The organism is Lysobacterales bacterium, assembly GCA_014946745.1.
GTDB lineage: Bacteria > Pseudomonadota > Gammaproteobacteria > Xanthomonadales > Xanthomonadaceae > Aquimonas.
The window spans coordinates 1895682-1953352 of the sequence record JADCRD010000001.1; the positions used below are offsets into that span (position 1 = coordinate 1895682).

The window sequence follows — 57671 nt, forward strand, 5'->3', positions numbered from 1 at the left end:
CACGATGCTTTTGACGCCGTGATTCAGTGCATCAGCCAGGTCCTGCTGACCCCGCAAGGCACCCGTGCTGAGGCCATACGCGATGCCCGCCATTAGGAACAGGATGACGATCGCGGGCACGATCACGTGCGACCAGCGCGGGCCCGGCGACTCGCGCAGACGCGGTGCGCCCTCGGCGGTAATCACCAGCGGCGAGTCCGTCAGAACGGTCGCGCCGCTCGCCGCCGCGCTGCCCTCCGGCTGCACTGCGATGCTCGTTTCGGTCAGCGCGCGAGCATTCGGCAGGCTGGGTTGGCCGTAGCCGTACAGAGGCATGCCGGGCACCAGCACAGCGGTGGCCAGCAGGCCCAGCCCCAGGACCATGCTGGCGAGCGCCATCTTCAGACCACGCGATTCCAGCGGGGTGAGCGCCATCGAGCTGGCGGTGTCGTCCGGGGCGCTGCGCTTGTCGCCGGCGTGCTGTCGCTCAAGGCGCGGCTCAACGATGGCGTCGGTGACGAACCAGCCCGCCGCCATCACCGCGAACACCGAGACGACCTTGAAGAAGTAGTTGTGCAGCATCGACACCGAATAGTCGGGATCGATGACCCGCGCGGCGTCCTGGGCGAAGCCCGTCAGCACGGCGTCGCTTCCGTTCGGGAAGAAGCCCGCACCAAAGCCGCCGGCCACGCCGGCGAAGGCTGCAGCCATGCCGGCGACCGGATGTCGCCCGACCGCGAGGTAGAGCGCAGCGGCCAGCGGCGGAAGAATGATGTAGCCGGCGTCAGAGGCCACCGACGCGGTGGCGCCCAGCATCACCACGGCAGGCGTCAGCAGGCGCTTCGGCGTCAGCATCGCCATAGCGCGCATCAGCGCGGAGAAGAAGCCGAACTTCTCCGCAAGGCCAATGCCCAGCATGGCCACAAAGATCAGGGGCAGCGCCGGCATCAGCGCGAAGTTGCGCAGCGCCGAGGACAGCATCCAGTACACGCCATCGGCCGTGAGCAGCGAGCGCGGCTCAATGGGTGCACCGCTTGCAACGAGATCCAGCTCGGGACGACCGCTGGCATCCAGCACCGGCTGGCTCACGGTGCTTCCATCCGCTTGGACAATCTCCTGCATCTGCAGCACGGGTTTCACCGGCTGCACGCTCCACTGCAGCTGCGAACCCGCAAAGGACAGCAGGACGACCACCAGGGCAAGCAAGGCGAACAGCAGCGCCGGCTCCGGGAGCTTGTTGCCGAGCCATTCGATCCAATCGAGGACTCCGCGGCGCGTGGCGGCGGCAGCGGGCGAAGCGTTGGGGGGCGTTGTGCTCATCGCGTGGAGAGTCCCAGGGAGCTAAGCGGTCAGCTGGGTGCAGACACACGAAGGCCCGCGGCGAACCGCGGGCCTTCGTGCATCCGTCGAGTCAGGTCGGCGTGGCCTGATCCCGCGACTTCCAGAGCGAGTACACCACCCCGCCGAACAGCAGGCCGAAGGTCACGCCAAGGCTGATTTCAGCCGGCACCTTACCGCCGAACAGCCAGTCGCCGAGGAAGATCTTCGAGCCGATGAAGATCAGCACAAAGGCCAGCGCGTACTTCAGGTAGTGGAAGCGATGCACCATCGCCGCCAGCGCGAAGTACAGGGCGCGCAGGCCGAGGATCGCGAAGATGTTCGAGGTGTAGACGATGAAGGGGTCGGGCGTGATCGCGAAGATCGCCGGCACCGAGTCGATCGCGAACACCACGTCGGCGATTTCGACCAGCACCAGACACAGGAACAGCGGCGTGGCGAACCACAGCAGCTTGCCGCCCGGCCCGGCCTGCTTCACGAAGAAGCGCTCGCCGTGCAGCTCCTGGGTGAGGCGCATGCGCTTCTTGAGAAAGCCCAGGATGCGGTTGTTGGCGATATCGGGCTCATCGTCGATCGACATCAGCATCTTGACGCCGGTCGCGATCAGGATCACCGCGAACACGTAGAGGATCCACGAGAAGTTCATCACCAGGGCGGCGCCCAGGCCGATCATGATCGCGCGCAGCACGATGACGCCGAGGATGCCCCAGAACAGCACGCGGTGCTGGTAGATCCGCGGCACCGCGAAGTAGGTGAAGATCATCGAGATGACGAAGACGTTGTCCATCGCCAGCGCCTTCTCGACCAGATAGCCGGTCAGGTAGAGCTTGACCGCTTCCCAGGCTTTGGCCTCGTTCGTCGGCAGATTCGCGATCTGTGGGTCGATCGCTTTCTCGCTGCCGTATTCGTAGTAGATGAACCACACGGCCACGGCCCACAGCAGGCCCAGACCGATGTAAAGCGCCGACATCCACAGGCTTTCCTTGACGTCGATCTCATGCGCTTCCTTGTGCAGGACGCCGAGGTCGAAAACGAGGATGGCCAGGACAGCGCCGAGAAAGGCCAGCCATACCCAAACGGGCATGCCGAGCCAGAGGCCGGTCAACAGTTCCATGAGTCACTCCGAAGGCAATCGCAAGTTCGATGCCCGGCCTCGCGAGAGGCTTGGAGGATCCAGACGGCGGGCCTGAGCATCGGTAAACGACTCCGACATCGCCATGCATTGCACATGACCAGAGGGGCCCGCAGTCGCCGGCGAAGTGTCGTGATGCGAAAGTGAATCGGAAGTGAAGCAAGAGGTTCGACGGCCCGCGATCGTTGCGAGCAGCCGCGTGGACGACAGGCTTCAGAGCGTCGCGAGCGAAGCCAGCAGGTTCCGGACCTCGTCGCGCAGCTGCAGCAGCGCAGCGGGCTCCAGGCGCGTGGCGCAGCCCATCCGCTCTGGCAAGCCCACAGCACGCATGCGCAAGCCGCGCCCTTCGGCGGTGGGCTCGACGTACACGCGACGCTCGTCCTCGCTGCAGCGCTGTCGCTGCACCAGGCCGGCAGCTTCAAGGCGTTTCAACAGCGGCGTCAGCGTGCCGGAGTCGAGATGCAGGGCCTCGCCCAGTTCGCTGACGCTGCGCCGGCCGTACTGCCACAGCACCAGCATCACCAGATACTGCGGATAGGTCAGGCCGAGCGGCTCCAGCAGCGGGCGGTACAGGCGCTGGATGCGATTGCTGGCCGCATACAGCGCGAAGCACAGCTGCTGGTCGAGATGCAGCGGATCGGGCGTGCCCGCCGCACAGGTCTGGGCTGGACGCTTGGACTTGGCGGCGGGCATGGCGCTCGGATCAGTCGGGCAGGAAGGGGTAGTCGGTATAGCCTTGGGCTCCACCGCCGTACAGGGTGGCGCCATCCAGCGCGTTCAGCTCGCGACCCTCGCGCAGGCGCCGCACCAGATCCGGGTTGCTGATGAAGGGGCGGCCAAAGCAGAACAGGTCGGCGGCACCGCTGGCGAGACGTGCGTCGGCCAGCGCCAAGTCATAGCCGTTGTTGACCATCCACGGCCCCTTGAACTTCGCGCGCAGGGCCGCGAAGTCGAACCGCGGGTCGATCTCGCGATCGCCGCCGGTGGCGCCTTCGATCACATGCACATAGGCGAGCGCATGCGCGCCGATGCGCTCGATCGCGCGCTCGAACAGCGCCTGCGGCTGAGGGTCGCTGACGTCGTTGAAGGGCGACACCGGCGAGAAACGCACGCCGACGCGCTCGGCACCGATGGCGGCGACCACGGCGTCCATCACCTCGGCAAGAAAGCGCGTGCGGTTCTCGATGCTGCCGCCGTAGGCGTCCTCGCGCCGGTTGCTGGACTTGCGCAGGAACTGGTCGATCAGATAGCCGTTGGCGGCGTGCACTTCGACGCCGTCGAAGCCGGCGGCGATGGCGTTGCGCGCAGCCTGGGCGTAGTCGGCGACGGTGGCCTCGATGTCTTCCAGGCTCATCGCGCGCGGCGTCGATACATCCAGAAAACCTTCAGTGGTGAAGGTCTTGCTCTTCGCAGCGAGCGCGGACGGCGCGACTGGCGCCGCGCCGTTCGGCAGCAGCGAGCTGTGCGAGATGCGGCCCACGTGCCAGAGCTGGATGAAGATGCGTCCACCCTCCGCGTGCACCGCGTCGCTGACGCGCTTCCAGCCGGCGATCTGTTCGGGCGAATAGATGCCCGGCGTATCCAGATAGCCCTGCCCCATCGGCGAGATCTGGCTGGCCTCGGTGATGATCAGGCCGGCGCTGGCGCGCTGGCGGTAGTACTCGACGGTGAGCTCGGTGGGCGTGCGGCCGGCGCCCGCGCGATTGCGGGTCAGCGGGGCCATGACGAAGCGGTTGGCAAGCTCAATGGCGCCGAGCTTGAAGGGGGCGAACAGGGGGAGGTGGGGGAGCTCATTCGGTTCCATCGGGTCCAGGGGCGGCAAAGCATGAAGCGCCGCGGGTGAGCGAGACGTCCGCTCGCTTGGCCGAGGGCAGACGCTGCCCTCGGCCGGGTGCAGCGGTGTCTCAGGCCGCGCTGCCGCGCACGGTCACCGGGATGTTGCCGCGGGTGGCCTTGGAGTAGGGGCAGACCTCGTGCGCACCGTCGGCCAGTGCCTGCGCGGTCGCGGCATCGACACCGCCGACATGGGCGTGCAGACGCACGGCCAGACCAAAGCTGGTTTCGTCCTTGCCGATATCGACTTCGGCCTCAATTTTTGCGCTGCTGATCGCGATACCGCGGGTGCGCGCGACCAGGCGCAGGGCGCCCTCGAAACAGGCCGCGTAGCCGGCGGCGAAGAGCTGCTCGGGGTTGGTGGCGCCGCCTTTGCCGCCGAGGCCGGTCGGCAGCTGCAGCTGCTGGTCGATGAAGCCGTCGTCCGAGGTGACGCGGCCTTCGCGGCCGCCGACAGCGGTGGCGCGTGCGGTGTACATCGGGGTCATGCGGACTCTCCTGCGTTGGTGGGAGGCCGCACAATAGATTGCACACAATTCAATTTCAAGCTTTCAATTGTGCGCCCCGGGTGAAGGCGAACCGCCACTCACGTCTGCAGCCAGCGGCCGCCGCTGACGCGATCGCGCGCCTCAAGGTCCTGCCAGGTGCCCACCTCGCTGAAGCCCGCCAACTGCAGCAGCTGGCGAGAGCCCTCGCCCTGCGCATGGCCATGCTCGAACAGCAGCCAGCCGCCGGGCTGAAGGTGCGCGCTGGCGGCGGACACGATGGCGCGGATGTCGTCGAAGCCGTCCGCGCCCGAAGCCAGCGCGCTGCGCGGTTCAAAACGCAGGTCGCCGGCGCCGAGGTGCGGATCCGCGTCCTCGATATAGGGCGGATTGCTCAGCACCAGGTCAAAGCGCTGCGCAGCCCACGGCGTCCACCAGCTGCCGAGCTGGAATCGCAGGCGTGCAAGGCCGAGCGACTCGGCGTTCGCTCGCGCCACCGCCAGCGCCGCCGCGCTGGCATCGCTGGCGCAGACCTCAAGCTCGGGCCGCGCATGCGCCAGCGCCAGCGCAATCGCTCCGCTGCCGGTGCCCAGATCCAGCACGCGCAGGCCGGCGCGACGCGGCAGATGCTGCAGGGCGAGTTCCACCAGCAGCTCGGTCTCCGGCCGCGGGATCAGCGTCGCCGGGCTCACCTTGAGGCGCAGGCCGAAGAACTCGCGCTCGCCCAACAGATAGGCCACCGGTTGACCCTCTACGCGCTGCTGCACCAGCGCACGGAAGCGCTGCGCCTCGCCTTCGGCCACCGCCTCGTCGGCGTGCGCGAACAGCCAGGCGCGCGTCACGCCCAGCGCGTACATGAGCAGCAGCTCGGCCTCGCGCGCGGCGTCCTCACCCTGCAGGCGCAGACGCGCCTCCCGAAGCAGAGTACGCACTTCAACTGCGCCTTGAGGCGCACTGGAATCCTCGATGTTCATGCCCGCAGTGTCGCAGAGCTGCGGCATCATCCGCGCATGACCGCGCCCCGCATCGACACCCTGTCGCGCCTGCTCGACCGCAGCTTCAGCCTGTGGTGGCAGACCCTGCCCTGGACGGCCCCGCTGGCGCTCGTTGGCGCCCTGCCCTCGCTGCGCCGCCTGATCACCTTGCCCACCCTGGCCGAACTGCAGGCGAACCCGGAGGCGGTAAGCCTCGCCGTCATCGATCCTCTGCTGCAGCCGCAGACCTGGCTGTGGTTGGGCTTCAGCGCGTTGATCACTCTATGGCTGGCGGGTACGCAGTGCCTGCTGCTCGATCGACGCCTGCACGAACAGCCGCCTGGATTCGCGGAGGCGCTGCTGCGGTCCACGCTCCGGCTGCCTGTGCTGCTGCTGTCGACGACGCTGTACCTGCTGCTGTGCGGCCTGCCGCTGCTGCCGCTGCTGGGCTTCAATGCCTGGCTGGGCCTGCAGGGCTTGGACCTGCTGCCGATGCTGGCGCTGAGCATGGCAGGCAGCGCGCTGGTGGTGCTGCCGATCAGCTGGGTGGCCGTGCGGCTGGTCTTTCTGCCCTATGCCGCGGCGATTGACGGAATGGCCCCACTGCGCGGCCTGCAGCGCAGCCGCGAGATCGCCGCCGGCCAGTGGTGGCGGCTGCTGGTGTTCCTGTCGATCCCGCTGACGATCTACAGCGTCGCCGCAGCCGCCGCGATGGCGCTGCCACTCACGCTGGCGACCGTGCTGGGCGCAGACGCGGCATCCTTGCTCGGCCAGCTCGCAAGCCTGCTGATCGCGGCGCTGGGCGGCCCGATGCTGCATGCCTGCCTGGTCTGCGCCTACCGCGAGACATCCCTGCCGCAGCGCGGCTGATGCGCGCCCTCAGGGGCGCAGCAGCTGCACGCCCTGAATCAGGCTCGACAGCACGAAGCCACTCAGAAAGAACAGGTAGGACAGACGCAGGTAGCGGTACTTGAAGCGCGACAGGTAGAAGCCCAGCCCGTACAGGTCGCGCGCCATGGTCCGGTAGATGTTGCCCTGGCCCTGCATGTGGTTGGCGATCTCGCGCTCGAAGCGCTCGCGCGAAAGCTCGGCGAAGTGGCCGAAGAACAGCAGGTTGAAGCCCGGCGGCAGCGGCGCTTCGGGGTCCTTCAGGCGGATCGGCCGGTACTTGGGCAGCACCGCCAGCACCGCGAGGAACAGCGCGAACAGGGTGAAGCCGGCCAGCACGGCCATGGCCACGCGCAGCTCCGGGTCGTTGAGCCGCGACACGCTCAGCGTCAGCACGATCGAGGACACCGTCAGCAGGATGTTGGCCTTCATGTCGGCCATGGTCGACAGCTGCACGTGGTGCTGCTGCGCGGTGCGCAGGATCACATCGGCCGTATTGCGTTCGGCCACCGACTGGAAGCCATCCAGCGCGCCGCGCTCGCTGCCGCAAGCCGGGTCATCGGTACTCATCTCAGTGCTCATGCGGGGTCGGCGCCGGGCGCGTGGCGAGGGGGACTCGCCACTGTACGCAATGCGCCGCCGGCACGTATCGCGATGGGCTTCAGCCGGCGCGGGTGCCGCCGACGGTCATCGAGTCGATCTTCAGCGTCGGCTGGCCCACACCCACGGGAACGCTTTGCCCGTCCTTGCCGCAGATGCCGACGCCCGCGTCGAGCTTCAGATCATTGCCGACCATGCTGACCCGGTTCATGGTTTCCGGGCCGTTGCCGATCAGCGTGGCGCCCTTGACTGGCGCGGTGATGCGGCCGTCCTCGATCAGATAGGCCTCGCTGGCCGAGAACACGAACTTGCCCGAGGTGATGTCGACCTGGCCGCCGCCGAAGTTCGGCGCGTACAGGCCGCGCTTGACCGAGCGGATGATCTCCTCCGGGTCGCTTTCGCCCGCGCGCATGTAGGTATTGGTCATGCGCGGCATCGGCAGGTGGGCGAAGCTCTCGCGGCGGCCGTTGCCGGTGGGCGCCACGCCCATCAGGCGCGCATTCAGGCTGTCCTGCATGTAGCCGACCAGACGGCCGTTCTCAATCAGGGTGGTGCACTGGGTCGCGCAGCCCTCGTCGTCGACATTGAGCGAGCCGCGGCGGCCGTCGAGCGTGCCGTCATCGACGATGGTGCAAAGGCTCGATGCCACCTGCTCGCCCATGCGGCCGGCGTAGGTGCTGGTGCCCTTGCGATTGAAATCGCCTTCCAGGCCATGACCCACGGCCTCGTGCAGCAGCACGCCCGGCCAGCCGGGGCCGAGCACCACCGGCATGCTGCCGGCCGGCGCATCGACCGCTTCGAGGTTGACCAGCGCCTGCCGCAGGGCTTCGCGCGCGAAGTCCAGCGCGCGGCCGCTCTGCAGCAATTCGGGGTAGCTGACCCGACCGCCGCCGCCGGCATAGCCCTGCTCGCGGCGGCCGTTGTGCTCGACGATCACCTGCACATTGCAGCGCACGAGGGGGCGCACGTCACCGGCGAGGATGCCGTCCGAGCGGGCCACCAGCACGGTGTCGACCACGCCGACCAGGCTCACGATCACCTGGCGCACGCGCGCGTCGGCACTGCGCACGAAGGCATCGACCTCGCGCAGCAGGCGCACCTTGGACTCGCTGTCCAAGCTGTCAATCGGGTCGACCGGCGCGTACAGGCTGCGGCCGTGATGCTGGGTGAGCGGACGCGCCGTGCCCTCGTGCCCCGCGCGGGCGATCGCGCGGGCCGCGCCCGCGGCCTCCAGCAGCGAAGGCAGGCGGATCTCGTCCGAGTAGGCGAAGCCGGTTTTCTCACCGCTGATGGCGCGCAGGCCCACGCCCTGCTCGATGCTGTGCGAGCCTTCTTTGACGATGCCGTCCTCCAGCACCCAGCTTTCGTGGCGGCTGTTCTGGAAATACAGGTCGGCGAAATCGATGCCCGGGCTCATCAGGCGGGCGAACACGTGTTCCAGCTGCTGGGCTTCAAGGCCAGCGGGCGCCAGCAGGCGGGATTCGGCGAGGGCGAGTGCGTTGGTCATCGCGGCAGGATGGCGGCGCGCGCGTGAACGCGCAAGCAGTGCGGCTGCGCCCGTTTCGCACACGCGCGTGAAGTGCGGCCCCGGACTACAGCCCGAGGCCGAGCCAGAGGCCAGCGGCGACGAGGGTGGCGACTTCGACCCGCTCGATGAGTGAGCCCGCCGCATCGCCGGTGAAGCCGTCGAGCCGACGCAGGCAGTCGCGGCGCCAGAGCAGAAAAATGGCCAGGCCGACAGCGAGCACGACGAGCCCCAGCAGACCCGAGAGCAGACAGAGCGCGCCCAGCAGCGCCAGCGACAGCCGCGTGGCGGCAGCCGGCGCGCGGCTCAGCGCTTCGCCAAGCCCGCCGGGTCGCACGTAGGGCGTGCTGAGGAACAGCAGCACCGCGGCGGCCCGACCCAGCGCCGGCAGCAGCCACAGCCAGGTCCAGGCCTGTGCGGGCAGGGCCGCGAGCGCGGCGAACTTCAGCAGCAGTACCAGGCCAATCGCCACCACGCCCATCGGGCCGGCCGCCGGATCCTTGAGGATGCGCAGGGTGCGCTCGCGATCGGCGTGTCCGCCCGCCCACGCATCCGCGCAGTCGGCGAGGCCATCGAGGTGCAGGCCGCCGCTGATCCAGACCCAGAGCGCCAACAGCAGCGCCGCGCGCAGCAGATCCGGAAGGCCGAGCGCCGACGCAGCGACATGCGCCGCCGCCAGAAGGCCGCCAATGAGCGCGCCCACCCAGGGGTAGAACACCAGCGCACGGGCCTGGGCCGCGCGATCCGCGAAGTCGAGCGATGGCGTCGGCAGCCGGGTGAGAAACGCCAGCGCGAACCAGAATCCGCTCATGCCTCGGCCCGTGCGTCCACGTTCAAGTGATCCATTCGAACCCGCATCAGCCGCGCATGCGGCACCTCGATCTCGCTGATCCGCGTCAGCGGCCAGCCGCGCTGCCGACACTGAACGATGCGCATGAAGCCACCGTGCGTCACCGCCAGCACGCGCTGGGTGGGAAACTCCGAGGCCAGACGCTGCAGCACGGCGAGCACCCGAGAGTCGAAGTCGGCCAAGGCTTCGGCCGCGGGGGGCGGGTAGCGTTCGGGATCGGCCCAGAAGCGCCCCAGCGCCTCCGCCTCGCGCGCATGCAGCTCGGCCGGCGTGCGCCCGGTCCACTCGCCGAAGTCGTACTCGATCAGCTCAGGCTCGACGCCGAAAGGCACCCCGAGCCGGGACGCCAGTGACTCGGCGAAGCGCCGACAGCGCTGCAGCGGCGAGCTGAGCACGCGCTGCCAGTAGCGGCCGGCGACAGCGGCCTCCATCTGCACCCAGCCCAGCGGGCTCAGGGCGTCGTCGAGCCGACCCCGAAAGCCGGTCTGGCCGGTATCACCATGGCGCAGCAGCTCAAGCATGCGCCGCCTCGCTGACGCCGGCTTCGGCGAAGGTCGCCATGCCGGCGTGGAGTTCGCAGGCCAGTCGCAGCAGCGGCACGGCGACCGCCGCGCCGCTGGCTTCGCCCAAGCGCAGGCCGAGATCGAGCAGAGGCTTCGCATGCAGCGCCTGCAGCAGACGGGCGTGGCCCTGCTCCTCCGAGCAGTGCGCGAACAGCAGCCAGGGCCGCACTTCCGAATTCAGATGCACGGCGCACAGCGCCGCCGCGGTCGCGATGAAGCCATCCACCAGCACCGGCAGGCCCGCCCGTGCCGCGGCGATATAGGCACCACAAAGCGCGGCGAGCTCGAAGCCGGCGAATGCGCGGAGTATCTCCACCGGCGTGCGCGCCTGCGCATGCCGCAGCAGGGCGCGGCGCAACAGCGCGCGCTTGCGCTCCAGCCCGGCCGAATCGAGTCCGGTGCCGCGGCCGGCGAGGTTCTCCGGCGACTCGCGCAGCAGGGCGCAGGCCAAGGCCGCAGCCGAGCTGCTGTTGCCGATGCCCATCTCGCCGCCGAGGTACAGCTCGGCACCTGCAGCCCTGGCGCGCGCCACGCTGGCCGCACCTTCGGCCAGGGCGCGCAGCAGCTGGGCTTCGCCGAGTGCAGGTGCGACCAGAAAGTTCGCCGTGCTGGGCGCGAGACGCACGCGCCGCACCCCGGGCAGCTCGCCGGGGTCGTTCACCGTGCCGAGATCGACGACCTCCAGCTCAGCGCCCAGCGCCCGTGCCAGCACGCTGATCGCGGCGCCGCCGCGGGCGAAGTTGCGCAGCATCTCGCCGGTTACAACCTGCGGATACGCCGATACGCCCTCGGCGGCGATGCCGTGGTCGCCAGCGAAGACCGCGATCCAGACCCGATCGACGCGCGGCAGCGCGCGCGCCTGCAGGGCCGCGAGTTCGATCGCTGTCGACTCCAGCCGCCCCAGCGCGCCGGCGGGCTTGGTCAGCTCGCGCTGACGCGCCTGCGCTGCATTCGAGGCGGTGCGATCGGGCTGCGCGCAGGCGCCATGCCACCAGCTCATCGCAGCGCCCCCTTCAGCGCCAGCGGCAAGCCCGCGGCGACGAACACGACGCGCCCGCTCTGCGCGGCCAGCGCCTGATGCAGACGACCGCTCTCATCCACGAATCGTCGCGAGATTGCCCCCATCGGCACCACGCCGAGGCCGACCTCGTTGCTGACCAGCAGCACCTCGCCCGGCAAGGCGGGCAGCACGTCCAACAGTTCGGCGCGTTCAGCCTGCCAGCCCAACTCGCCCTCTTCGAACAGCAGGTTCGACACCCACAGGGTCAGACAGTCGACCAGTAGGCAACGCTCGGGTGCCGCTTCTTCGCGCAGCGCCGACGCCAGGCCGCGAGCGCACTCGCGCGTGCGCCAGTGCGCAGGCCGGCGTTCGCGGTGATGGGCGATGCGCGCTGCCATCTCGCCGTCACCGGCCGTTGCCGTGGCGAGATAGGTGACCTGCAGCCCCGATTCCAGCGCCAGCCGCTCGGCGTAGGCGCTCTTGCCCGAACGCGCGCCGCCGAGAATCAAGCTGCAGCGGGGGGCTTCCCTCACGTTGCCAGGCATGTTCACTCCTTGAACAGGGCGCAGGCCGCGCCGGGATTGGATGGAAAATAGAGGTGCACAAAGCTCGCCGTCAGACGCCGCCGCCGGTACACGGGCTCGGCAGTCGGCGCGCCGTTGGGATCAAGCGCGTGGGCGATCGGCGTGAGCCCGATGTCGGCGCGGGCAAAGTGGAAGCTGTGCCCGCGCAGCCGGCCTTCCGGCAGGTCGACCTGCTGCAGCCCAAGCCCGGCCGGTCGATTGCCGAGGCGCGCGGTGCCGGGAATCAGCCCCGCCAGCGTGGCGCCCTGCCCTGCGCCATTTTCCAGACGCGTGAGCAGTGCCAGCAGGCCGCCGCATTCGGCCAGCAGCGGTCGATCGGCTTCGACATGCGCGTTCAGCGCGGCCCACAGGTCCGTGCGTATCGTCAGGGCTTCGAGATGCAGCTCCGGATAACCGCCGGGCAGCCAGACCGCATCGCAGTCGGGCAGCGCATCCCCCGCCAGCGGCGAGAAGTCGATCAGCTCGGCGCCCGCAGCGCGCAGAAGGTCGCGATTGGCGGCGTACGCGAAGCAGAAGGCCGCATCCGCGGCGACCGCGATGCGCCGCCCGCGCAGCTGTGGCGGCAGCGGTTCGACCGCTGCGGGCTCGAAGCGCACGGGGGCCGGCAGCGCAGGCAGCCCCTCGGCACACAGGGCATCGGCCAGCGCATCGATGCGGGCGTCGAGGTCGTCGATTTCGGCGGCCGGCAGCAGGCCCAGATGCCGCTCGGGCAGCCGTCCCGCCGCGCATTCGGGCAGCACGCCGCAGAGCGGGATCTCTGCGGGCAGGCTTTGGCGCAGCAGCCGCGCATGCCAGGCGCTGGCCACGCGCACCGCCGCCACGCCGGCGAAATCGAGAGCCGGGCGATAGCGCGCCAAGCCCAGCGCGATCGCGCCAAAGGTCTGGGCCAGCGCATTGGCATCGATCACGGCGAGCACCGGCAGCCCGAGCGTCTGCGCCAGATCCGCCGCTGAGGGCGTGCCGTCGAACAGGCCCATCATGCCTTCCACCAGGATGAAGTCGGCCTCGCCTGCCGCGGCATACAGCTGCGCGCGCACCTCGCGCTCGCCCCCCATCCACAGATCGAGATTGCCCACCGGCGCGCCGCTGGCGCGAGCGAGCAGCTGCGGATCGAGGAAGTCCGGGCCGGTCTTGAACACGCGCACGCGGCGTCCCTGGCGCCGGTGTGCGCGCGCCAGTGCGGCTGTGAAGCTGGTCTTGCCCTGGCCGGACGCTGGCGCTGCGATCAGCAGCGCCGGACACTGCCGCGGACTCACGCCCGCGCCGCCAGGCCTCGTGCCTCACGCTGCAGCAGCCAGACCACGGCGAGGCCAAGCACGATCCAGGCGCTGCCGGTCAGCACGAAGCCCGGCGCGTAGCGCGCGAACTGCTCGGCGAATCCGAACAGGCTGAGCTCGCCGAACAGGCCGCTCAGCAGGTAGAAGGAGCCATTCGAGATCGCGAACGACAGCAGCGCAGCCAGACCACCCGCAGCGCTGGTCAGAACCAGCCCACGCGCGTCGGCACACGTGCGTCCCGCCAGCCAGCGACCCGCAAACCACAGCAGGCCATAGGCCGGAATCAGGAAGCCGTAGGCCGGGCTCAGGCAGACGTGCAGCATGTCGGTGCGCGCGAACACCGCCACGTCGATGCCGAGTGCCAGCGCGATGAAACCGGTGAAGGCGAGCGGGCTGCGCAGCAGCAGGCCGCCGAGAAAGAACACCGCCATCGAGGCGTCACGCACGTGCAGCCACTGGCTGGCATCGGGCAGGCGGGTGAGCAGCATCCACAGCGCCAGCGCCGTCGCGGTGGGCAGGACGGGCCAGGTCCGGTCGATCAGGTTCGAGTGCATTGCAGGCTCCGCATCGCGTTGGAAGTCGAATCCGCGCGGCAGCGCAGGCAGGCGCTGCCGCGCGGGGTGCAAGCCGCGCCTCAGCGCGGGCTGTAGCGCAGGCCGAGCATCCAGGTGCGGCCGGGCTGGTTATAGAAGGCCGCGGTCTCGTACTGGCGATCGAGCAGGTTGTTGCCCGAAAGCTGCAGGCTCCAATCGGCAGTCAGCGACCAAGCGACGCGCAGATCGAGCGTCGCGTAGCCCGGCAGGCGGGTGAAGTTGCCCAGATCGTCGTAGCGTGCGCTCGCCGCGAACACGCTGGCGCCCAGGCTGAAGCGTCCATAGCGGCGGTCGGCATCGATCTGCGCTGAACGCGGCGGTCGGCGCGGCAGCTCCTTGCCCTGGGCCGAACCCGCGCTGACGTTGCGCGCATCCAGCACCGTGGCGCTCGCCCGCAGCTGGGTTGCGGCAATCTCGCCCTCGGCGCTCAGCTCCAGGCCGTCGATGCGCGCGCGGTTGATGTTGACCGGAACGAATTCGACCGGGTCGAAGGCGATCAGCTGGTCGACGTCGGTGCGGAACAGGGACACCGCCCAGCCGCCCCACGCGGGGCTGCCGCGCAGGCCGAGTTCCAGGCTCTTGGATGTCTCGGGCGCAAGGTTCGGGTTGCCGAAACCGGGGAAATAGAGATCGTTGAAACTCGGCGCGCGAAACGCTGTGCCGGCGCTGGCGGTGAGCCGCAGGCTGTCGCTGAAACTCCAGCCCCAGAGCAGGCTGCCGGTGGTCTCGTTGCCGAACTGGCTGTCGTCATCGCGGCGCCCCGCCAGCTGCAGCGAGGCATCTCCCACGGTCTGCTGCCACTGCGCGAACACCGCTTTCTGGGTGCGCGCCTTGACCACGTAGTTGGTGGTGCTGGTCACTTCGTCGCGGTGCCAGTCGAAGCCGGAGCTCAACAGACCGCCGCCCAGCGTGAGATCCGCCTGTACACCGCCACTGTCGCGTTCGGTATCGAAGCTGCTGCGGTAGCGGCCCTCCAGAAAATTGTCGGCAAGGTCGGCATTGCGCCCGAGCCGGAAGGCCAGCGCCAGGCGCTCGCTGGGGTTCAGATCCAGCCTGGCGCCATAGACCTGCTGACTGCCCTCCATCTCATTGGTGAAGCTGCCGTCGAACTCGGTTTCGAAGTCGGCGCGCAGCGCGCGCAGCTCCAAAGCGGCAGCCGGCGAGAAACGCCAGCCGCCGGCCAGCTGCAGGCTGCGATTGGTGTTGCCGTCGGCGTCGGGCTCAGTGGTGAAGCAGCCGCCGCTGTTCGAGCCGCGACAGGCGTTGAAGCCGTCGGTCTCGTCGATCGCGGCATTGACCCGATACCAGCCGCGCTCGCTTCGCGCATCGAGCCCCGCGCTGCCGCGCGCCGTGCCGTGGGTTCCGCCGGCGACGTAGCCACTGGCCCGCAACTCGCCCTGCGCCTCACGGGTGAAGATCTGGATCACGCCGCCCAGCGCGTCGGAGCCATAGAGGCTGGAGAACGGGCCGCGCACGATCTCGATGCGTTCGATCTGCTCCAGCGGAAGATCCTGGAAGGCCGGCGTGCCGGTGGTCGCGGAGCCCACGCGCACGCCGTCGATCAGCAGCAGCACATGCCGCGCCTCGGTGCCACGGAGGAACACGCCGCTGGCCTTGCCGGCGCCGCCGTTGTTGCTGAGCGCAAGCCCGGGCACGCCGCGCAGCAGATCCAGCAGGCTCGGCGCCTGCAGCCGCTCGATGTCGGCGCGATCGAAGACGGTGATGGATGCCAGCGCGGCATCCTGGGTCTGCGGCGTGCGGCTGCCGGTGACCACGATGCGATCCAGCGCCTTGGCGGCAGGCTGTGCGAACGCGGGAAAGGCGGAAGCGAGTGCGGCCGCCAGCAGGGCGGGACGCAGGGGAAGAGGGTGCATCGATGTCTCCTGTCCGCGCCGACCCGCGCGGACGATGGGTGCTTGGGCACCCGACACGCGGAAACGAAGGAGACCTGCAGGCAGGCGCCCGGCATGAGCGCGGACGCACACCCCAAGGCTGCGCCCTCCGCGCGCCGGGAATGATCCCCATGGCCGGTCTCCGGGCTCGCGAGCCAAGGCGGAACCTGTGCTCAGGTTCCGCGTTCGATCCAGGCACCTTCCCATGCACGAGGCACAGTGGCGTTCGCCCGAACCGGGGGCGCGCGTGATGCGCACACCGGCTCGCCTACCGTTGCGGGGGCAGCTCCAGACTTGCGGCAAGTTCACCGCGCACTGGCTTCCCGTTTAAACCGCGGACGCTGCGTCGAGCGCTGCGCGGTCACCGTGGGGCGGCGCGGATGCTAACAGAAGCTTCACTCCGTCACCAAGCGCGCCGGAGGCAGAGTCCGGGTCTAGCGCCCAACGCAGCAGCGGCGACCCGAAGGCCGCCGCTGCTGTTCGCATCCGGTGCTGCAGCGTCGATTACGGGAACTGACCGACCTGCTGCGAGACATTGCTCGGCCACACGCCCAGTTCGGTCTGCACGTAGCTGCCGACCAGGTTCTGCAGCGTGGTGCTGCTGTACGGCGCGCCGGCCGTCGACCAGAACCAGTAGGCCCGCGGAGTCGGTGCCTGGGTGCCGAAGGAGCACTGGTAGTTGCGGGTCACCGCGGTGAGATAGGCGGAGCTGTCGACGTTGGCCCAGCTGTGACTGTCGCCGCCATAGCCTCGGCCATAGACCTTGGCCAGCGTGTCCAGCTCGAACAGATGGGTCTGGTTCGGCAACAGCGCGATGGGCGCGGCGTTGGCGGTGTCGAAGGCGGCATGCATGTCCTGGTGGTGGCTGCTGGGGCTGCCTTCGCGCTTCACCAGACCGAACAGCGCGGTGATGGTGTCGTTGACCAGATCACCTTCAAGCAAGGTGCCGGCGGCCGAGCCGTCGGTTGCCACCACCAGCCCGACCTGGGCCGCCGTGGTCAGCACCTGGATGATCGCCTGGGAGCTCCAATTGCTGGAGGTGAAGCCCGAGACGGCCACGCCCTTCGAAAACAGCGTGGTCATCGGCGGTGCGCCCGGCGGATCGTACTTGAGCTGCGCCCAATCCGAAGACACCGCGCGCGCCTCCTTCGACCACGGACCGCCATAGTTCACCTGCTGCCCCACCCGGCTGCCGTAGGCGATGCGCACATCGAGATCACCGCGACAGGTGCCGGTGCCGCACTCCATGCCGCCCGGCTCACCGTTCTTCGTGCACAGCATGCGTACGCGCATGTGGCTGAAGTTGGTGCCCTTGATGCGGTCGACCTCCCACACGTTGTGGCGGCTGCGGCGGTAGAAGTTGATGTCCTTGGAGGCGCCGCGCGCGTTCACCGAATAGTGCAGTTCGCGCCGCTTCTTCGGCACCGCGCCCCAGGAGCTGTTGTGGTTCTCGTTGATCTCGGTCTGCCAGGGCGAGGGCTGGTGCGGAAAGGTCAGCACGGTGGTGCAGATGCACACGCCCTTGGGCCGCACCTCCCAAGACCCCACCAGACGACGCGCTTCCATCGCAAGCGCGTCATCGCCGAGCGCGGCGACGTGATCAAGCAAGGCTTCACCGCGTCCCGCAGGACTGACGCCGCCGGCCTCGACGGCGGCCATGACCTGCGGGAACTCGCGTGCGGCCACCTCAGCGAAGCGCAGTCTGGCCGCGGCAAGCCCGGCCTCGGCCTGCAGCGCCTGCCAGTCGGCTTCACGCGCCGACATCAGCCAGGCGACCAGTTCGGCGTCGTCCATGCGATCGGCGGGCAGCTCGCGGCTGATCTCGGCGAAGGCGGTGGGGTACTGCGCCGCGAGGTGTGCCGCCAAGCCATTACGGTAATGCCGGGCCAGAAGCTGGGCGTAGCGCTGGATCACCTCCGGATGCCGCTCAAGCGCCGCAGCTTCCAGCGTATCCAGCGGATCGGACCAGCCCTCGATGGCATCCATCAGATCGGCCGAGATGATGCGCTGGCCCTGGTCACCGGCCTCGGGGTCGGTCTGGGCAAACGCGGGCGGCAGAATGAGCAAGGCGAGCAGACCCGCCGTCACAAAGGCGCGGGCGGGTGCAGATCGGTGGGGGCGAGCGTAAGGCATGGCAGGTCTCCATGAGGGGCATCAGTCCCGGCTGCCTGCCGTGGGCAGGAGCGAGGGCTGCGGAATCGCAGCGCCGTCGACCCTAGGAGCGCACCCGAGGGCCGCCAAGGAAGATCACGGGAAGATGAGGGGAAGCCGAAGCCGACGTACCGCGCTTGGGCCCGCAGCTTCCGCAGCGTCCACGGGTGTCCCGCGCGGATGTGATCGGAACCACACCAGGTGCTATACCGGCGGGCGCCGAGCGTCTGCGCACCAGCCACGAGCGAGCTCACCGCGGGCGGCACGCGGCATGCGCAGGTAGAAGGGCCGATAATGCGACATGCCCAACCTGCCCTATTGGCGCCTGTCCGCCGTCTACTTCGCCTACCACGCCGCCATCGGTGTCTTCACGCCCTACTTCGCGCGTTGGATGGAAGGCCTCGGACACGGCGCGCTGGCCATCAGCAGCCTGTTCGCCCTGTGGTACGGCACACGCATCTTCGGCCCGCCGCTGTTCGCCCACTACGCCCGCGGGTCAACGCACCCCAAGGCCTGGCTGCTCGGCGGGCTTTGGGCCTCGGCGGTCTTCTATCTGGGCTTCTTCGGGGCTCAGCACCTGTGGCTGTTGGCGCTGTCGATGGTCGCCTTCAGCCTCTGCTACAACGCGATCCTGCCGCAGCTCGAAGCCTTCACGCTTGCCGGTCTGGGTCCACGCAAACACGACTACGGACGCGTGCGTCTCTGGGGTTCGCTGGGCTTCATTCTGCTGGCCGTCGGCTACGGCTGGCTGCTGCAGCACGGTGATGCGCCCGACCTGCCCTGGGTGATGGGGGCCGGCATTGTTGCCACCGCCCTGATCACCCACGCCCTGCCCGCTCAGAAACGCCTGGACACCGATCCGCCGCCCAGCCAGGCAGGGCTGTGGGAACTGCTTCGGCGCCCGGGCGTGCGGGCCTTCATCGCCATCGTGATGCTCACCCAGATCAGCTTTGGCAGCTATTACCTGTTCTTCACTCTGCAGCTGGAGCGCCATGGCCACAGCACCGACGTGGTCGGCCAGCTGTGGGGCTTGGGTGTCGTCGCCGAGATCGTGCTCTTCATGTATGCCGGCAGCCTGCTGCGACGGGTGAGCGCGCAGCGGACCCTGCAGATCGCGCTCGCCGTCACCGCCCTGCGCTGGCTCAGCATCGCGCTGCTTCCGCAGTCGCTCACCCTGATGCTGCTGGTGCAGGTCGCGCATGCGATCGGATTCGGTGCGTTTCATGTCGCCTGCATGCAGCGCGTCGTCGAGCTGTTCCCCGAGTCGGATCGACTCGGCGCGCAGAGTCTGATGTACAGCCTGGGCTCGGGCTTGGGCGGCGTACTGGGCGCTCTGATCGCAGGTGCGCTGTGGAAAGCCGGCGGTGGCGCCCTCGCCTTCGCCGCGGCGGCCTCGGTCGCGACGCTGGCGCTGATCCCAGCCATGCGCCGCTTCGGCGGCAAGCACTCGCACGCCGAGGCTTGATCTCACCGGCGTCGATGTGCACAATGCGCGGCTTCGGGCGGTTAGCTCAGCGGTAGAGCATTGCCTTCACACGGCAAGGGTCGCAGGTTCGATCCCTGCACCGCCCACCAAATAGCCAAGGTTTTCAACGACTTGGAAAGCTGAAAGGCCTCGCACTGCGGGGCCTTTTTTGCTGTTCTGCACCTGTTCTGCAAAACGACCCCAGGTTGCCACCGACGTGTGGCCTCGACGGCGGTGCTGCGCGTTAGAGTGATGGTGAGGATGACCGACCGAGCCAACAGAATGAGCGATGTGTCAGAGATGGAGACATGGGAACTGGAAGCCGAGCTCGTGAAGGAACGATCTCAGCATGGACCAGTCGGCAAGGACCGCATCCGTGAAGAACTCGCAAAGCGCAAGGACGCGGCCCAGCAGCGAGCGCTGACGGCGGCAGAGCGCTCTGCGGCGGCGAGTGAACGTTCCGCCAATTCATCACGCATTGCGGCTTGGTCCGCGGTCGCGGCTGCTGTGGCCTCCGCCCTGACTATGCTGTTTGCAGGCTGAAGCGACTAGCCTCCCCGCTAAACTCGCTCGATCCGCACCACGCGCCCACCGCGCACCGTGAACAGCGCCAGACCGGTATCGCGCTCGAACTCCCAACGTTCGGCGACGGCTGCGCCGTGCTCGTTTACCAGGGTGACGATACGCCAGGGGGTGCCGCAGGCCCGCAGCTTCGTCACGGGCGCGCCCACGGTGATAACTGACTGGCCGCAGCGCTCCGAATGGGAAGGGCTGGCGAGGGTCGCCAGTGGGGCCAGTAGCAGGGCGAACAACAGCAAGGCGCGGCGCATGGCTGGCTCCGGTGTCAGATGGTTGGCCAAGGGTGCCACGCGTCGCGGAACAGGGGCTGAAAAGGCTAAGGCCCGCCCCCTTCCGAGGGGCGGGCCTTCCTGCCCGGTAGTGGGTGAGGCTCCGGGGCTTCGAGGCGCTGTCTGAAGGCGCCCGTTTCACGCTCACGCTCGAACCCTTTGCGCGCGTGCTGCTGCGGGTTTTTCGGGTCCGGACACTCCGCAGCTTGTCCGGGCGGGCCAATCATGAAAGCCCGCGGGTCTTCGCTTAGTCGGCCGTCACCAGGTCACGGCAGACCGCGAAGGCTTTGGCATGGCGCAGGCCGATGCCGATATCCGCATAGACGTGAATATCCACGCTGCCGTCGGTCTTCGGCGGCAGTACCAGCACGTCGAGTGCGGCCGGTCCCCAGAGCCCCACCAACAGCTGGGAGAAGTCGCCCAGGACGGCCGAGGAAAGCCCGGTGCCGGTGCCCTTCTCGCCGCTGCTCGGCAGGTGCGTGGTGGCGTTCGCGGCGTAGCCCAGGACACGATTTGCGTCATCCCACAGCGGCGAAGTCTGCGTGGCGCTGCGCGCGGTCTTCCGCATCCTTCGGCGGGCCTGCGGCGTGGTGAAAAGGGCGTTCGGCGTGCGCCCGCTCGCAAGGCCCAAGGCTTCCTCCATGTCGCACAGCAGATCGAGCGAAGGAGCCGCGCCGTTCGTTCCGGCGCCAATGTCCAGGATGCCGGCGCTTGCGAGGATGCCGGCCGGCTCGTTGCCGATGCCCGTTCCCGACAGTGCGACCCGATCGACTTCTGCCCAGATCGCCGTCATCAGTTCGTCCGTGATAACGGCCTCGATACGGTTCGACAGGCTGGAAAGCTTGGTCATGCGGCGCGACACCTTGACCTGCGCCGTCACGGTGCGGGGCTCGATGATGACCTGATCCACGGAAGGATCGGCCTCGGGCGGATTCTCAAACTCGCCGATCCAGGCGACGCCCGCGCCTTGGCTGGCGCGTGGCATGACCAGCTTTTCCATGCCCTGCAGCCCTGCGATCAGCTGCGCGCCAGCCTGCAGGGTGCCGCTGAAGGGTCGCAGGGCCTCGATCAGCTGGCCGTCATGCTTGCCGGTGATGAGTTCCTTGCCCTGTCCGGGCGTGGTGATGTTCAAGGCGCGCTCCATCGGCAGCCAGAAGCCGCGCGGCGGTTTGCCGGTGGCCTCGGTGATGCGTCGCGACACTTCGCCCACTGCGTCGGCGCTGCGCTGCTTGGCGGCGTCCAAGTGGATGTCTGCCACGTCCGCCAGCAATCGGTGAACGTAGTTATCGATGGTCACGCCGGCCGAAGCCAAGCGGGTCTGCTGGATCGCTCGCGTGTGCAGCTGCTCAAGCTGCCGGGTCATGCCGATTCGGTTCTGCTGCATGTCATTGTCTCCAGGACCAAAGCCAGCCGCGTGCAGGCCGAAGGGCGGTGCGCAGGTCGGTGGGCTTCATGGGTTTGAGCGCGTCGCGCGCGCCGTCTGTGATTGCCTGCTCAGGGTCCAGGCGACTTTGACCAGGGCGCAGCCGGCGCTTTGAGTTGTGCTTTTTCGGCGGTCGGCTCACTGCTGGCTCCCGTTGCGGGTGTTGCCAGTCTCCGGGCCTCGCACCCAAGTTGCGACGGGGTTTCGCTTGGGTCAGGCCGCGTCGGCCTCGTCGGTGTCAGACCAGCCGCGCAGCACGTTGTGCAGCGCCTGCGCGGTGCCCGGCATCGTTCCGCCGCAACAGTCCAGGGCCAGCGCCAAGGCTTCGATGACTGGCGAGGGCGCTGCAGCGCCCGGCTGTGCGCGGCGACGTTCGCGGTAGCGCCGGGCATGGCCTAGCAGGCGCAGCAGCTCCCGCGCTTGTGTCCAGGTGCCGGACTCGGGCAATCGCTGCGCGGCCTCGCGCAGCCAGTAATCCCGGCCCTGCCTGCGGCCGTCCGCTGCGGAGCGCAGACCAAGGTAGACATGCGCGGCCTGCGGGCCGGCTGGGTCGGCGCCCGCGTGCAGCAGCCAAGCGCGGATGCGTTCGCAGGCCCACGCGGCGGCCTCAGGGTCGGGCACGCCCGCCGCGATGCAGCCCAGCGCGCGGGCGCGGTTCAATCCGCACTCCCGTAGAAGGCGACGCCCGCCAGCGCGTCGAGCTCGACCTCGGCCGTCTCACGGTCCAGTGCCGCCAGACGGGGCAAGTCGGCGGCCAGCAGGTCCAGGAAGTGCGCCAGCGAGGCGGCTTGCTCGTCGGTCCAGGTGTTGCGGACGCGGCTCAGGGCGTCTTCAAGCTCCGCGACGCGGGCGCGCAGGGCTTCGCGCTCGTCGGCGGCGGGCTGGCTGCCAGCAGCGCCGGCATAGCGCCGGATCAAGTCGGCGATTCGATCCAGCGTGCCGCCGTTGCGCTGGGTGCCCTTTCGGCCGCCTCGGCCTGGGTCCAGCGTGTTCGACAGCTTCACCAGTGAGCCGGGGACGTCGATGTTTCCGCGCGCGTCGGTGCAGAGCCGGCCCTCGGACCGCCAGCGGCTCACCAGGGGCTGCGACACGTTCAGCAGGCGGGCGAACTCTTGGCCCGAGGCCAGCGCGGGCAGAGTGTCGGGCGGCGCGAGGCTCAGACCGGGCTGCGGCGACGTGGCTTGCAGGTCATATCCCGCTGATTTCATTACCGATTCCCTCAATTCACCAATTCTCTTTACCGCTGACTACAGGGCGAATGCGGCCTCGCTACCCGCATCCCCGAAGGTTGCGGGAGGACCCGACGCCCTCGACCGCCCCTGCGCTCTTTCCGGTGTTGGCGTCCATGCGTCCAGGCACGTCCATGGACATTCCCATTGCGGGACAACGCGGGCGCGTGTGTGAGGCTTAAATGCGAAGTCCATGGACTTGCGTGGACGCGTGGACGTGGCGGCGTCAAGGCGTCAGGGCGCGTCCGGGGCGAGGGCGAAAGCGGATCAGGCGCGAGCATCATCAATCCGGGTCCGCCAGAGAGCGCAGGCGGATGCCTGTATGCATGCGCACTCGGCTACCGCCGCTTGCTCCGCGCTTGCTGCCAAGGTTGGGCAACGCGGCGCGCAGCTTCTTCCCGAAGTTGGCTTCGGTGCCGGCTTCCTTGACGCCGTGAGCGTTGCACCACTCGCGCCATGCGTTGAACAGCGCCAAGCGTTCGATGCTTGCCCATGCCTCAACCACGCATTCATCGGCGATGAAGCTGCTTATCGGGCTGCTCAGCGACTCCAGGGCAATGGCAAGCTCTCGGCCCGTCTCGGGCTGCAGCAGTCGGCCGCGTACCCTAAGCCTGTCCAGGCCTTGCAGTGACCACAGCAGGATGCCGGGCAGTTCCTCCAGCAGCCTGTCAGTAAGCCCAGGGTCTTCCTCACCGAAGAAGCTGCGGCGCATGCTCAGCACGATGAAGCGCGAGGACAGCGCGGCGCTCGCATCGGCCAGCGTGGGCAGTTCGTTCGATGCGATGACAAAGCGGGTCGGCAGCTTGCCGGTCCAGTCTTCGCGGTGCTTCCGTTGCACCGTGACGGCATCCTCGCCGCTGATTCGCAGGATGGCTTCGGCGATGGCTGCCACGTCAGCACGGCCGGAGAGCCGGGCATCGGAGACGATGGCAAGCCGCTTTCCGATCAAGGGTTGCAGGCCGAAGCGTTCGCCCAGTTCGCCCAGGGTGGGGGCGACGGTGTTGGCAGGGCCGGCGAGCTCGCGCAGCACGCGCAGGATGGTGCCCTTTCCGCTGCGCTTGGGGCCGCAGATCAGCAGGGCCTTTTGGTAGCGCGTGACCTCGGTCAGCGCGACCAGGCCGAACCATTCCTGCAGGGCTTCGATGGTCTGCGGATCATCCGGCCAGATGCTGCCGAGAAAGCCCAGCCACTCGATAGGCTCGGGGGCGTTGACGTAGTAGGCGACCGGCAGCGCGCTGGTTGCGAACAGGCGCGGTTCGGGCGGTGCAAGTGTTCGAGTGCGGGTGTTCAGCAGGCCGTTCGATACTGCGACAAGCTCGGCAGGGTCTGCGCCGTCATAGCCCGGCAGCCAGCCGGGCGCCTCGATGCTCTCGGGCAGGAAGCATGCTGAACGCAGCGCGTCGATCAAGTCGCCGATGTGGCGCCGGTTCGGTTTGTCGCCCTGATCCTGCAGCCCCCGGTAGAACTCGGCGCGATAGGTGGCCTCGCTGGTCACGTCGTAGTGCGTGCCAGCCCATGCGAGAAAGTCGCCGCGCCAGTGATGCAGGCCCGGCACGCCCTCGACGGCGTAGCGCAGCCGGAAGCGGCAGGCTGCGGCGAAAGGTTCCTTCGGGTCCAGGCGGTGGCGCAGTTGCGAGACGTTGCCGGGTGCGCGCCCGCTGGCGGGCTTGGCTGCGCGTGGTGGTAGCGGCGGTGCTCTCTCGGGGGTGGCGTAGCGGGGCGGGGGTGATGCGCCGCCAAGGGCCGCGCGTGGCGGCTCTTGGGGCGCATGCTCGGGCTGGCCGCTGTCGTGGTCGGGCGGCATCATGCGTCGCCGTCCTCGCCGTACACAGGCGGAAGCTGCGGCCGGTCCGGGCGTGTGCCGTCGCACTGTGGAAACACCCGGACCCGCTTTCCCTGCAGGGCAGCCGTGACGGTCTGCAAGTCGTAGGCGGCATGCTCCTGCAGCCTTTGCAGGTGGTAGGGGTTGGACAGGTCGGTGTTCGATGCCAGATGCGCCAACAATTCGTGCCGCTGGGCGAGCGCGCGCAGCTGGCCGGCATGTGCCTGCAGTTCGGCTTGCGCATGCGCGTCCTCGGCAGTTTCGCCCCAGACGACGGCGCACGGCGGCCCGGCATCCTCGCCGGGGCCGTGCAGGGCCACGCGGTGGCCGCCGCTGGGCTTGTCGGAAGGCCCCAGCGCCTGCAGGCGCAGCGGCGTCGGTGATGCGTGCATCAGCGTCTGGAGCGGCTTCATATGGGCCTGTCTCCACCTTCGTTTGCCGGCCACTTCGGGCAGGCGCAGACCTCGGGGAAGGCCGCTTGATCCTCGCGGCCGATGAAAGCCACAGTGCCATCCGCGAAGCGGTACAGGTGCCCGCCCAGGTGCGGCACCGCGCGATGTTCGACTGCGTGGCGGGCTGCTCGCCGAAGGGCGTGGGTGAAGTCTCTGGCGCCGTCCAAGATGCGAGCGGCCATCATCCGTGCGCCTCCCGCCGCGCGTGCTGCTCTGCGGCTGCGCGCGAGGCTTCGGCTTGCCTGACCATGCCCTCTACCAGTTCGATGTCATGCATCGCGAGCCGTTCGGCGGCCTGCGCGAGCGTGCGAACGTCGGAGCCTTCCGGCGCAGCGCGCCAGATGGCCGATAGAAGCGCCTGCATCTCGCGCAGGTGCTCGCGGTGCAGGGTGGTGGCGTCGATTCGCGCGATAGCGGCCCACACAGGGCTGTCTGGGGTCTGGGTTTTCATGCCCGGCCCTCCTTCGCTGCGCGGATTCGATCGCGCAGCGCCAATTGGCGCTCGAACAGGTCGCCCAAGCCGTCCTCGACGGTCTTGTGGGCCATCATCGCCAGATGGTGGGCGGTTTCGACGCCTTCCGCGCCTTTCGTCTCGCCGGCGATCACTTCCAGGGCTGCGCCGGCCTGATTCAGCAGCGCGAGCGCGATTTCGACGGCATCAAGCTGCGCCTGCGCTTCGCGGGGGCTCAAATCGTTCGGTTTCATGCGCGATTCCCCCCGCAGCGCGCCACGGCGGTGGCGTACGTGCTCAGCGACGCCCGGAGCGCGCGGTATTCGCTCGATTCCTCGGGATTTCGCACGTTGCGAAGCTCGCCGGAGCGCCAGAGCGTCAGCACGCGCTGCGCTTGGGCAGCGAGCATGTCGGCGGCCATCACGCGGGCCGCGACATTGCCAGGCAGCAGGGCTGCGGCCGGATTCATGCGGCCACCCGATCGACCGGGCGAGCCCGGTAGCTCACCGGGCTACCGGCGTTGCTACGCTTCTCCAGAAAGTCCACCCACGCCCGCACAGCCTCAGGCCGGGCGAAGCGGCGGCGGCCCACGAGGAATGTCTTCAGGTGCCCTTCGCGGATCGCGTCATCTACCAGGGCCAGCGACTCGCCGGCCACCTCGGCAATCTCCTGCCGGCTCAGCTTCAGCTTTTCCATGTATCTGCCTCCGTACTGGCCGCGAATCGAAGCGATGCGGCTCGGAGACAGGTTCAGGGAACGCAGCGGAAACGAACGAAGCTCATTTCCTACTTTCTTCTTCCAGCTCCGTCAGGTAGTTCCGGATAGTCTTCGGATCGCACTTCGCGAGCCAGTCAGTGACGTCCGTCGCCGGCCGAACCGCAGCGGCTGTGCGCTGGATCTTCTGCACGAAGGGTGTGCTCCATGGCCTTGCAGGCAAGCTCCGGAAGGTTGCGTCAATCCATGACATCGCCGCGCGCTTAAGGCTGTTTCTCGACTCCCCAGAGGTCACCCCAGCAGAAACGCACTTTGCGTTCTTCGGCGCGACATCCTCTGCCAGAACATACAGATCCACGAACCGAACCCGCTTGGACTGCAGCAAGCTGGCCCGCTGCGCGGGGAACCATGCAAAGTCGCGATCGGATGTAGCCAAGAACGCAATCGGGCAGGCGATTGACACATCTCGACAGGCCTCGGCGAGGCCACCATCCACACTCTCTGTGGTTGCGTCATTCCACACGCGCCAGAACTGCGGGAGAGTAAAAGCCGGGCTCCTCAGACGCTCCGCCCCATGCTCATCAATCAGAACCCACAGATCCCCCCGCTGGTGTCGGGTCACTCGCACCGGCTCATCCAACGTTCCCATCGGCGGCTCCGGAATCGCCTTGAGGCCGTCCGCGTCCAGGTAGACCGGCAGGTAGTCGGACATGCACCCCTGCCGGATAGCCTCGACGGAAACGCCAAGCATCTCTGGCGCATCCTCGATGCGAACGAATGCGGGCTTGAGGATGCTCACGGCGTCACCAGCTTGGCGACAGCATCTGCCCCGTAGCTCGGGCACAGGTGCGCATATCGTTCCGTCATTGCGATTGTTGCGTGCCCCAACAGATCGCGAATGACCGCCAGCGGCACCCCAGCCATGGCCAGACGACTGGCGAAGTCGTGGCGGCAGTCGTGGAAACGGAAGCTCTCGATCTGCGCGCGCTCCAAGAGCCCCGCCCACGCCTTCTTGGGGTCCTGCAGCGGAAACACACGGTCGGCGCTGTTCTGGCGCCGCCAGCGAGTGAGAGCGTCGACGGCCACGTCGTTCAAGGGGATCACCCGAGACTTTGCTCCCTTCGACGTTTCAGCCCGCACGGTGAGCTGTCTCAAGCGTAGATCCACATCCGCCCATCGCAAGCCGGTCAGCTCGCCACGCCGGCAGCCGGTGTTCAGGGCGGTCAGCACAAGCGGCGAGAGCACATCGGCGAACCCATCCGCCGGGATCGCCTGCAGGTCGGCGTGCTGCTGTCTACGCCCGGCCAGAGTGCGGGCGCGGGCCTCGATCATCTCGCTGTTGCGGGCGTCCAGAGCTTGCAGCAAGCGCGCGCGCTCGTCGGTGGACAGGAAGCGCACGCGCTTTTCGATCGGCGCGCGATCGGGCTCCGCATCCTTGCCCAAGACCCGCTCAGCCAGCTTCCACCGCACGGCCATCGCGAACGCTGCCTTGAGCGCGGCGAGGTCGCGATTGATCGTCGCAGGGGTGCGGCGGGCGCGCTTGCGGGCCGTCTTCCATGCGTCGATTGCAGCCGCGTCGATCTCGCCCAAGGGCTTGTCGAGTAGATCAGAGAAGGCCGACTCAAGCCGCTGCGCGGTAAGCTCGCCCGACTTCCGGTTCACCCGCACCCATGGCGCGTAGTGCTTGGCGATGAAGGCGCCGAGCGTCAACGCGCCGGGCTGCAGGGCCGCCAGCCGCGCTTGCTCCGCCTCCACGACGCTGCGCGGTGCGCCCAGCTCTTCAATTTCCGCGAGCATCAAGCGTGCTTGCGCGCGGGCGGCGTCCAAGGTGATGCCCGGCCAGGTGCCCAAGGTCTGCGCGAGACCGCGGCCATAGTGGACATACCACGCCTTCCGGCCGGTCGGATTGACCCGGAGCGCAAGGCCCACGGTCTGGCTGTCGCGCAGCCAGTACGGCTTGTTTTCGGGAACAGCTCGCTCGACTTTGGCGAGGGTCAGGTTGAAGCGCGAGACGGTGGGCATGTTGGGGCCTGTTCTGCACCTGTTCTGCAAAACATAACACGTCGCGACGCTTCGCGATTCTTCGCTTTGTTTTATATCAACGACTTAGATCGCAAGCCCTTGATCCACAACCCCCATGAATCGCGTTCACACGGCAAGGGTCGCAGGTTCGATCCCTGCACCGCCCACCAAATCGATGACGTCATCAGGCCACCCTCGCGGTGGCCTGATGCGTTTCTGGGGTCCGCTGGCCCCTCGCGAACCGTGTCTCTGAGAGATCTCCCCCGGGGTCACCGCCCGAACGGCCCGACCAAAGCGCGCGTCTCGGCCTGGTTTCGTGTGCCGATCCAGGCTTCTCCGGGGGCGTCTGCGGGGCGATCCCACGGCTGGTTTTGCGCAGTTTTGCCCTCTCGGCCGTTTGTGACAGCGCTCACACCTCGTCTGACAGCCTGCCAGATCCAACAGGATGGCCGAGCGCCGTCGCGGCGCTGGAAACCGCTTCGCGCGCGCCCTCAGCATCAGCGCCCAGCAGGCTGATTTCGCTTGATTTTTTCGAGATCGACGGGCGCAGACGGCAGGCGCGGAATCGTTCAGGCCTCGAATGCGCCAACGCTGCGAAATCCGCGACGCGCGCGAAATCGCGCTTGCGCAATCTGCGAACTGGATCGCATCTTCGGATCGCGGGGACGGAGGTCGCTGCGCTGCGGTTGAAGGACCTTCCGGGTTCCCAACGGCCCTGCGACGACCGCTCTCCGCTCTATCCAGGCCAGACCCAGGGGGAAGTCATGATTGCGCGCCACCTTGCGATGCTTCTGTGCGTTCTCCTCGGCAGCGATGCTCTCGCCGCCGGCGAGCCTGCCGCCGCGCCTGCGACCACTGGGCCGCACGGCATACGGCTGATCAATCCGAGCCTGTACGTCGCGCAGCCTCCTGCAGGCACGCCCACGCCACAGCGCGAGCCGGACATCGATCAGGCCAAGCTGCTTGCGGGAGGCTACCCGCTCAAGGTCGTGCTGGAAGCCGGCCAGAACCTGTTCAACAACCCGTTCGAAGTGGCGAACGGACACGGCGAAGGTCGGAACGGGCCGCGCTCTCTGCAGCGCAAGACCTGGAATCCGCGCGGCGTGACCGATGACCAGGACGCCTGGCCCTTCCTGCGCGTCAACGGCATCGATTCGCAGAGCTGCTTCGAGTGCCACAACACGATCGGCAAAGAGAACCCGCCGGATGCCGCGACCGCCGCTTACGTGCGTCGTCCAGGGGCCCAGGGGGGGCCGGCGGGAGCTGCCAGCACAGCCTTCATCAACGATCTGTTTCCCGAGTACCTCGGACAGCCGAACTCGGTGCTGACCAAGTTCGCGCGCAACCCACCGCACGTGTTCGGCACCGGCTACACCCAGCGACTGGCCACCGAAATGAGCACCGAGCTGGCGGCGCGCGCCGGGCTGGCGCGCGCACTGGCCAAGCGCAGCCCCGGCAAACCGGTGGCGATCCCGCTGCAGAGCAAGGGCGTCGATTTCGGTGTGTTCAGCGCGAGCTGCACCAGCGCCGGCGAATGCACCGACGATCTCAGCAAGGTGGTGGGCGTACAGGGCGACCTAATCATCCGCCCGTTTCAGTGGGGCGGCATCAGCTCGACGGTGCGCCACTTCGCTCGCGATGCGCTCGACTTCCACTTCAGCGTTCAGGCCGTGGAAAAGGTCGGTCGCCAGGACTGCGATCTGGATGGCCAGATCGACGAGGTGACGGTGGGCAACGTCAGCGCGCTGGCGTCCTACGTCACGATGTTCCGCCCGCCGGTGCAGGAGATCGCCCCGGGCAAGGAGGCGTCGGTGCAGCGCGGTCGCGCCCTGCTCGACAAGATCGGGTGCACCGACTGCCATCGCGCCAGCATGACCATCGTCAATCCGACGCTGACGATCATGACGCCCGCGGAAGTGCCGCCCGGCACGCCCTGCCCGGCGGAAGTCTCCAGCCTGATCAACCCGGTCGCAGAGGACGCGCACCTCGGGCTTGCGGAGATCCAAGCCTATCTCGATGCCGCCGAAGCCAAGGCCCCGGTTGCCAAGCTCTCTGAAGACGCGTCGCCCGAAGCCGCCTACGCCGCGCTCGAACCCCACCTGCATACTGACGGCGTGGTCGCGCTGGCCTCGAAGAACTACCAGATCGACCTGAGTCTGAGCGGCGTCGCGATGGGCAACGCTCCCGCCTACGTGTGGCCACGGCTGCCGGCCGGACCGGATCGCCGAGTCGAGGTGCCCCTCTTCAGCGATCTCAAGCTGCACTACATGGGCAAGCGCCTGTCGGACGACTATCCGCAGCCGGTCGACAGCCCGGGCTATGCCGCGCAGCCGGGCTACTACGTGACCCGCGTGCTGTGGGGTATCAACGACACCGATCCGTACCTGCACGATGGTCGAGCCCGCACCCTCGAAGACGCCATCCGACTGCACGGCGCAGAAGGCAGCGAGGCGGCGCCCGCCGCAGCGAAGTTCGCCGCGCTGTCGCCGACCGATCAGCAGGCGCTGCTTGATTTTCTGCAGAGCCTCCGGCTCCCGGTCGCCAAGGGCGTGACCCAGCCGGAGTACGTCAGTCGCTGAACGCCGCTCCGCGTGTCGCCCGCTGCCTCGCCGCAGCCAGCAGCTCGTTGAAGTACTCCCTTCCGGGGAGCGTTTCAAGGCGGCGGTCCGGCGCAGGTCCGTACCGCCTCACGACGAAGCCATCGCTTACGCGCTTGCTTCGTCGTCCCGGCCATCCCTGGCCAGGCTGGCAGGCTGTTTCTCAACAGCCTGCCAGCGCCCACCGCATCCGCCCGGCCGTTCGCGGCCATTGACTCGGACACCAGCCGATGAGCAAGCACGACTCCACGCAATGGACGCTCGCCCACCTGCGCGAGCACCTGCAGTTCGCCATCCAGCTCGAGTACTGGACGGTGCCGTTCTATATGTCGTCGATGTACTCGATCAAGGATCCCACCAGCGACGTCTACAAGCTGGTCCAGTCGGTCGTGTATCAGGAGATGCTGCACATCCAGCTGGCCTGCAATGTCGCCAATGCCTTCGGCGCCACGATCGATCTGGAGCACGCCTTCATCCAGCCCGAGTACGTTGGCCAGACCGTGCCGCATCTGCAGTTCACTGCCGGCGAAATCGGTCGCGACCCACTCGACCCCAGCCTGAGCTTCTCGCCCTACAGCGCAGAGATCGGGCCGCTGGACGAACTGCGCATCAACGCGATGTGCCTGATCGAGTACCCCGAAGTGGACGTGGATGAGCCACCGAAGCTGAGGCAGGACGTCAGCGAGTACAGCACCATCGGCGAGTTCTATCGGGCCGTGCTGTTCGGCGCCACCCAGCATGTGGAAGCGATCCGCCCCAACCACAACCAGATCGATGTCTTCCAGAACTTCTATCGAAGCTTCCCCGGCCAGGTGGTGGACAGCGCCGGCGTCGACGGGCTGGAGCAGGTGATCCTGCTGATCCGGGCGATCACGGATCAGGGCGAAGGCGTGCGGCGCAGCAACACCGTTCCCACCGAGTTTCGCAACACCGCCGATGGCTTCAACACGCCCATGGATCACTTCGCCAAGTTCGAGCTGATCAAGAGCCTGCAGCGCCGACCCGAGTGCTACGAGGGGGTTGCCACGCCGCCACCGGGTTCGGAAGGCGCGCGGGCGCAGGCCATCCTGGCGCGCCACTTCCAGCAGTTCCGGCGCGACATGGTGGAACTCTTCAACGGCCGTCCACCCGCCGACTTCGGGCCGAACATGGCGCGCCTGGGCGGCAACATCCTGAACTGCTGGAAGCACGGCGCAGTGCCGCGCTTTGGCTAGCAGGCTGTTGAAAAACACCTGCCAGTCCGGCCAGGGATGGCCGGAACCACGAAACAAGCGCGTATCCGGCCAGGGAGGGCCGGAACCACGAAGCAAGCGCGTAAGCGATTGGTTTGTCGTGAGGCGGTACGGACCTGCGCCGGACCGCCGACTTGAAAAGCTCCCCGGAAGGGAGTTTTTCAACCAGCTGCTAGACGCTGCTCCGATCCGCTGCATCCCCGGCCACTGCATCCGCGAGGTTCTCCATGTCCGAATCCACGCCCTGCCTGCGCATCCATCCGGCCATCGGATTCTCGCGCGTGGGCAACAGCCCCGAGTTCTATCTGGCCCCCGAAACCGCAGCGGCGATGCCCATCGAGGGCAAGCGCTACACCGGCGGTATTCCCATCAATGCGCAGACCGGAGAGCCCATCCGCAGCTCGGAGCTGCGCGACGGTGATGGCCGTCTGGTGCGCACCGCGCAGCGCTTCCGCATCTTCGCCTACCCGTTCAACAACGGCAGCAGCGAAGCCGCCCGCTACCCGGCGCCGGCGCCGCGCGAGCTGTGCATCGGCGATGCGTTCGCCGGCAGCGTGGTGGTGGACATCGTCTGGCAGGTCCATCTCGCCAACAAGAAGGCGAACCACTACGTGCTTGAGAACCCCGATGTGGGCGACCGCGATCTGCTGATCCGCGGCTACGAGGACGGCGCACGTCCGCCCCTGCGGAACTTGGCGCGAGGCATCAATCCGGACTCGATCGATCGCCTGCGAACCCTGGTCGTTGATCCGGGCCCGCGCGCGCTCGCCGCCGCAAGGGGAAAGAGCATCGCCTTCGATCGCGACACGCCGGCAGGCTGGTATGACCCGGCCTGCAAGGAGATTCGCGAGATCGCGAGCTATCCGAAGTCGTTCCCAACGGATCACTTCCAGCTCTACGAGCCCTGGGGCGTGATCGACACCCTGGGCGAGCTGCATACCGATGCCAAGGGTCGACTGATTGTCGCCGGTGGCTATGGGCGCACCAGTGCGATCCTGCAGCCCGATGGCGCGCTGCCGCCGCTCGAGGGCGCGGTCGACAATGACGACTGGTTCGACGATTGCTCGGATGGCCCGGTGCATGCGTGGGTGCAGCTCGCGGATGGCCGCTGCCTCGACGTGCACTCGGCCTGGGTCAACGTCACCGACCCCGCCTTCGCGCCGCAGACGCAGAATGCGGTTTCCCTGTGGGATGACATCTACGACAGCTGGGTGCGCAGCCTCGATCTCGAACCCGCCCTGTACCGCGATGGCCGCTTCCAGCGGGACTATCGCCCGAGCTTTCCCGACCAGATCCAGCCCTTCTTCGTCGCGGCTTCCGTGCAGCGCTGGAACACCAACCTGCCGAAGTTCGCGATCGCAGCCCACGACGCGGTCGGGCGCATCCGCGCGAGCGATGACCCGGCTGACACCGTGCTGGCAGGGCTGGCCTTCATTCGCAATCCGAACCTCGATCAGCAGAACTACCAGGGGGCGCCGTTCATGCCCCTGTCCTTGGGCGACAACGGCAAATCCTTCCTGTCGCCGTCGCTGACCCAGTACTTCCTCCTGCAGCAGTGGGACGGCAAGCGCTATCAGCCCGAGCCACGGCCGCTGGGCGCCGGCGAGCGTCTGGATCGCGATGTGCTCATCAACTGCCTCGGCGGACGCTTCAGCCCCGGCATCGACATGACCTTCATCGTTCGGCAGCCCGAGTTCTATCGCGAGGACTGGCGCAGTGGCTGCGGACCGTTCCGGGTGCGCGCGGCGCGCCTGGACTATGCAAAGGTCGATCCGACGCGCCCCGTGCTGTCGAGCGGCTGGATCCCCTTCAGCCAGGACGCGGTCGAGCCCGGCGATGGCAGCAAGTTCATGTCGATTCCCTGGCACACCGACTACAACAGCTGCGGCACCCATGAAACCGCGCCGAACCCGGCAGACAACACACAGCCGGCGCAGACCACGCTCTACTGGTCGTGGCCGGCACAGCGGCCGGTGGCGGTGTACACCGCCGACGATGCCAAGGGCGGCCGCCTCGATCGACAGCGCTATTCGGTGCGCGGCCCCGGCACGGGCTCGCCGGATCCTGCCAGTCAGGGCCGCTTCCAGCAGTACATCGACTTCGTGCATCACTGGCCGAAAGTGGGAACCGTACTGCAGGCCACGCAGATCGACGACGTCGAGGGCAAGTTTCAGGACGACTGGTATCTGGAGGTGCAGAGCCTGCTGGGCGACGAGAACTCCGAGCTGGAGCCGTGGCCGATCAACGGGCTGACGCCCAGCCCGAACTGAAGCGATGCAGCGGATCGCGATCATCGGTGCTGGCCCTGCGGGCTGCGCCACGGCCTTGGCGCTGGCGGCGCAGAGCGGGCACGAGGTCCACCTCTTCGAGGCGGGCAGCCACGCGCGCGCGCGCATCGGCGAGAGTCTGTCGCCAGATGCCGCCCCGCTGCTGCAGCAGCTGGGTGTGTTCGAAGACTTTCTGCGTCAGGGGCACGCGCCCTGCCCCGGCAGCGCCGCCGCCTGGCAAGAGGCTGCGCTGGGCCACTTCGATTACCTGAGCTGCCCGCACGGCCCGGGCTGGCATCTGGATCGGGCGGGCTTCGAACGCTGGCTCGCGCTACAGGCGATCCAACGCGGCGGCAGACTGCATCGCCAGCATCGCCTGCAGGCGGCGCAGGCCGCGCCCGGCGGCGGCTACCGCCTCGGCTTCCGCACGCCGGAGGGCGAGCGCAGCCACCACGTCGACTGGGTCGTGGATGCCGCTGGGCTTGCCGCGCCGTTCGCCACTCGAATCGGCGTTGAGCGGCACATGCTGGATGAGCTGCTCTGTCTGCATGTTCGCTTCGAGTCCGCGCCTGCGGCGTTCCCAGCGCAAAGCCTGATTGAAGCCACGGCCTACGGCTGGTGGTATGCCGCCCGCCTGCCCGGGGACAGGCTCATCGTGATGCTGGCGACCGATCTCGGCGTGATGCGGGCGCTGCAGCTGGACCAACCGAATCGCTGGCTGCAGGCCCTGCGCTGCACCCGCGAGCTCGGTCCACGGCTGCAGTCCGCTTCGCCGTGCCTACCGCTTCAGCTGAGTCTGGCCGCGACCTCACGACTCGAAGCCTGCACCGGCCCTGGCTGGCTGGCTGCAGGGGATGCGGCCTTCAGCCTGGATCCGATCTGCGCGCGCGGCCTGCACCGAGCACTGCAGCAGGGTTGTCAGGCAGCGTCCGCCTTGGCCGATGGCTGCAGCGAGGCTGCGATGACTCGCTACGCGCAGCTGCTGCAGCGAGAGTTCTCCCTTCAGCTCGGCCTGCAGCACGCGCTGTACGCACAGCAGCAGCGCTGGCCGAAGTCCGAGTTCTGGCAGCGGCGACGGGCGCAAGTAGCGCTGCCCACAACGCAGGCAGCGGCCTGAGCGCAGGCCCGCGATGTGCTGCCCGGTTTACCTGCCTGGGGCGCGCACGGGCAGGCACCTTTCGGCTTCGATGCCGCACCGGGCCGATCCCGCGGCCTACCCGAAACCCGTCAGTGCCGGTCGCCCCGCGAGTTGATTCCGCGCCGCGCGTCTCCGCCCTCGTCGCCTCGCGGCACGTGGTCGTTGATTTTCTGCAGCTTGCCCAGCCCGCTGGGCGAACTCTCGGCATGAGCCTCCGACTCCGCTGAATCACCGTAGCCCTTGCCCTCGGCCTGGGTCGACTCCGCCATCGCCGAGCCCAGCGTGGACGCCTCGGAGTCGGCCTCCTCGCTGCCTTCGGCGAACAGGATTCCGACCACGCCCGGACGCGACAGCGCCAGTTCGGACATCGGCTGCTTGAGGTGCGGTGCCAACAGGCGCGTCCAGGCGCGGTCCATCTGCGCATACTCGTCGGCACACAGTTCGGCGCGCTCGACGGGCAGCTCCCACGAGGCCGTCAGCTCTTCGGCGGCTTCCGGATCACTGCCGTAGGCCCAGCACAGAAGATTGAAGTAGCGCTGTTCGTTCAGCGCATGCACGCCGGCGAAATCGGCGGCGCCCACCTCGCCGCTCTCCGTGTAGTAGGTCGCCGCATAGCCCAGCACGGCATCGGCATCGCCCGCGCTGATCAGCATCCAGGCGGACAGCTGATCGACCACGTCTTCCTCGCGGCCGGTGATGGGCAAGTCCAGCACATGCACCAGGGCGTGCCCGACCTCGTGCAGCAAGGTGCCCATCCAGGCCCCGGTCAGCGCATCGGACTCGATCGACGCATCCTCGAACTGCCCATCGAGCACGCCGGCCATGTCCTCCATCAGCTCCAGGCACATCTGGATCTCGACCGCCTCGGGATCGTAGTAGGCGTTCGACTCACCGCACTCGATCAGGCGCACCGATACCGGGCGCGGCAGCCGCAGCTGCGCATTGAGCGCGGCCACCGCGTCCTCCAGCAGCCCCATGCGACGCAGGCGCGCCGCCTCGGCGGCCAGCACGCGCGACTCCACCTGCGGGGCCTGCACCTGAAACCCCTCAGCGCGCGCGTCCGAGGTCCACAGCGAAGCGGACGCCAGCAGCGCCGCGGCCAGAGCGATGTTGGGTAAACGCATACAGCAGTGCCCCCTGAAGCGCGACCGGCGCGCACGGGCGCAGAGTATGGCGCATCCCACGGCTAGCGCTGCGCGGCGCCTGGGCGAAGCGCGATGCACCGTACGCCGCAGCGCGCGCAGCCTCTCGCCGCCGCAGCAGGGCCGGCGTCGCGGCGGCTAGCGGCCAGGCCCTTGCGGCGCGTCCGGCGGCGCCTGCGGTGACGCGCTTGACGACGAGGCGTCCGTCCCCGCCGGTGGTGGTGCCGGCGATTCGATTCGCGATGCCGCCGCAGCATCGACCGCGGGCGGCGCGGGGCATTCGTCGATCTGTTCGTGATCGACGCCGGCGCGACTGATCCAGCACTCGCGCAGGAAGGAGCAGTAGCAGATCCGCACCTCCAGTCGATCGTCTCCCGGCAGCGCCCGCCGCAGGCGATCATCCCAGTCCACAGCGAACAGCCGCGAAGACTCGTTGGCGGCGAGCACCGTGTCCTGCAGATCGTTGGCGCTGATGCGATCCCAGCTGTAGCCGTGGTTCTTGCCGACCAGCACATCCAGCGCCTCGATCCATCCGGCAACGCGCTGCCCATCAACCAGGATGGCCACGTCGCGCACCAGCGCCGGCCCGAGGCCCTTGTTGCGCGCGGTGAATTCGTAGCCCTTGGCCGAGAAACCGGGCCGCGCGCTGACGTGCGGCCAGACCATGGCGCGCTCCTGATTGCGCTGCATGCTGACCTGCATCAGCGACGACAGCATCGCGAGACCGCTGATCAGCAGCGCACCGATGGCAATCCAGAACTCAGGGTCGCGCTTGCGCGCAGGCGTCTGCGCGGGTTCTGGGGTGGACTCAGGCGTCGGATCAGTCGTCATGTCGTGCTCGTGGACGGAAGGTCCATCCAGCGCGAGCGGGACAGACGCGAGACCCCCAGAAGGCAGTCGCGGGCGCAACTCTAGCAGCCTGTCGGACTCTGGTTGGCCGGGCTGCAAATCGGTCTGCGCGGTCCATTTTTCCGCTGATTCTTGGCCGATAGCCCACTCGGCCTGCAGATCGTCAAAACACTGTCCTCGCGCAGTCGGACCTTCGCCTCGACCCCCGAAGCTCGACAGGCTGCCAGCGCGCGAGCGCTGCCTTCGCAAGGCGCGCCGCCTAAGCCTGCGGCGAGCGCGGCGCGCACCAGGCCGGCACGCAACTGCGTGCATGGGCAACGAAGCTTTCCGCGAGAACCGCCGCCGAGCCCGCTATCCTGTCGCCCCGTTTTCGCGCCGCGCCCGCCCCGGCCTGCCGACACTCCCCCCGGATACGTCTTGAACACCCCTGCCCCGCCTGCGCCCGACGACCTTTCCCTTTCCGAACGCCTGCGCGTCGCGCTGGACCTGCTGGAGCAGATCGATGCTGATCGCAGCCTCCTCGACGCCCTGCCCGACGAAGAGCGCGCGCGCCTGCATCGGGTGGTCGCCAAGGTCAGCGACCCCGAACCGAAAGCACGTCGCAAGAAGCTCAAGCAGGAGGCCAAGCAGCGCCACCAGGACAAGCTGCGGCAGGCGGATGCCCTGCTCGACCAGACCGGCATCCGCGTGCTGCGACGCAAGCCGGTGTTCAGTACGCCGAACTACTTTCCGCCGCATGCCGCCGGCCTGCACGACGCCCGCAATGGCGAGGGCGAGCCCGCAACGGCGGAACCGCTGCACTCGCCGGAGCTGCGTCACTGCTACGTGTGCAAGCAGAAGTTCACCCAGCTGCACCACTTCTACGATCAGATGTGCCCGACCTGTGCGGCGCTGAACTACTTCAAGCGCACCGAAACCGCCGACCTGAGCGGACGCGTGGCCCTGCTGACCGGCGGCCGGGTCAAGATCGGCTACCAGGCCGGCCTGAAGCTGCTGCGCGCCGGCGCCGAACTGATCGTCACCACGCGCTTCCCGCGCGACTCGGCCTCGCGCTACGCCGCAGAACCCGACTTCGCCGACTGGGGCCATCGCCTGGAGATCTTCGGCCTCGATCTGCGTCACACGCCCAGCGTCGAGGCCTTCTGCAGCCAGCTGCTGGCCACCCGCACGCGGCTCGACTTCATCATCAACAACGCCTGCCAGACCGTGCGCCGCCCGCCGCAGTTCTATGCGCACATGATGGCCGGCGAAACCGCGGCCCTGCAGACCTTGCCCGACACGGTGCGCAAACTGATCGGCAGCTACGAGGGCCTGCGCAGCGTCGACCTGCTGCCGGGTGCATCCCAGGCAAGGCTGCCGGCCACACAGGGCCAGAGCGTCATCGGCGCCGACGGCCTGACCCGCGCCGCCGAGCTGTCGCAGGTGCCCCTGCTGGCCGACGAACTGCTGGGCCAGCAGCACCTGTTTCCCGAAGGCCGGCTGGACCAGGACCTGCAGCAGGTGGACCTGCGCGGGCGCAATTCATGGCGCCTGCTGATGGACGAAGTGCCCTCGGTCGAACTGCTGGAAACCCAGCTGGTCAACGCCATCGCGCCCTTCATCATCAATGCGCGCCTGAAGCCGCTGATGCTGCGCACACCGCCCGGCAGCGAACACACGCACGACAAGCACATCGTCAACGTGTCGGCGATGGAAGGGCAGTTCTACCGCAACTTCAAGACCACCCGGCACCCGCACACCAACATGGCCAAGGCCGCGCTGAACATGATGACGCGCACCTCGGCCGCCGATTACCACAACAGCGGCATCCACATGAACAGCGTCGACACCGGCTGGGTGACCGACGAAGACCCGGCCGAGATCGCGGCGAAGAAAGTACGGGAAGAGCGCTTCCACCCGCCGCTCGACATCGTCGACGGCGCCGCCCGCATCGTCGATCCGATCATCCACGGCTTCAACACCGGCGAGCACGTGTGGGGGCAGTTTCTGAAGGACTACGCGCCGACGGATTGGTGAGGGCCGCGCGGACGCGCTTCGCCTGTGTTGGTGCGATACGGGCGAGGCCTATGCGCCCGATCGGTCCGGCGAAACCCGGGCCAGGGCGTCACTCGCCTTTGTGGGCACGAAGCGCAGCGCGACCGACGCCGAGTACGCGTGCGACCGGTGACCGCACGGACTCGCCCTTCTCGTCGCGCAAAACCTCGATTTCGCGGCGCTTGAAAGTGTGCGCGATGCACAGCTCTTCGCCGTGGTGGTCGAGCTGGACACCGGCCTCGATGAAATCGCGCACGTCTTCGAGCGTCGACTTTCTGGCGGAGCTGCCCGCCGAGTCGCCCCATGATCCAGAATCCGCGTAGCCGACTCAGCTTGACGTTCGGCCTGTGTGTGCTGCCTCCATGAGGTGATCACTGCAGCGGCAACACCGAACCCTGGTCCAGATGCCATGCGCTGCGGAGTGGCTTGCGCGCAGCGCCTGAAGCAGTCGCCGGCATGGGATCAGCGGCGGGCTCCATCGACCTGTGACGCTCCGAAGCGCGTGGGCCATCCAGCGCGGGCTGGACTGGAGAAGCGCCGACCCGTCCGAGCCGGCAGGCATCACTCTCGCGCGAGTCGCCGTATGTCGCCGCTCTGCCGCCAGGCCGAGTGGCCAGCGAAGGATCGAGAGCGCCCTCGCGAATCACGGGCATGAAGGTTTTCTGCTGAACTCACAGACGCCCGGCCCACAGCGGAACAGCGCGCCCGGAAATCGCCCGAACACTTGGGGCAAGACTGATCAAGTCCCTCCTGGCCTTGATCCGTGGTCGCGAGTCCGGCACCTGTCCGGACTCGTTCGGCCGCTACCCGGCGACGCCTTCGCTTCGCTCGGTCACGCTGGATCAAGCATCGCGTGCTCAATCCGCGGGCGCGCCCCCCATGGCGCGCGGCAACGCTGAATTCTTCAGCGTTGCCTTAGCGTTGGCGCGCTGTCGCAGCCTCGCGAATCGCGGTGCTCTACCGGCGCAGGCGTCGCACAGACTATCGGCGCCGGCCCGAATGCTCAGGCGCTTATGACATCGGTTGACAGACGGAAAAACTGGCCTCAGTCTTGCCACCGGCTCGCCTGAACTGTGCTGCCGCAGAACTCTTGCCACGCCGCATCATTACGTCAATTTTCACACGCGCAGTTTCGCGCGAGCCTGTCCGCGAGGCACCACTCTGACTGATGACCCTCACTCGCCCGCAACGCGCGGCGAGCCGGGATCGACCACCCCACGCTGGAGGAAGAGACATGCGCAAGGCTTCGTTGAGGAAAACACGCGCGCTCAGCGCGCTTGCCGCCACCTGTGCGATCGCCGTCGGATCTTCACTGCTGCCCGTCACGGCGCACGCAGCGTCACCGCAGGCCGAAAAGAACTGGATGCGCGAATACGTCAAGCTGCGCGTCGCCGAGCGCACGATGGAGGCGATGCCCGACCTGCGCGAGGCCGACATCGAGAAGATGATGGGCCCGATGATTGTCGGCGGCACGCTGGCCACGGCGGCAGACAACCCGTTCCAGGTGGCGTTGCTGCAGAGGAACATTGCGAACACGGCCAACGCGCAGTTCTGTGGCGGCACGCTCTACAAGGCGAACTACGTGATCACCGCTGCACACTGCAGCGATTTCGTCACCGCGGGACAAGTCCAGGTGCTCACCGGCACGCGCAGGCTTGACGGCAGCGGCGTGCGCCGCAACGTGACGCGCATCGTGATCCACCCCAGCTACAACGCCAGCACCTACGACTACGACGTCGCGGTCTGGCAGCTCTCCACATCCGCCACCGGCGCTCCGCTCGCCACGCTGGCGACCGCAGACCCCGCGCAAGGCACGGCTCTGCTGGCCACCGGCTGGGGGGCAACGTCCGAGGGCGGCGGCTCACCGATCGACCTGCGCAAGGTGACCGTGCCGCTGGCAAGCCGCACGAACTGCAACGACTCCAACTCGTACAGCGGCCAGATCACCAGCCGGATGCTCTGTGCGGGGCGCGATAGCGGCGGCATCGACACCTGCCAAGGTGACTCGGGCGGCCCGCTCGCCCGCGGCTCTGTGCTGACAGGCATCACGAGCTGGGGCGACGGCTGCGCGCGCCCGAATTTCTTCGGCGTCTACACGCGCATCTCGAACGCTTCGGTCCGCAGCTTCATCACCGGCATTGCCGGCCCCTGAGCCTCGCGTCGTCCGGCTGAAGGCAGTTCTCCCGCTGGCTGCGCTTAGCTGCGCTGGCAGCGGGACGACCTCCGACGCGACTCGCGATCCGAACCCGACATGCGCTGACCTTGGGTCGGCGCATGTCGGCACACTGCGAGCGAAGCGCTCGGCGGGGTACCGCCTGGACGCACTGAGAGCATGTGAAAAAACCATCCGCCTACTGCGGCCGCCTCTGGACGTCCGTAGCGGCAGCGCGCTCCGCGAATTCCGCGGTCACTAGCTCGCCAAACTCCCTTGAATTCACGTCGCGCGCTTTGCCACGAACGCCCAGAGACGCCCTCGCTACGGCGTCTGGGTTTTTTCACACGCTCTGAGAGCGAAGCTTCCCTCACGTGTCAGATGCGCACTGCGTGTGCACCGCGTCGCTGCACTCAGCACAGCGCGAGGGCCCGAGCAGACGCGTTTGCGTCAGCGCTCTGTATCGGCAGCTGGCCTGTGTGTCCGGTGTCGTGGCGACCCAGGCAAGAGCAGGCCGCACCCCCGCCCTGCAGCTAGTCCATCGCCACACCTCGCCCGCGCACCACGATCCCACCGGCAGCAGGCGCCTCGACCTCGATGAGGCTGGGGCGGCCCATGTCGTGGCCTTGATGGATCTGCAGCGTGAAGGGCGCGGCCAACAGACCGGCATCGCGCAGCCAGCCCGCCAGCGCAGCCGCGGATGCACCCGTGGCCGGGTCTTCGACGATGCCTCCGACCGGGAATGGGTTGCGTGCATGGAAGCAGCTCGCATGCTCGCGCCAGACCAGCTGCAGGGTGGTCAGCGTGTGCTTCAGCATCAGGGCCTTGAGCGCCTCGAAGGGATAGCTCAGCGCCGCCAGACGCGCCCGCTCGCGCACCGCCAGCACAAGATGAAACGCACCGGCATAGGCCACGGTCGCCGGCAGCTCGGGGTCCAGCTCGTCGTGCTGCCAGCCGAGCAGTGCAAGCACCTCATCGAGCAGACCCGGCGGCAGCGGCCGCTGGGCGGTGGCGACCGATATCAAGCTGGCGACCGGTGCACTGCCGTCTCCGTCAGGGGCACGCGCGATGTCCAGGGCGATCTCGCCAACGCGCGTGTCGAGCCACAGCCGCCCGCATTCGCCCTGCTGGCCCAGCAGCACGCCCGCCGCAATGGTGGCGTGCCCGCAGAACGGCACCTCGGCCAGCGGGCTGTAGTAGCGGGCCTGCCGGCGCGGCCCCTTGCTTGGGGCTATGAACACGGTCTCCGAGTAGCCCACCTCGGCCGCAATGGACTGCATGGCGGCAGGCGAAGGCAGCGCCTCGTCGATCCACACGCCCGCCGGGTTGCCGCCGCCGGGTGTGGTGGTGAAGGCCGCAAGGCGCGAGAGGCGTGGGTCCTGCAGAGCGCGCGGGGGGTTGCTGTCTGTCATGGGCTGAGTCCGGGGTGTGGGTGCAAGACAAGCTCGGGGCGCGCCGCCCGCCGCGCAAGCGCCGCTCAGCGGCTACCGGCGGTAGGCCGCGGAATGCGCTGAGAATCTCGCATCGTCTGCCGGGCAACCTCAGCCTGCGCACGCAGGTGGCAGGTGCGGATGGCGCCGACGATCAGCGCCCAGCTGTCGCGTCGATCGTCGCCAACTCAAGCGTCGCGCTGCTGCCGAATATGGCCGACCAGCGACCAGGTGCGCTGGCGCGCAGGTCGTACAGCCCGTGCGGGGTGGCAAGCCCGGCGCGCGCGAGCCCGCCGTCAGCCTCCATCGCGATGATGCGCAGGCGCTGATCGGGCCACTGGTAGGCGCTCTGGAAGTGCGCGCGAAGCGGGTCCGCCGCCGTGATCTCTCCCACGCAGCGACCCTCCTCCACACCGAAACTGACCTCGACCTCGAAGGTCTCGCCTTTCAAACTCGCCGCCATCCGTCCACTGGCGGGACAGGCGTTGGCGACGAGGCCCGGCGGCGGCGCACGGAAAGGCGCGGCCAGCACCCGCGCGGTCAACTCGATGGAAGAAACCCAGGACGCGTTGGAGACCACGCTGACCGCCACGTCCTCGCCGGGCCAGAGGACCAGCGCGCTGCGTGCCCCCTCGGTGACCCCCGCGTGGTGGGCGATCCGCGCGCCATCGGAATCGACACCGACCCGCCAGCCGAGGCCGAGCGCGTAGTCGCGCTCGCGCACCGGCGTACCGTCGGCCAGAAGCGTGGGCTGCAGCATCGCCTGCCAGGTCTCGGCGCTGACGATGCGATGCGCCATCAGCCGACCGCCAAAACGCACAAGCACCTCAGGCGTCGCGGCAAAGCCGCCGCCGCCCCAGGTGTAGCTCATGTCGGTTCGCGGTATCTGGCGCGCGGCGCCGTTCTCGATGTCGTAGAGCAGCGACTCCCGCGACGGCCCAAGGCTGCCGTCGGCGTCGATCGCCAGACCCGGAGTGACCTGCTCGCGCACATAGTCGAGGACATGCTGGCCCGAGCGCGCCTCGATGACGGCGCCCAGCAAGGTGTAGCCCCAGGACGAATAGTGGTAGGTGGTGCCCGGCTTCGACAGCAGGGCGCGGTCGGAGAAGTAGCCGACGGCATCGCGACCCGTCGGAAAGTGGGTATCGCCGAGGGCTTCGAAATCTTCATCGATGTAGTGAGGCGCACCGGAGATATGCGCCGCCAGCTGCCGCGGCGTCGGTGCCTGCCACGCCGACGCCAGCCAGTCCAGCGTCTCGCCCACGGGAGCATCGAGATCCAGCCGGCCTTGCTCGGCCAGCTTCGCCGCCGCGGTGGCGGCGATCAGCTTCGACACGCTGGCCAGGCGAAACACCGTATCCCGCCGCACCGGCGTCTGCGCCTCAAGGTCGCTATACCCAGCGCAGCCGGTCCACAGCACCTCATCGCCCTGCCCGACCGCCGCGCCCATGCCCGGTACGCCGTTCGTCTCCAACAGGGCCTGCAGCAGGCGCTGCGAGCTGAGGCTGGCGGCAGCCGTGGCCGACTCGGGCTTCGCATCGATGCAGGTGTCGGCGGCCGCTGCGGTCGCCGAGCAAGCCATCAGCGCGATGCGCCCAAACCCCAGCGCTGCGGCGCGGGCGCGCCGGACATCCGTGTCGCGGGACATCGTCACTCTCCAAACACTCCGAGCAGGTGGCCTTGCTACGCCGCTCGATCGCGCTTCCGTCGCTGTGCAGACGGCACAGAGCGAAGGGCATCCACGATGCACTCCCGCGAGCCTCGCTATCGCCGCATGCCAAAGCCATGGACCTGGAACTCCGCGGTCGCTGCCCCGGGCGATAGGCCGCACGGGCTTCGCCACCCCCTGAGCTTGAAGAACTCGGGGCTTTCGCCGCCTTCTTATCGCAACGACCTGCGGCACTCGCCGCCGCGCGATGCCCCACGGTCCCGGACGCCGTTCCTGCTCAGATGTTGATGCTGTTGGGAATGCCGTTCGGCAGCAGGAATGGATAGGGCGGCCGCTCGGCGTTGCGCGCTTCGATCGTCGCCTGCACTTCGCGCAGCGACTGCTGGAACCGATCGAGCGGCCCGCCGCCCTTGACGATGGCGTGGTCCTCGAACCAGGGCAGATAGGGGAAGTGGTTGCTACGGTAATCGCCCAGCGCGCGGAAGTGCACGGAGCCCAGCAGGTAGAGCACGTTCAGTTGCTCCAGCGCGAGGTTCGTCGGCGGAAACATCGCCAGCCACTGCTGCTCGTCCTGCCCCTGCTGTGCTGCCGGCGCGTCCTGCCAGCCGGCACCGGTGATCGCGGGGGCATAGGTCATGAAGGGCTTCTGCGGAAAGTTCACCGCCGAATGCTGCGCCGTGGCGGTGAACACCACCATGGTCAGCACCTCGATCAGCTGCGCGCGCGTTCCGATCGGCGTGAACCCCTTGATCTTGCCGTCGGCGATCAGCGATGCCGCCCAGTCGGCGAGTTCGCTATCGCCGGTCACGGCCGCGTCGTCGGCGTAGTACACGCCGACGTAGTCGTGAATCCAGGCTTTGATCGCAGCCCACACCAGCAGCGCATCGTCGCGGTACGGGTACTCCGGCAGCCGCGCCGGGTCGTCGACGCCGCGCGCCGCAAGGTCGGCTGGCAGCATGTTTGCGTAGAAGTCGAAACCCAGCCGGTCGCTGCCTGCGGCCTGCTGCGAACGCGCGATCGGCGCGCCGAAGAAATCGTCGATCGGGCTGCCGGGCGAGATCAGCGACTTCCCTGCAGCGTTGTTGATGAACAGCGTGCCGATGCAGTGCGGCACCAGCAGGATGTTGATCGGGTGCGTTTCGGCCAGACAGCGATGGGTCGCTACCGCGAAGGCCTCCAGCACGAGATGCGTGCGCGCCAGATGCACGAACAGCTCGTGGTAGTTGCACTCCGCCACCTGCACCACGGTCTTCGCCATCTGCCAGCCCCAGCCGAGCGCGCTGCCCTGCGCCGCCGGGAAGAACAGCGGATGCTTCGTCGGATCCTGACCGCACTGGATCGCCACCGGCACGAGGCGCGTGCCGCCCTTCGGGATCGCGAACAGCGCGATCGGCGCGAACACGCGCTTGGTCGCGCCAGCGGTTTCGCCCGGCACGGCAGCAAGAAAGTCGAGCTCACGGTAATCCAGCAGGTACACGCGGTATTCGGCCAGCGCTGCGGCCAAGCTGTCGTCCGCACCCATCACCGCGCGGTACTGCGCATCGCTCAGCGGCAATGTCGGCGGCAGCGCATCAACGCCACGGATCAGCATCGGGTTCGGGCCGGCGATGCGATACCGCGCAAAGCTCGCATCGTCCATGAAATCCCCGGCGATCGCCGGCAGCGGCAGGGTCTTGAACAGGGCCTCGTAGTCGGCCAGCGTGTTGCCCTGCGTCGCGCTCTGCTCGAACTCCGCGACCAGCGCCTTGAAGTCGGCCAGCAGCTCCTCGAAAGAGTCACCGTGCTGCAGCGCCACGTGCTTCGCGGCGGACGCCAGCTCATGCAGGAGATCCGTCTGCGCCGCGTCCGGATGGGCGGCCTTCAGGCTCTGCGTGGTCGCCAGCCGCGCGCGCACCTCGGCGAGCTTGCGCACGGCCGACGCATCCTCGATCAGGCCTTTGCCCCTGTCGCCCTCCAGCTTCACTACCAGAAAGTTCTCTGCGAGCTTCAACCCGGTTTCTGCCACCAGCAACAACCACGGCAGGCTGGGCTCGTCCACCGTGGGCACCTCCGCCGCCATTGGCACACCGACTACGTTCGGCACGGCATCGTTCCAACGGTAGGTCTGACGGCTCTCCTGCAACTGCCTCTGCCGCTGGCGACGGCCTGCGGGGGAATCGTTCTGCGGCAGCGAGGGGTGCAGGCGAGGGAACAGGCGGGCGGTGATGGACATTTGCTTTCCTTATCCTGAGAGCAAATCAATTCGATGGGATGCGCATGCAAGCAGCCGCAGTTCGCGCGGCGATGATCTTGGCACCCCGTGCGCAGAAAGGACTGCCACTCGCGGGAATGTTCCAAGAGATCGAACAGTGAGGCCAGATGCCTTTCCTGCGCCCCTTCCAGCCGCTCCGCGGGGCAGCAAGGCGCCTCAACACCGCAGCCGCGGGGAACGTGTACGCCGGGCGCTTGAGCGGTGCATCTCCAACGCGGCAGCACCGATGACGAGCGTCAGCCCGCGTAGCTGCAGCGCTTCACGGAAGCGCGCCCCGCACGACACCGCCGACAAGCGCCGGCACTGCCAATCGCCACGCGACTTGCACAGCGACCGCCACCAGCCCCAGATCGAATGCCCCACCCCGCGCGCCGCCCGCAGCTGTGCTTTGGCTGCGTGCTCACGGTCAAGGGTCGACCGGATCTGGCACCCGCGTCGTCGGCCCCGTGTCGTCGCTCTACTCGAAGCCGTTGGCGAACACAGCGCCGGTGGGCGGCGTCGCGCCGAACTCGACCGCGCCGATGTCGCAGCTTGCATCGGCGCGGGCGAAGTGGCGTTGGTCGGTCGCGGTGCAGAAGGACTCGCGGCCCGCGTTGATCGCGATGCTGAAGGCGCCGGGCAGTCGCGTTGGCGTGGGGCCGCCGTTGTTGGCCAGCGGCCCGAGCGCGATCTGCGCGGTGCTCGCGTTGACCTGGTTCTGCGCATTGATGATCGCGGTGGTCAAGCGGCAGGTGGCGCCTGTGGCCTCGATATTGTTGTAGGCGACCGCCAGCTGCCTTCCCGCGTTCGGGAACGCGCAGGAGCCGCGCAAGAGCGTGTTCGCGATCGCCAGCGAATTTGCTGGTGTCTCGTCGAGGATCCGCAGCGCCGTGGCGGACTGCCCGACCATGCCGAACTGACTCGCGACCAGGGTGCTGCCATAAAGCTGCAGGGCACCCGATACCAGCGAAATCGCACCGCCGCGGAAGGCGTCGTTGCCCGAGAACGTCGACCTCTGGATGGCGAGAGTGCCGCTCTGGAAGCCCTGAAAGCCGATCGCGCCGCCGCCTGGATCAGCGCTATCGGTGCTGGTCACGCGATTGGACTCGAAGGTGGAGCGCTCGACCTGCATGTCCCGCACGCCCCACAGCGCGCCGCCGCCCTTCGAGGCGGCGTTGTCGACCCACAGGCTGTCGACGATCCGGGTATCTGCCGTGCTGCGCAGGCCGCCGCCGCGCACACCGGTGTTGGACGAAAACGTCGAACGCAGCACCTCGGCCGAACCGACGCTGTCGAAGTTGACCGCACCGGCCGCGTCCGTGACGTTGCCGGTCGCGACGTTGGCGTCGAAGTCACTGTCTTCGATCTGCACTCGCATCGATGACGCGCTCGCAAGGATCGCGCCACCGCCCTCACCGCCGCTGCGGTTGCCAGTGAAGCGACTGCGGCGTATCGCCACTTCGCCGCCGAAATTGTTGGGGAACCCGGTGAAATGGATGGCGCCGCCGCCATCCTTGGCCTCGTTGTCGATGAAGTCGCAGTCCTCGATCAGCACGAAGGGTCGGTTCTGGAAGAAGCTCCACGCATCCAGTGCGCCGCCGCGGGCACCGTCGAGCTCCATCGCCGTGTTGCTCTCGAACCGGACCCGGCGCATGACGAGCCGGAACTCGGTGATCGACGGTGCACCCGGCCCGAAGAAGTTGATGGCGCCGCCTTCGAAGGTGGCGTCGTTACCAACGAAGGCCGCGTCCTCGATGGTGACCAAGGAGGTCGAGTACAGGCCGCCACCTTCAGACGCGCGGCCGCCCTGGAGGGTGAGGCCTCGCAGCACCAGGCGCTTGTCATCGTCCATGATCGTATGCAGGACACGGTCTGGCGCGGTCTGCGCCACGGTCGTGGTGGCAGCGCCGGTGCCGACGATTTCCAGGTCGTCTAGCACATCGAGATCGCCGGTAGCGTTGACGTTGTCCCCGCCGCCCGGAATGGACAGCTGCAGGGGCAGGCCCGGGGTTGCCGGCAGCAGAATCCGATCCGGGCCGGCGAGGCTGTTCGCCAGCGACACGGCCTCGCGCAGCGAGCAGTCTCCCGGCGTGCAACCGTTCGGCGGCGGGTCGCCGAGGACGTCGACCGTGATGTCGATGGCCCCGGCTGCAGACGTGGCCAGGAGCAGCACCGCGCCGAGCGCGCGAACAGCCCTGCGAGGGCCGGCGGGCGGAGACGATCGTGATTTCGACATGGGCGCGGTCCGAAGCGGCGGGGCGTGTACCCCTCCACACGGGAGAACCGGCCGCGAGGGATCACGCGCGAGCGGCGAACCCGAAGACGGGCTTCGCTGCGCTCCTCCCTAAAGCTCAGCAACGCTCCGCTGCCGTTGCCCGAACCCGTGCTGCGGGCGTGCATGAGTTCATCGCAGGCGCGGGCATGGCCTATCGCCGCGGCTACACGCGCGAGTCGCGCTGCAGAACGCTCAGGGCGTGTTCTTGGACTTGAGCAGATCACGCAGCCCGGCAAAGGGATTGGATTTGGCGGGCTCGATCCTGTCGTCCAGACCCATGCTGTTGCCCAGCTCGATCTGCCGCTGGTGCTCGTTGTCGTGGCAGTACAGGCAGAGCAGCTCCCAGTTCGACCCGTCGGGCGGGTTGTCCTGGTGGTTGTGGTTGCGGTGGTGCACGGTCAGCTCGCGCAGATTGCTGTGGGTGAACTCGCGCGCGCAGCGGCCGCAGACCCAGGGATACATCTTCAGCGCCCGCTCGCGATAGCCCAGGTTCCGCTCTCGCGCGCTGCGGTGCGCGGCGGCGACGATGGCATCGAGCTTGGCGGAATCGATCGGCTTCATGGGCAGCTCCTGGCGCGCAGCGCTTCGTGGAACACTACCGCGCGGGATATCCCCTGTACGACAACGGGTTCGAGCCGGCGAACTGAACGCGAAAAGATTCCGGATTCGAACTCGAAGCCACCCACGCGCTCATCGAGACCTCTGCGGAAGCTTGGCCACCATAGGGTGGGTCTTGACCCACCGGAACAAAACCCGAAATCAAGAAGCCGCATTCAAATTCGAAGCCATGCAAGCCCCCATCTAGACCGCTCTCGCGCTTCGCGCGTTCGCCTCGATGGCTGCTGCCGCGCAGGCTCCTAACCTGACAAATCTGACAGGTTGAACGACCGTGACGCGGATCGCACTCTGCGGACGCGCCGCAGGTGTCCCGGCCGCGCGACGCCATTGCTGCGGAGGCGACTGCAGACGACACGTTCGCGACGGCTACCGTCATCGCCGCCGGCGATGGCCCGGACGTCGCGCCTTGTGGTCGTCGGCATCCCACCCCTGGCCGGCGCACTGCAATTCCGTCGGTCTGTTGCGCCGTCGCCGGGACGATGCCCGGCCCTGTCCAGCGCGTGGCCTGCGCGTCACTTGGGGATGTTCCATGTCGAGCTCGTCTGATCCGTCCGCACCCTCGCCCGCTACGCCCTCGCCCGCTTCAGGCTGCGCCACGCCCATCCGCCTGCCGCCAGTGCTGCCGCCAGAGCCCTGCTGCTGCGGCGACGACCCCATTCAGGGCCTCAAGCAGCTGTTCGTCGACTACTTCCAGGGCCGCGGCATGGCCGCTGGCCGCGATCCCGCCACGTGCCCGGTGTTTCTGCGCCTGCACTGCGCGGCGCACGGTCGCTTCATCGTTGACGCGGATCTGCCCGAGTCTTTGCAGGACGGTGTGTTCGCGCCGGCACGCGAGTACCCGGTGTGGGTGCGCCGTCGTCCGTCATGCGGGCGCGGATGGGGTTCAGGTCGATGTAGCGGCTGCAGCGCAGAAGATAGTGTTCGCTATCCACCAGGCAGGCCTTGTACCGACCTTCCCACAGCGTTCCGGTGCGCGCGTGGCGCGCGTTGAACTGCCCGACATAGCGCCGGCCGAGCTGTTGCATCAGTCAACCTGTGGCACCCACTTCGGGCGGCGTTGCCAACGGGTGGACGTGGTTGTCCATCAGTACATAGGCGTGCAGCTTGCAGCCCGTGGCGAGCAGCGCCTCCCGCAACAGTTGGCGATAGCAGGCGCGATCCGTGTCGTCGAGGAAGCAGGGAAGGCGATTGTTTCCACGCTGCACGATGTGCTGCGGAATGCCTGGCAGGTCGAGTCGAGGTTGGCGGGCTGTGCGCACAGCATCAAGTGCCGCCGTGGCGTGGCTGCCTGTGCAGAACGCTGGCGATGGCGTAGGAGTTCGGCGCGCGGGGCTGTCGGAAGTGAACCTGACCCTGTTCCCGTGCTGACCCTGTTCCCGACCGCGGTCAGCTGCTCGTCGGCGTTGTACTCGAGGTTCCACTCGGCGCCGCCGGGGAGCGTGGTGCGGGTCCGGTTGTCGGCGCCGTCGTAGCGGTGCTCGGTGATGCGGCCTTCGAGCTCGATGTGTTTGACCAGGCGGCACCGGGCTTCGTTGTGAGGTGGAAAGTAGGCAAGACGCTTCAGGGGCTGGTCGGTTGGTAGACGTCGACCTATGCTATGCGAGGCCCAAGGGCACCTACTGGGTCATTTGATGGGGTTTCAGTTTTTTGTGGATCCTCATTGGTCGAAGCTGCTCATTGTCTCGAGGGATTTCGCATGCGACGTTTGCTGAGCTGTTTGTTCTGCGCTCTATTGATTGCCCCCGCATACGCAGGCTGGGGCGGGGCCCCGTCGCACACTCCTCCGTGGGTGGACAAGGCGGAAGCGGGCGGTGTGGTCTACTTTCTGTACCAGTTTCCTTTCAAGCTTGAGCGGTACGAGTTGTCGAGTCGCAGCTGGCTGCCGACCATCGAGTTCGATGCAGCGCCGCGCGACATTGCGATGCTGCCTCAGGGCTTTGTCGTCGCATTCGGTAGCAAGGTCAGCCGTTTCGCTTTGGACGGAAGCGGCGAGCAGCTGATTCCAAATGCATGGACCAACTCGAGCGACATCGTCGCTGACGACGGCTTCCTGTTTGTGTTCAAGGATCGCCAGATCCAGTCCATCAGGCTGTCTGACGGCGTGCAGGTGGACGTGTACACCTCCTTCGGCGGGTACGACACGCCTTCGGAGGTAGTTTCCTCGCCGGAGGCAAACCTGTTTTTCGGCTGGGACGTCGGGTTGAGTCCTTCGGACATCCTACGCATCGGCTATGACCCGAACACCGGGATGATCGACGACGGTGCGCTGAGCAGCCCTTACCACGGCGATTTTCCGCGCGGGGGGCGTCTGTTCGCGCGCGCGGACGGTCAGGTTCTCCTTGATCGAGCGGGTGTGGCCTACAGGGGAACCGACCTCAGCTATCGCGGTGGCTTGGGTGGGTATGTTCGTGATGCCGTTTTTGGAAGCCAGCACGTTCTGCTCGCGCGCGATGACGACGCAGTGCTTCTTGACCCCAGCTTCCGCGAGCTAGGCGTTGCCAACAGCCTCGAACCGGTGCATGGAGTGGCGCTGTCGGGCAACACTGTCTACCTGTTCGGCGGCGGGGACGGTCGCTCCGTGCAAGTTCTCGCCGTCCCGTCATTCAGGGCGCCGGTCGCAGTAGCGCCGGCCTCTCCGCACAGTCGCTACGAGCCCACCAAGGTCGAAATGAGCGACTCCGGTCGTCTTTTCATGTTCGATCGGCTGCGATCGACGGTGCACCGGTTCGATCTGGCGGCCGGCCGGTATTTGCCTTCCGTGGGTTTGTTGCCAACGACTGACTTCGTCTCCCTGGACGCTCTCGGCGAGCGACTGTACGTGGCCCAGACGGGAGGGCGGATCTCGCTGGTCCCGCGCGATTCGGCCAGCGAGAACTTCCTCGCTCACTCGCCGCCGGATTTGATCAACCTCGCCGCGATGGACGGGCTGGTGATGGCGGCCGACATGACCGGCGCCTGGGAAAGCCATCGCGTGTTCAATGGTGTCTCCGGCGTGGAGACCGACTGGGTCGACTGGAACTACGGGGCTTCACAGTTCACATGGGATCGAGCCTCCCGCCGCGTGTACTTCTTCCGCGACGGCACTTCGCCCAACGACCTGCACTTCGAACAGGTTTCGGTTGCCGGGCGTATCGTGGCGGACGGTGAATCGCCTTATCACGGCGAGGTCGGCACACGCTATCCCATCAGGCTGCCCCCGTCGGGCAGCTATGTGCTGCTGGGTTCCGGGGAAATTTACGATGCCAGCGGGCTGGGCCGGCTTGGCCAGCTCAACGAAACCCTGACCGACGCAGCGTGGATTGGCTCGACGCTGTACACGCTCAAGCCCTCGGCCGCATCAGGCCGCAGCGAACTGACCCGATGGTCATCGTTCACGCCCGCCAGCCGGGCCACGATCCCCGGGCTGCCAATTGCGTTGTTCTCCTGGCAGGGTCAGATCGTCGCGACTACGCGAGTCGATGGTTTCGTGCGTGTATTCCGCTACCCAGCATCACTCACCGGGCTGAACTTCTCGACTACGCTCTTTGCATCGCAGGTCAGCGCCGCCGCAGGTGCCCCGCTGAGCTGGCGTGGCGACGTGACCAACGAGGGCATGGGTTCCGCCACCGCTACGGTCACGTTGACGTTTAGCAACGCGCCGGCGGGGCTGTCGGTGAATTGTGCGGTAGACGGCGTCCCGCTCAGTTGCGCGGCCGGCGCTCCGTTCGCGGTTGCTTTGGAGGCCGGCGCACAGCTGACCGTCGAGGCATTCGGTGCAATGCACGCAATGGAAGCGCCTCTTATCGCCCGGCTAAGCGCCGCGATCCAAGACAATCGCCTTGAAGACAACGAGGCGGAAGTGGGTGTGCTGCTCGACACCGGGATCTTTGAGAACGGCTTCGAATAACTGCAGCGGCGAGCAGGCTATTGGTGTCCACCGGGAGTACCGAAGTCACGCGGTCTCCCGGTGGATGCCCGCGGCCCGCTTGCGAAACGCTGCATCGCTTCGATTCGTCGGCTGGCGGCCCGAACGGTAGCGAGGCGTTGGTCGATCCAGGTCAAAGTGGTCCGCGATCATCGTGCTTGGCGGCGAGACGTTGAATCTCGTGGCTGCCTCCTGCTGACCCGCTCTTGGCTTGACCGTGCCCGCCCTTGTTTCGGTATGGCTGCGCCCCTTCGCCGCACTGCACGGTTGCCGTATCGCGCCGCCACCAGCGCGATAGGGTCAGCCTCGAGAGCCCGGCGGCTTGATCAACGCACCCGACGCAAGCCAAGCGCGCCAACCAGCGCAACCCCCAATACCAAGAGCCAAAGGCCGGTCGGTTCAAGCGTTGGCACCATGACCGCCGCTACGAACCCGCTCCCCGACAGCGCTATCGTGTGCGGGCTGCTGGCAGCATTGCTGACGATGGTGAACGTGCCCGAGAACAGCCCGCGCGAAGCAGGTGCGAAGCGGAGCACGACGGTGCAACTTTCACCCGCGAGGAGCCTTCTCGGCAGTGCGCCGCAGCTACCGCCGGTGATGGAGAACGGCGCCTGGGGTGGAGTGAACTGGCTGATCAACAGATCGCCGCGGCCGGTGTTGCCGATCGTGACCGTAGCCGTGCCCGAGGCGCTCACGTTGACGCTTCCGAAGGAGAGTCCGGCCGTGGACAGGTTGACGACGGGCGGATCGATCTCGCAGGTAACCGCAACCGTGGTGACGTTCGCTCCTGCCAAGTTGCCGCTGCCGTTGGCGACGGTGCAGGTCTGGCTCGGGCTGCCCGGTTGCGTGGCGACCGTGACGGCGTAGGCGCTGCCGTCGGCTAGCGCAGGGGGGAAGGTGAATGCTCCATTGGCGCTGATCGCCAGATCATTGCCGCCGTTGTTGCGCAGCACGAGGCCGCTGCCGGCAAGCCCGGACACCGTGCCGCCCACCGTGTAGGTGTTGGTGGTGCAGGTGATGGCGACATTGGTGACATTGGCGCCGGCCACAGTGCCGCCGCCATTGCTGACGGTGCAGGTCTGGCTGGGGTTTCCGGGCTGGGTGGCGACGGTCACGGCGTAACTGCTGCCGTTGGCGAGCGCCGTGGGGAAGGTGAATGCGCCGTTGGCGGTGATGGCGAGAGTGTCGGCGCCGTTGTTCTGCAGTACCAGGCCGCTGCCCGCGAGGCCGGTGACGGTGCCGCCGATCTGGCGGCGCGGCTCCACGGTCACGACCGAAGAAGCCTGGTCGTTGGCCGCGTTGGGGTCGCTGTTCGAGCCGGAGCTGATTCCCGAGCGCAGGGTCACCGCAGGTCCGACCTCGGTGAACGTCGCGTTGAACGTGATCGAACGCGAGGGAGAGCTGCCCAGGGCGCAGCGGAGCCCGTTCCCGCCGCCGGATTGGATGGTGCAGTCAGGGTCGCTGACGTTTGCCAGGGTGACACCGGGCGGTGTCTCAACCGTGGCGATGACGCCGGCCGTGTCTTCGCCCTGGGCGGTGGTGGTCAGCGTGTAGCCGACGGTGTCACCGACGGTGATCGTGCGGGTGGCCGGATTGAGCCCGGTCGCGAGGTCGGTCGCCGACCTGTTGAATGGGACGGTGACTGAGATGGCGTCGTTCAACGGGTTGGTGTCACCGGCCCGGGAAACGCTGAACCTCACCTCGATCGCGGTCGGAAAGATCGATCCGGGCGCCCGCAGGGTGATCGATCCGAAGTTCCAACTCGCGCCGGGGAAGAGGTTGGAGTTAAGAAGGCAGGAGGCCTCATTGTTGGTCGTGTTTCCGCACAGGGTGATCGCGACATTCGCGTTCGGATTCACCTGGACCGCTTCCGCCCTCACAAGGATCGTATTCGCCGGCATGACCACAGCGCTGTTGTTGTTGATCAGCAGCGTGTAGCTCACTGTCCCGGTATCCCTTGGGACTGACGGGGGACCGAAGTAGGCCTGGAGCCAGACGTCCTGCGCCGAGGCCGGGCCCGCGAACGCCATGGTCATCAAGGTCGCGGCCAACAGGATCGTGGCCAGCAGTGAAGAGCAGCGGTGATTGCTGTGATTGGACCTTGGCACGCGTCTCTCCCCTTGGGCACCGGGCGGTGCCGTCAACCCCTCAGCAATACGTCGGCGACCGTCTGCCGATACGAAACCAACCCGGTCGATGAAGCATACCGTGCGCGGCGTCGCAGTCACGTTGCCTTGTACGTGAGGCTCGAAGCGGGCAGATCGGTAGCCATCACTGGTCCGAGACTTCCGTGCAAAGATCACGTACAGGGGTCGGCGACCACTTTGGGGGCGGCGCACAGGAAATGCGTCACCTCCTCGTGACGATAGCTGCGGCGGAAAAGCTGCCCAAGGCGCAGATTCTTCTACCCACGTCCATCCAAAGACGGACCGCGCCCCAGGGTAACGCGCAGGCGAGCGAGGGAGTTCGCGGGCTTTCTGCGCTTGGTTTCCGCAACCCAGCCCGAGACGGATGCCCCCATGGCCCTTCACCCCAACGGCTCGCCCCGCGGCAGTATTCGCCGTCGCCCACTGCTTGCGTTGCTGCTTCTGCCCTGCGGTCTCGCCCATGCGCAATGCGTACCCTTCCCGGTGCCCTCCGGCGGGGACACCACCTGCAGCGGCAACCTCTCCATCGTCGACGTCAGAGCCAGTCCAGGCGTTGGCGTCACGCTGGCGCAGGGCGCCAACATCGGCCAGGTTCAACTGTCGACCGGACAGGTCAATATCTCCGCAGGCGCTGTGGTGCGCGACGTCCTCGCGACCCGTCCCGAGGGTTTGTCGGGGGTGCCGATCACGGTCTTCAATTGGGGCACGGCCACGGGAGTCGTAGGCGCGTTCGGACCTTTGGGTTCCGACGAGATGCGCCGCATGCAGGTCTTCAACTACAGCCAGATCACGGGAAAGACCTCGGTGCGCCTGCTCAACTTCGCGGGCGCTCGGGTGGAGTGGGCGGAGGGTGAGTTCCTGAACGCCGGGACCCTCGGCCGTGCGGAGGTCTACTCCGCGGCGCCTGACTTCACCGTCACCAACGACAGCGGCGGGGTGATCGAGCAGTACCTGTTCACCCGGCCCAACTTCGCGTTTTTGGACGCCAACGCTTATCAGGTCACCAACAGCGGGGTGATCAACGGTGGCGCCGGACTGGTGGCGAGCGCCGCGCAATCGGCACGAGAACTGGTGCGGGTCGCCCAGGCTGCCTCGGACGTGGACTTGAACAACACCTCGACCGGGAACATCCGCGGTCCGGTTGCACTGAGTCATGGGCGTCTGGCGCGCTCTTCCGGGCGCAACGCGGGCCTCATTCAAGGCGGTGTCGTACTGCATGCAAGCGTCATCGCCACGCCGTTTGGATTCATGGGCGCCGAGCCCCTGTTCCAGAACCTGTCCGGCGGACGCATCGGCGATGCGGTCATCGTCAACGCCGGCCGATTCGAGCAGGCCTCGACCGCGAGCTTTCTGCCGGGTGCGAGCCTGCATCTTTCCGGGGTATTCATCGTCGAGGAACAGCGCACCGCGACCGGAACCATCGCGATCGCAGGATCGCATTCCGTGAACTGTGTCAGCGCCGATCCACGGCCACAGGAGGGCGACCTGCCCCACCTCGGCATGCTCGAACTTGGCGCGGGCGCCACGCTGACGCTGACCATGCCCGCGGCATGCGAATACGCGGGCCGCATCAGTGGCCCGGGCACGCTGCGCAAGACGGGCGCAGCGTCCTACACCTACACCGGTACTGCCACGCACGCTTCTACCGTGGTGCAGCAGGGGACCTGGGTCGCGAACGGCACCCAAGGCGCGGTCACGGTGGAGTCCTCCGGTCGGGTCAGCGGCATCGGGCGGATCGGCGATGCGCTCGTCCGTGGCGGTGGGCGACTGGCGCCCGGCGGCTCGCCGGGAACGCTTCAGAGCGCTTCCCTGACGCTGCAGGCGCCAGCAAGCATCGAGTTCGAACTGGGAGCCGCTGCGAACGATACCGTCGAGGTCAACGGCGGAGTGGCACTGG

51 protein-coding genes, 1 tRNA gene, 1 pseudogene and 1 riboswitch (2 of these 54 cut by a window edge) are annotated in these 57671 nt (G+C 67.7%); of the genes and pseudogenes, 12 read left to right on the forward strand and 41 right to left on the reverse strand.

Annotated features, from left to right (window positions below; genetic code table 11):
• From H4O13_07265 to prmC, 6 genes are all read right to left on the reverse strand, one after another.
• Positions 1-1299 carry the 5' portion of an AbgT family transporter gene (locus H4O13_07265; GenBank protein MBE5315186.1) on the reverse strand. Its footprint begins 504 nt before the window's first position, so 1299 of the gene's 1803 nt are visible here — the first part of the coding sequence; it begins with the start codon at positions 1297-1299; its stop codon lies beyond the left edge, outside the window.
• Between the two features lie 91 nt (positions 1300-1390).
• Positions 1391-2431, reverse strand: a complete 1041-nt coding sequence (locus tag H4O13_07270; GenBank protein MBE5315187.1) for a TerC family protein — start codon at positions 2429-2431, stop codon at positions 1391-1393.
• Positions 2432-2662: 231 nt separating this feature from the next.
• Complete coding sequence (locus tag H4O13_07275; GenBank protein MBE5315188.1) at positions 2663-3142, reverse strand: MarR family transcriptional regulator; 480 nt, start codon at positions 3140-3142, stop codon at positions 2663-2665.
• A 10-nt stretch (positions 3143-3152) separates the two neighbouring features.
• A complete protein-coding gene (locus H4O13_07280; GenBank protein ID MBE5315189.1) occupies positions 3153-4253 on the reverse strand; it encodes an alkene reductase in 1101 nt (366 codons plus the stop codon).
• 100 nt (positions 4254-4353) lie between these two features.
• Positions 4354-4770, reverse strand: a complete 417-nt coding sequence (locus H4O13_07285; protein MBE5315190.1) for an organic hydroperoxide resistance protein — start codon at positions 4768-4770, stop codon at positions 4354-4356.
• Between the two features lie 98 nt (positions 4771-4868).
• Entirely contained in the window at positions 4869-5741 is an 873-nt protein-coding gene (gene prmC / locus H4O13_07290) for a peptide chain release factor N(5)-glutamine methyltransferase (GenBank protein ID MBE5315191.1), read from the reverse strand.
• 36 nt (positions 5742-5777) lie between these two features.
• Here prmC and H4O13_07295 point away from each other — a divergent pair, with 36 nt between their 5' ends.
• Positions 5778-6611: a hypothetical protein gene (locus H4O13_07295; protein MBE5315192.1), complete on the forward strand. Its 834-nt coding sequence runs from the start codon at positions 5778-5780 to the stop codon at positions 6609-6611.
• 9 nt (positions 6612-6620) lie between these two features.
• Here H4O13_07295 and H4O13_07300 read toward each other — a convergent pair whose 3' ends face one another.
• The 10 genes from H4O13_07300 to H4O13_07345 form a co-directional block, all read right to left on the reverse strand.
• A complete protein-coding gene (locus H4O13_07300; protein ID MBE5315193.1) occupies positions 6621-7211 on the reverse strand; it encodes a hypothetical protein in 591 nt (196 codons plus the stop codon).
• A gap of 79 nt (positions 7212-7290) precedes the next feature.
• Complete coding sequence (tldD, locus tag H4O13_07305) at positions 7291-8736, reverse strand: metalloprotease TldD (GenBank protein MBE5315194.1); 1446 nt, start codon at positions 8734-8736, stop codon at positions 7291-7293.
• Between the two features lie 85 nt (positions 8737-8821).
• Complete coding sequence (locus H4O13_07310) at positions 8822-9565, reverse strand: adenosylcobinamide-GDP ribazoletransferase (GenBank protein ID MBE5315195.1); 744 nt, start codon at positions 9563-9565, stop codon at positions 8822-8824.
• A complete protein-coding gene (locus tag H4O13_07315; GenBank protein ID MBE5315196.1) occupies positions 9562-10125 on the reverse strand; it encodes a histidine phosphatase family protein in 564 nt (187 codons plus the stop codon). The genes H4O13_07310 and H4O13_07315 overlap by 4 nt, the downstream gene beginning before the upstream one ends.
• Positions 10118-11167, reverse strand: a complete 1050-nt coding sequence (gene cobT, locus H4O13_07320) for a nicotinate-nucleotide--dimethylbenzimidazole phosphoribosyltransferase (protein ID MBE5315197.1) — start codon at positions 11165-11167, stop codon at positions 10118-10120. The genes H4O13_07315 and cobT overlap by 8 nt, the downstream gene beginning before the upstream one ends.
• A complete protein-coding gene (gene cobU / locus H4O13_07325; protein ID MBE5315198.1) occupies positions 11164-11712 on the reverse strand; it encodes a bifunctional adenosylcobinamide kinase/adenosylcobinamide-phosphate guanylyltransferase in 549 nt (182 codons plus the stop codon). The genes cobT and cobU overlap by 4 nt, the downstream gene beginning before the upstream one ends.
• Positions 11713-11714: 2 nt before the next feature.
• Complete coding sequence (locus H4O13_07330) at positions 11715-12977, reverse strand: cobyrinate a,c-diamide synthase (GenBank protein MBE5315199.1); 1263 nt, start codon at positions 12975-12977, stop codon at positions 11715-11717.
• 26 nt (positions 12978-13003) lie between these two features.
• Positions 13004-13582, reverse strand: a complete 579-nt coding sequence (locus tag H4O13_07335) for a hypothetical protein (protein MBE5315200.1) — start codon at positions 13580-13582, stop codon at positions 13004-13006.
• 80 nt (positions 13583-13662) lie between these two features.
• Positions 13663-15495 (reverse strand): TonB-dependent vitamin B12 receptor, encoded by a 1833-nt coding sequence (btuB, locus tag H4O13_07340; protein MBE5315201.1) that lies wholly within the window; start codon positions 15493-15495, stop codon positions 13663-13665.
• Positions 15496-15628: 133 nt separating this feature from the next.
• Positions 15629-15897: riboswitch (cobalamin riboswitch) on the reverse strand.
• Between the two features lie 120 nt (positions 15898-16017).
• Positions 16018-17646, reverse strand: coding sequence for a hypothetical protein (locus H4O13_07345; GenBank protein MBE5315202.1), 1629 nt, complete (start codon positions 17644-17646; stop codon positions 16018-16020).
• Positions 17647-17965: 319 nt separating this feature from the next.
• On the opposite strand from H4O13_07345, the gene H4O13_07350 reads away from it, so the two are divergent.
• The 3 genes from H4O13_07350 (at position 17966) to H4O13_07360 (ending at position 19672) form a co-directional block, all read left to right on the forward strand.
• Entirely contained in the window at positions 17966-19129 is a 1164-nt protein-coding gene (locus tag H4O13_07350; GenBank protein ID MBE5315203.1) for an MFS transporter, read from the forward strand.
• A gap of 35 nt (positions 19130-19164) precedes the next feature.
• Positions 19165-19239 (forward strand) — tRNA-Val (locus H4O13_07355).
• Between the two features lie 172 nt (positions 19240-19411).
• The gene (locus H4O13_07360) at positions 19412-19672 is read left to right on the forward strand and encodes a hypothetical protein (GenBank protein MBE5315204.1); all 261 of its coding nucleotides are present in this window, start codon (positions 19412-19414) and stop codon (positions 19670-19672) included.
• Positions 19673-19689: 17 nt separating this feature from the next.
• Here the strand turns inward: H4O13_07360 and H4O13_07365 are convergent, their stop codons facing one another.
• The 13 genes from H4O13_07365 to H4O13_07425 all read right to left on the reverse strand — a co-directional run bounded on the left by H4O13_07365 (position 19690) and on the right by H4O13_07425 (position 28721).
• Positions 19690-19959 carry a hypothetical protein gene (locus tag H4O13_07365; GenBank protein MBE5315205.1) on the reverse strand — a complete coding sequence of 90 codons (270 nt, stop codon included), beginning with the start codon at positions 19957-19959 and terminating at the stop codon, positions 19690-19692.
• A gap of 265 nt (positions 19960-20224) precedes the next feature.
• Complete coding sequence (locus H4O13_07370; protein MBE5315206.1) at positions 20225-21361, reverse strand: phage major capsid protein; 1137 nt, start codon at positions 21359-21361, stop codon at positions 20225-20227.
• A gap of 252 nt (positions 21362-21613) precedes the next feature.
• Complete coding sequence (locus H4O13_07375; protein MBE5315207.1) at positions 21614-22060, reverse strand: hypothetical protein; 447 nt, start codon at positions 22058-22060, stop codon at positions 21614-21616.
• Positions 22057-22608 carry a hypothetical protein gene (locus H4O13_07380; protein ID MBE5315208.1) on the reverse strand — a complete coding sequence of 184 codons (552 nt, stop codon included), beginning with the start codon at positions 22606-22608 and terminating at the stop codon, positions 22057-22059. Before H4O13_07380 ends, H4O13_07375 begins: the two co-directional genes overlap by 4 nt.
• A 304-nt stretch (positions 22609-22912) precedes the next feature.
• Complete coding sequence (locus H4O13_07385) at positions 22913-24436, reverse strand: NTP-binding protein (GenBank protein MBE5315209.1); 1524 nt, start codon at positions 24434-24436, stop codon at positions 22913-22915.
• Complete coding sequence (locus H4O13_07390) at positions 24433-24864, reverse strand: hypothetical protein (protein ID MBE5315210.1); 432 nt, start codon at positions 24862-24864, stop codon at positions 24433-24435. The genes H4O13_07385 and H4O13_07390 overlap by 4 nt, the downstream gene beginning before the upstream one ends.
• A gap of 220 nt (positions 24865-25084) precedes the next feature.
• Positions 25085-25354: a hypothetical protein gene (locus H4O13_07395; GenBank protein MBE5315211.1), complete on the reverse strand. Its 270-nt coding sequence runs from the start codon at positions 25352-25354 to the stop codon at positions 25085-25087.
• Positions 25351-25608 (reverse strand): hypothetical protein, encoded by a 258-nt coding sequence (locus tag H4O13_07400; GenBank protein MBE5315212.1) that lies wholly within the window; start codon positions 25606-25608, stop codon positions 25351-25353. Before H4O13_07400 ends, H4O13_07395 begins: the two co-directional genes overlap by 4 nt.
• On the reverse strand, positions 25605-25823 hold the full coding sequence (locus tag H4O13_07405) for a hypothetical protein (protein ID MBE5315213.1): 219 nt from the start codon (positions 25821-25823) through the stop codon (positions 25605-25607). The genes H4O13_07400 and H4O13_07405 overlap by 4 nt, the downstream gene beginning before the upstream one ends.
• Positions 25820-26050: a hypothetical protein gene (locus H4O13_07410; GenBank protein ID MBE5315214.1), complete on the reverse strand. Its 231-nt coding sequence runs from the start codon at positions 26048-26050 to the stop codon at positions 25820-25822. The genes H4O13_07405 and H4O13_07410 overlap by 4 nt, the downstream gene beginning before the upstream one ends.
• 82 nt (positions 26051-26132) lie before the next feature.
• Positions 26133-26867, reverse strand: coding sequence for a hypothetical protein (locus H4O13_07415; protein MBE5315215.1), 735 nt, complete (start codon positions 26865-26867; stop codon positions 26133-26135).
• The gene (locus H4O13_07420) at positions 26864-28090 is read right to left on the reverse strand and encodes a tyrosine-type recombinase/integrase (protein MBE5315216.1); all 1227 of its coding nucleotides are present in this window, start codon (positions 28088-28090) and stop codon (positions 26864-26866) included. The genes H4O13_07415 and H4O13_07420 overlap by 4 nt, the downstream gene beginning before the upstream one ends.
• A 409-nt stretch (positions 28091-28499) precedes the next feature.
• Positions 28500-28721, reverse strand: a complete 222-nt coding sequence (locus tag H4O13_07425) for a hypothetical protein (protein MBE5315217.1) — start codon at positions 28719-28721, stop codon at positions 28500-28502.
• Between the two features lie 133 nt (positions 28722-28854).
• Between H4O13_07425 and H4O13_07430 the strand changes: the two genes are divergently transcribed.
• From H4O13_07430 to H4O13_07445, 4 genes are all read left to right on the forward strand, one after another.
• Positions 28855-30669 carry a hypothetical protein gene (locus tag H4O13_07430; GenBank protein MBE5315218.1) on the forward strand — a complete coding sequence of 605 codons (1815 nt, stop codon included), beginning with the start codon at positions 28855-28857 and terminating at the stop codon, positions 30667-30669.
• Positions 30670-30917: 248 nt separating this feature from the next.
• Positions 30918-31901 carry a ferritin-like protein gene (locus tag H4O13_07435; protein ID MBE5315219.1) on the forward strand — a complete coding sequence of 328 codons (984 nt, stop codon included), beginning with the start codon at positions 30918-30920 and terminating at the stop codon, positions 31899-31901.
• Positions 31902-32146: 245 nt separating this feature from the next.
• Positions 32147-34189 (forward strand): LodA/GoxA family CTQ-dependent oxidase, encoded by a 2043-nt coding sequence (locus H4O13_07440; GenBank protein MBE5315220.1) that lies wholly within the window; start codon positions 32147-32149, stop codon positions 34187-34189.
• Between the two features lie 4 nt (positions 34190-34193).
• Entirely contained in the window at positions 34194-35303 is a 1110-nt protein-coding gene (locus tag H4O13_07445) for a tryptophan 7-halogenase (protein MBE5315221.1), read from the forward strand.
• A 110-nt stretch (positions 35304-35413) separates the two neighbouring features.
• Here the strand turns inward: H4O13_07445 and H4O13_07450 are convergent, their stop codons facing one another.
• Complete coding sequence (locus H4O13_07450) at positions 35414-36448, reverse strand: hypothetical protein (protein MBE5315222.1); 1035 nt, start codon at positions 36446-36448, stop codon at positions 35414-35416.
• Between the two features lie 156 nt (positions 36449-36604).
• On the reverse strand, positions 36605-37297 hold the full coding sequence (locus tag H4O13_07455; protein MBE5315223.1) for a hypothetical protein: 693 nt from the start codon (positions 37295-37297) through the stop codon (positions 36605-36607).
• A gap of 435 nt (positions 37298-37732) precedes the next feature.
• Between H4O13_07455 and H4O13_07460 the strand changes: the two genes are divergently transcribed.
• Positions 37733-39331, forward strand: coding sequence for an SDR family oxidoreductase (locus H4O13_07460; protein ID MBE5315224.1), 1599 nt, complete (start codon positions 37733-37735; stop codon positions 39329-39331).
• Positions 39332-39419: 88 nt separating this feature from the next.
• Here H4O13_07460 and H4O13_07465 read toward each other — a convergent pair whose 3' ends face one another.
• Positions 39420-39605 (reverse strand): hypothetical protein, encoded by a 186-nt coding sequence (locus H4O13_07465; GenBank protein MBE5315225.1) that lies wholly within the window; start codon positions 39603-39605, stop codon positions 39420-39422.
• A gap of 978 nt (positions 39606-40583) precedes the next feature.
• On the opposite strand from H4O13_07465, the gene H4O13_07470 reads away from it, so the two are divergent.
• A complete protein-coding gene (locus tag H4O13_07470; protein MBE5315226.1) occupies positions 40584-41501 on the forward strand; it encodes a serine protease in 918 nt (305 codons plus the stop codon).
• Between the two features lie 533 nt (positions 41502-42034).
• On the opposite strand, the gene H4O13_07475 is transcribed toward H4O13_07470, so the two are convergent.
• From H4O13_07475 to H4O13_07510, 8 genes and pseudogenes are all read right to left on the reverse strand, one after another.
• Entirely contained in the window at positions 42035-42913 is an 879-nt protein-coding gene (locus tag H4O13_07475; GenBank protein MBE5315227.1) for a PhzF family phenazine biosynthesis isomerase, read from the reverse strand.
• 172 nt (positions 42914-43085) lie between these two features.
• The gene (locus H4O13_07480; GenBank protein MBE5315228.1) at positions 43086-44579 is read right to left on the reverse strand and encodes a beta-lactamase family protein; all 1494 of its coding nucleotides are present in this window, start codon (positions 44577-44579) and stop codon (positions 43086-43088) included.
• A 298-nt stretch (positions 44580-44877) separates the two neighbouring features.
• Positions 44878-46812, reverse strand: a complete 1935-nt coding sequence (locus H4O13_07485) for an arachidonate 15-lipoxygenase (GenBank protein ID MBE5315229.1) — start codon at positions 46810-46812, stop codon at positions 44878-44880.
• A gap of 496 nt (positions 46813-47308) precedes the next feature.
• Positions 47309-49066 carry a hypothetical protein gene (locus tag H4O13_07490; GenBank protein ID MBE5315230.1) on the reverse strand — a complete coding sequence of 586 codons (1758 nt, stop codon included), beginning with the start codon at positions 49064-49066 and terminating at the stop codon, positions 47309-47311.
• Between the two features lie 231 nt (positions 49067-49297).
• Positions 49298-49666 (reverse strand): HNH nuclease family protein, encoded by a 369-nt coding sequence (locus H4O13_07495; protein MBE5315231.1) that lies wholly within the window; start codon positions 49664-49666, stop codon positions 49298-49300.
• Positions 49667-50496: 830 nt separating this feature from the next.
• Positions 50497-50748, reverse strand: coding sequence for a hypothetical protein (locus H4O13_07500; GenBank protein MBE5315232.1), 252 nt, complete (start codon positions 50746-50748; stop codon positions 50497-50499).
• A 3-nt stretch (positions 50749-50751) separates the two neighbouring features.
• Positions 50752-50982 carry a transposase gene (locus H4O13_07505; protein ID MBE5315233.1) on the reverse strand — a complete coding sequence of 77 codons (231 nt, stop codon included), beginning with the start codon at positions 50980-50982 and terminating at the stop codon, positions 50752-50754.
• Between the two features lie 161 nt (positions 50983-51143).
• A pseudogene (locus H4O13_07510) lies at positions 51144-51317 on the reverse strand (hypothetical protein).
• A gap of 102 nt (positions 51318-51419) precedes the next feature.
• Here H4O13_07510 and H4O13_07515 point away from each other — a divergent pair.
• On the forward strand, positions 51420-53609 hold the full coding sequence (locus tag H4O13_07515) for a hypothetical protein (protein ID MBE5315234.1): 2190 nt from the start codon (positions 51420-51422) through the stop codon (positions 53607-53609).
• Between the two features lie 344 nt (positions 53610-53953).
• Here H4O13_07515 and H4O13_07520 read toward each other — a convergent pair whose 3' ends face one another.
• Entirely contained in the window at positions 53954-55570 is a 1617-nt protein-coding gene (locus H4O13_07520) for a choice-of-anchor D domain-containing protein (GenBank protein ID MBE5315235.1), read from the reverse strand.
• A 576-nt stretch (positions 55571-56146) separates the two neighbouring features.
• Here H4O13_07520 and H4O13_07525 point away from each other — a divergent pair.
• On the forward strand, positions 56147-57671 hold the 5' portion of the coding sequence (locus H4O13_07525) for an Ig-like domain repeat protein (GenBank protein ID MBE5315236.1). It continues 1544 nt past the right edge of the window; 1525 of the gene's 3069 nt are visible here — the first part of the coding sequence; the start codon lies at positions 56147-56149; its stop codon lies off the right edge, out of view.

Bases quoted from the DNA above. Each gene is read 5' to 3' on its own strand.
- H4O13_07270 (MBE5315187.1), bottom strand. From the start codon at position 2,431: ATGGAACTGTTGACCGGCCTCTGGCTCGGCATGCCCGTTTGGGTATGG.
- H4O13_07275 (MBE5315188.1), bottom strand. From the start codon at position 3,142: ATGCCCGCCGCCAAGTCCAAGCGTCCAGCCCAGACCTGTGCGGCGGGC.
- H4O13_07280 (MBE5315189.1), bottom strand. From the start codon at position 4,253: ATGGAACCGAATGAGCTCCCCCACCTCCCCCTGTTCGCCCCCTTCAAG.
- H4O13_07285 (MBE5315190.1), bottom strand. From the start codon at position 4,770: ATGACCCCGATGTACACCGCACGCGCCACCGCTGTCGGCGGCCGCGAA.
- prmC (MBE5315191.1), bottom strand. From the start codon at position 5,741: ATGAACATCGAGGATTCCAGTGCGCCTCAAGGCGCAGTTGAAGTGCGT.
- H4O13_07295 (MBE5315192.1), top strand. From the start codon at position 5,778: ATGACCGCGCCCCGCATCGACACCCTGTCGCGCCTGCTCGACCGCAGC.
- H4O13_07300 (MBE5315193.1), bottom strand. From the start codon at position 7,211: ATGAGCACTGAGATGAGTACCGATGACCCGGCTTGCGGCAGCGAGCGC.
- tldD (MBE5315194.1), bottom strand. From the start codon at position 8,736: ATGACCAACGCACTCGCCCTCGCCGAATCCCGCCTGCTGGCGCCCGCT.
- H4O13_07310 (MBE5315195.1), bottom strand. From the start codon at position 9,565: ATGAGCGGATTCTGGTTCGCGCTGGCGTTTCTCACCCGGCTGCCGACG.
- H4O13_07315 (MBE5315196.1), bottom strand. From the start codon at position 10,125: ATGCTTGAGCTGCTGCGCCATGGTGATACCGGCCAGACCGGCTTTCGG.
- cobT (MBE5315197.1), bottom strand. From the start codon at position 11,167: ATGAGCTGGTGGCATGGCGCCTGCGCGCAGCCCGATCGCACCGCCTCG.
- cobU (MBE5315198.1), bottom strand. From the start codon at position 11,712: ATGCCTGGCAACGTGAGGGAAGCCCCCCGCTGCAGCTTGATTCTCGGC.
- H4O13_07335 (MBE5315200.1), bottom strand. From the start codon at position 13,582: ATGCACTCGAACCTGATCGACCGGACCTGGCCCGTCCTGCCCACCGCG.
- btuB (MBE5315201.1), bottom strand. From the start codon at position 15,495: ATGCACCCTCTTCCCCTGCGTCCCGCCCTGCTGGCGGCCGCACTCGCT.
- H4O13_07345 (MBE5315202.1), bottom strand. From the start codon at position 17,646: ATGCCTTACGCTCGCCCCCACCGATCTGCACCCGCCCGCGCCTTTGTG.
- H4O13_07350 (MBE5315203.1), top strand. From the start codon at position 17,966: ATGCCCAACCTGCCCTATTGGCGCCTGTCCGCCGTCTACTTCGCCTAC.
- H4O13_07360 (MBE5315204.1), top strand. From the start codon at position 19,412: ATGAGCGATGTGTCAGAGATGGAGACATGGGAACTGGAAGCCGAGCTC.
- H4O13_07365 (MBE5315205.1), bottom strand. From the start codon at position 19,959: ATGCGCCGCGCCTTGCTGTTGTTCGCCCTGCTACTGGCCCCACTGGCG.
- H4O13_07370 (MBE5315206.1), bottom strand. From the start codon at position 21,361: ATGCAGCAGAACCGAATCGGCATGACCCGGCAGCTTGAGCAGCTGCAC.
- H4O13_07380 (MBE5315208.1), bottom strand. From the start codon at position 22,608: ATGAAATCAGCGGGATATGACCTGCAAGCCACGTCGCCGCAGCCCGGT.
- H4O13_07385 (MBE5315209.1), bottom strand. From the start codon at position 24,436: ATGATGCCGCCCGACCACGACAGCGGCCAGCCCGAGCATGCGCCCCAA.
- H4O13_07390 (MBE5315210.1), bottom strand. From the start codon at position 24,864: ATGAAGCCGCTCCAGACGCTGATGCACGCATCACCGACGCCGCTGCGC.
- H4O13_07395 (MBE5315211.1), bottom strand. From the start codon at position 25,354: ATGAAAACCCAGACCCCAGACAGCCCTGTGTGGGCCGCTATCGCGCGA.
- H4O13_07400 (MBE5315212.1), bottom strand. From the start codon at position 25,608: ATGAAACCGAACGATTTGAGCCCCCGCGAAGCGCAGGCGCAGCTTGAT.
- H4O13_07405 (MBE5315213.1), bottom strand. From the start codon at position 25,823: ATGAATCCGGCCGCAGCCCTGCTGCCTGGCAATGTCGCGGCCCGCGTG.
- H4O13_07410 (MBE5315214.1), bottom strand. From the start codon at position 26,050: ATGGAAAAGCTGAAGCTGAGCCGGCAGGAGATTGCCGAGGTGGCCGGC.
- H4O13_07420 (MBE5315216.1), bottom strand. From the start codon at position 28,090: ATGCCCACCGTCTCGCGCTTCAACCTGACCCTCGCCAAAGTCGAGCGA.
- H4O13_07430 (MBE5315218.1), top strand. From the start codon at position 28,855: ATGATTGCGCGCCACCTTGCGATGCTTCTGTGCGTTCTCCTCGGCAGC.
- H4O13_07435 (MBE5315219.1), top strand. From the start codon at position 30,918: ATGAGCAAGCACGACTCCACGCAATGGACGCTCGCCCACCTGCGCGAG.
- H4O13_07440 (MBE5315220.1), top strand. From the start codon at position 32,147: ATGTCCGAATCCACGCCCTGCCTGCGCATCCATCCGGCCATCGGATTC.
- H4O13_07445 (MBE5315221.1), top strand. From the start codon at position 34,194: ATGCAGCGGATCGCGATCATCGGTGCTGGCCCTGCGGGCTGCGCCACG.
- H4O13_07450 (MBE5315222.1), bottom strand. From the start codon at position 36,448: ATGCGTTTACCCAACATCGCTCTGGCCGCGGCGCTGCTGGCGTCCGCT.
- H4O13_07455 (MBE5315223.1), bottom strand. From the start codon at position 37,297: ATGACGACTGATCCGACGCCTGAGTCCACCCCAGAACCCGCGCAGACG.
- H4O13_07470 (MBE5315226.1), top strand. From the start codon at position 40,584: ATGCGCAAGGCTTCGTTGAGGAAAACACGCGCGCTCAGCGCGCTTGCC.
- H4O13_07475 (MBE5315227.1), bottom strand. From the start codon at position 42,913: ATGACAGACAGCAACCCCCCGCGCGCTCTGCAGGACCCACGCCTCTCG.
- H4O13_07480 (MBE5315228.1), bottom strand. From the start codon at position 44,579: ATGTCCCGCGACACGGATGTCCGGCGCGCCCGCGCCGCAGCGCTGGGG.
- H4O13_07485 (MBE5315229.1), bottom strand. From the start codon at position 46,812: ATGTCCATCACCGCCCGCCTGTTCCCTCGCCTGCACCCCTCGCTGCCG.
- H4O13_07490 (MBE5315230.1), bottom strand. From the start codon at position 49,066: ATGTCGAAATCACGATCGTCTCCGCCCGCCGGCCCTCGCAGGGCTGTT.
- H4O13_07495 (MBE5315231.1), bottom strand. From the start codon at position 49,666: ATGAAGCCGATCGATTCCGCCAAGCTCGATGCCATCGTCGCCGCCGCG.
- H4O13_07500 (MBE5315232.1), bottom strand. From the start codon at position 50,748: ATGCAACAGCTCGGCCGGCGCTATGTCGGGCAGTTCAACGCGCGCCAC.
- H4O13_07515 (MBE5315234.1), top strand. From the start codon at position 51,420: ATGCGACGTTTGCTGAGCTGTTTGTTCTGCGCTCTATTGATTGCCCCC.